We start from the raw sequence: 42,005 nt of genomic DNA on the forward strand, positions 1-42,005 counted from the left end.
AGCAACTGCGCCTGATCCTCCAGCGAGCGCGTCGCCGCCGCCGACTCTTCGACCAAGGCCGCATTCTGTTGCGCCACCTGATCCATCTGCGCCACCGCCAGGTTTACCTGCTCAATGCCGCTGCTTTGCTCACGCGTAGCCGCAGAGATTTCCCGCATCAGCGCCGTCACCCGGCCCACTTCACCGGTAATGCCGTTCATGGTTTTCGCCGCCGAACCGGCCATTTGTTCGCCTTCCTGCACCCGATTCTGCGACGCTTCAATCAACCCTTTGATCTCTTTCGCCGACTGCGCGCTGCGCTGAGCCAGGCTGCGAACCTCACCGGCCACCACGGCAAAACCACGCCCTTGTTCACCGGCACGTGCAGCTTCCACCGCCGCATTCAACGCCAGAATGTTGGTCTGGAAGGCAATGCCGTCCATCACGCTGATGATATCGGCAATGCGGCGTGAGCTATCGGTGATCGCCTGCATCTTGTCCATGACCTGACTGACCACTTCACTGCCTTGGTTGGCAATATCGGATACGCTCAGCGCCAGTTGATTCGCCTGTTCGCAGTTCTCGGCGTTCATCTTCACCGTCGAGGTCAGCTGTTCCATGCTGGCGGCGGTTTCTTCCAGAGAAGCGGCTGATTCTTCGGTACGCTGCGCCAGGTGCAGGTTGCCGGCAGCCAGTTCGCGTGAACCGGTATCGATTTGGCTGCTGGCATCGCGCACCTTGCTGACCGAACTGACCAAGGCCTGCTGCATCCGCTGCATCGCACGCACCAGACGGCCCATTTCGGTCTCGCCTTCGCCGGTGATGCGGTGCGTCAGGTCGCCGCTGGCGATATGTTCCAGCTGGGCAATTGACTCATCGAGCGGACGCAGAATAATCACCCGCAGCGCAAACCAGGCCAGTAGCGCCAGCAAAATGCTGAGCAGGCCAGCAATCACGATCAGCGTAATTTTGGTGCTGGCATTGCTTTCCGCTTCATTCACCCGCTGCTGGCCAATCTTCATGGCGAAGCTGCGGAAGTCGCTGAGGTCCTTTTCAAAAGCGATGCTCAACGCGGAAATTTTTGTTTCCTGAATATCGTAGTAATCATCAACTTTGCCGGCCTTGATGGCATCGGCCATCGGCCCAACGCCCTGTTCCAGATAGGCGCGGTAGCTGTTTTGCAAACGACCGGACAGCTCGCGTCCACGTTCGGTAACGGTACCGACGCTGACAAAACGCGCCATTTCCTGCTTCGATTGCGCAAGATAGTCATAGATACGGCCCACCGTAGCATCTGAAACCTCAATCTGGCCGATTTCCCGTTGGCGTACCGCCAGTGAGGCAGCGGTTCTGGCGCGCAGCGTCAGGTTGGAACTGCTGGCCAGCGACCCCAACTCTTCCCCCAGGATTTGATTCAGGGTGTGTAACGAGCGCGATCCTTCGTTAATCGCGTTGACGCCAATCGTGCTGACCATAATCAACAGCAGCGTCATCAGGCTCAACAGGGCAATCAGCCCGGCCTTGACCGTAATCTTTTTTAGCATGAGTTCTTCCCGGCTTCAGAAATAGTGAGATCTTACGTAGAGGAGGTAAAACGCGGAGCCAGACTTCGCCGACTCATTATTATTTGATGAAGTTATCGGCAACCCTCGAGAAAACTTAACGCCGTGGGAGGATTTATCTGGAAATTCGATGGATGGCTCTGCGCCGGGGCGGGGATGATGAAAAGGGCAGGAAATCGCAAAAGAGTCCGCTATAATAGCCGCCACTCCATTTCTGGTTTGATTAAAGGAAACCGACATGAGCTTGAACCTGGTCCCTGCTGGCAAAGACCTGCCGGAAGACATCTACGTTGTTATCGAAATCCCGGCAAACGCCGATCCGATCAAATATGAAATCGACAAGGACACCGGTGCGCTGTTCGTTGACCGTTTCATGTCCACCGCGATGTTCTACCCGTGCAACTACGGTTACATCAACCACACCCTGTCTCTGGACGGTGACCCGGTTGACGTGCTGGTGCCAACCCCATACCCACTGCAGCCTGGTTCTGTGATCCGCTGCCGTCCGGTTGGCGTGTTGAAGATGTCCGACGAAGCCGGCGAAGATGCGAAACTGGTTGCCGTACCGCACAGCAAGCTGACCAAAGAGTACGATCACATCAAAGACGTGAACGACCTGCCGGAACTGCTGCGTGCCCAGATCGCTCACTTCTTCGAGCACTACAAAGATCTGGAAAAAGGCAAATGGGTGAAAGTGGAAGGCTGGGCAGATGCTGCCGCTGCCAAAGCTGAAATCGTTGCTTCTTTCGAGCGTGCCGCCAAGAAGTAATTCTTGCCCGCCGTCCGATAAAAAAACACCGCTCAGTGAGCGGTGTTTTTTTTACTTTTCGTCGAGACGCTTCAGCCAGTCGCCGCTGTTAATTCGCGGGTAACCGTCCACACTGTGTTTATACAGGTAGATCCACGCACTCCCATAAGGCGTCTGAATCAGCTCGCGCTTATAGTCCTTGGTGTTGCTTTTCAGTTCGTCCAGCTCAGCCAAAATCGATGAGTTGATGCGGTACACTTCGCAATGTACCGTGCCCTCTCCAGGGATCGCCGCCGGGTAATGGCCCAGATTATAAATCTGATAGCCTTCGAGCTCATGCTCGCCGAGCCATTGGGCGTTGGTCATCCAATGGCTGTTTCCCTGTTTGCGTCGTAAACTGCCGTAGACAATTATTCGCATCGCTAAAACTCAAACTGATAGAGCAAATCTAATGCCTGGTCGAGACCAGACACCGCTTCCAGATACAATTTAGGCATCAGGCGGTAACGCAACGTCAACGTAGCCAGCGAGTCGAAAATACCCACCCCATATTTTACTTGTAAGCCTGGGAGAACATAACCGCTCACGACAACCTGGGAACTGTCGCCGACACCCTGAGTATCCAGGGCCAAATTGCTTACGCCAAACGCCTCGCCGATTTTACCCACAAGTTGACCACTTTGTGCAACCCCCATCCCAATTAACATTGAGGTCATTGCGTTACCATCGGCGCCGGAACTGCCCAATCCCTGCCCGCGCAGCAGATAAGACAGCGCTTCCTGCTGAGATTTGGCCGGATCCGAGAACACTTCCAGCTTGGGTGCATCCGCCAACCCGGTAACGCGTACCCCAGCGGTAACGTCGTCTTCGGTCGATTCAGGATTACGGATGGCTTCAATATTCAGCAGCGGCTGATCCGGCGGCCCTGAGAACATCAGTTGGCCCTTGCGGACGATCAAATCCTGACCATAAGCATGGAAGCGACCGGAAGGGATGTCAATCTGGCCGTTCAGGCCCAGGCCATTCTTGTCCTGCACTACTTTCAGATCGCCCTTCAGGCGGGCTTTTAAGCCAAAGGCATCCAGCCGCACATCGTTACCCACGTGGATCATCAGGTTGCTGTTGATCGGGATCCCTGCGGTTTTCGGCTGTATCGGTTTCAGTTGGTCGTCCAGCATCACTTCGTCGGAAGAGACGCCCACCGCACTTTCCGGCAACTCCTGCACCGTAATGCGCGCCCACGGAATATCGACCGAACCATTGAGCGAGAACAGCCGCGGCGTGGCTTCAAACACCAGATCGGGTGAAACGTCGATGCGGATCATCGGCGGCACCGTCACCCGCAGCTTATCGCCCTTGGCGGCGATACGTGCGCGCCAGGCGTTGATGTCGCGCCAGTCAGCATCGCCCGACAGGTTAAGCTGTCCGCGCGTGGTGCTGACCAGCCCTTCCATGGTCGAGGTCATGCCGTCAAAGTTCATCACCAGGCGGCCGTCCGTCATATCAAACGGCATCCAGTGACCATCTATATCAACCTTATCCAACGCCATCCGGCCATAAACCAGAGGCTTCTGCGCACTGCCACCCAGGCGCAGATTGGCATTCAGCATGCCCGCGGCTTTCTCCCCCTTCATCAACGCCGGATTGATCATCGCCAGCGAGATATTGGTGATATTGACGTTGCCGCTGATAATGCGTCGTACCTGTGGATCGGCAACCTGTACGTTACCGTCAAATTGGCCATTATTGGTCAACTTGATCAACCAGTCGGCCTGCGCACGACCGTTGGACAGGCCGGCATTAAGGTTCAGCCGATCAAAGGCGATCGGCAACGCGTTGCCCTGCACTTGCTGAACCACCTTCACGCCGTTACCCACCAGGGAAACTTTTGCGTCCGGCAGCGCACCGCCCGGTTTCCAGCTTACGTCCGCCCGCCCGGTGAACACGCCACTCAAAGCGGTCTCCGGACCGAGGAAAGGTTTGATCATCGCCAGATCAAAGCGGTTCAACACCACGCTGGCCTGGCCACTCTGGCCTGCTTCGATGGTCTTGGGTACGCACAGTTCGGCGTTCGGGTTCTGCCAGCAGTGCGGTCCAATACTGATTTTCTGCGCGGTGTTCAGGTAATCCAGCGCAATGGCGCGAGTTAAGCGCCATTCGCCCACCGGGGTATCGAAACGGGTATTGTTCAGGTTGCCGCGCCAGCGCTGCTGTTGGCGATCGAAACTGCCCTGCAGCGCCAACTGACCGGATACCGGCTTGCCGTCAATTTTCAACTGCAGCTGATGCTGCTTCTCACTGCCTTTGGCATCCAGTGTCAGCAGGCTGATATCCAGCGCATCCTGCTTAAGTTGCTCAACGCGTACCGCCAACTGACCCTGGATCTGATCGCTGGAACGCACGTCGCCGTCAATCTTCACCCGGTTGATGCGCAGCGCCTGCCACTGCAGGCCGGAAGCGGTCAGGTCGGCCAGCAACTGAGGCGCTTGCAGGTTGCCCCGCAGTTTCAGCAAGCCTTTCGCCGTACCGCCCAGCCCTGGCAGAGCGCCGTCCAGACGTGGCGCGTCAATATTCGCATCCAGGTTCCAGCTTTTCTCGTCCAGTTGGCCCTTAACGTTCAGTTGGTTGCGTCCCAGCGTCAGATCGATGCCCGGGATTTTCCACTGACCGGCAGCATTGCCGCTAAGCGTGCCACGTGCAGTGACTTTGTTTTGCTTCACGTTACCATCGAGCTGCAGCACCGGTACCTGCAATTGCCAACTGCCGCCGTGCAGGCTGCCACGCGTAGTGATTTTACCGTCCAACTTCGCCGGCCATTCCGGCCACTGCTTGGCGGTATTGATGCCGCTCAGCGTCAGCTGTGAATTCCAACTGATGGCCTTGCTCCAGTCCACCAGCGCCGTCAGATCGGTATTGCCCTGCAAGGCCGCCAAACGCAGGCGATCCAGTTTGAACTGTTCGACGTTACCTTTACCGTCCAGCGTCAGCACCGCCGGCGGGAGATCCTGCCCCTTGATATTGGCCCGGGTCGACAAGGCATAATCAGTCGCCTTGCCATTGAAACGCAGACGGAAATCGTTGACCTGATACTGAGCTTCGCCGTTCAGCGGCCATTTCAGCTGTTTGCTTTGCAGCGTCAGTGCCAGCGGTAAACCCACTTCGGCCAATTGGGTCTGTACATCAAGCTGCGCACCGACCGGTCCGGAGAGGTTCAGCGCCACTTTAAGTTCTTCGCGCAGCCCACCGCCGACGTTCAGTTTGACCTTTTCCCCTTTCAGCGGCTCGATATTCAGCGTGCTGTTAGCCACCATTTCCACCGGCCAACTGCCGGTCAGCGTCGCCTGCCCCTGCGCAGACAACGTGCCCTGCGGGGATTTCACATCGAAATTGTCCAGCTTGATATGCTGATCCTGGGTACTGGCCTGCAGCAACAGGCTGGTAATCAACACCTCGGTATCACCGGTCAAGCGCAGTTGTTCCCCGCTGATCTCCTTAACCGTGATGTCCAACGGCAGGCGGATTTCCGGCAGATCCGGCAGCAGCGGCTTGGCGAACAGCTCTTTCAACGTTTCGCCCAGCGGCTTCTCTTCCGGCACCGGTGCCGGTTTCGCCGCCTTGTCGACCTGTTCACCCACTTTTTTCGCGACCTCGACAGCCGGCTGTATCGCCTCCGGCAACGGGTTCTGCGGTGTTTTCGGAAGTGCAATCAACAGGCCGCTGATTTTGGTGGGCAGCAAGGTCAACGCACGCTCTTGCCACTGCGCTCCGGTACGGAATTCACCAAGAGAGATTGCCGTGTCGTCTACGCTGACCTTAACGTTATTCAGCGTCAGCATACGCAAGGTAATAGGGTACGGCGTGCTCAGATTAGTGGTCGGCTCGCTGGTCTCTTCCACCGGCGCAGACGGCGTCATTTCTTTGGTTTTCACCACCACGTCGACGTCCTGCGCGGTCAGCGCATTGACGCACAGCGAACTGTTTTTAAAGCAGGCCAGATCGAGTGACAGATGGAATTGTCCGGCATTCACCGTGACGCCCGGCATCTGATACTTCACGCCTTTTAGCGTCAGATCACGCCAGCCACCGCTCACGCTGGCAATATCCAACCCCGGCACCCATCGAGCGGCAGCGTTGAGGGTCATATGCAAACCACTGGTGGTACCGAGCAAGTACGCCACCGCCCCGACCAGTAACAGCAAGACAATCAGGAAACCAAAGCAAATCTTTTTTATCAGGCTCATAGTTCAGGCCCCAAACCGATGTAGAACTGCATCCCGTGGGTGTCCTTGTCCCCCACGGGCGCGGCGATATCCAGCTTCACTGGCCCTACCGGCGACTGCCAGCGTACGCCTACACCGGCGCCGGTTTTGAAGTTGCTCTGCTTGATATCGTTCACCGCTTCACCGGAATCGACGAACATCGCCCCCCACCATTTGCCGGTCACGTTGTATTGATATTCCAGCGAGCCAGTCAGCATTTTGGAGGCACCGGTCAACTTGCCGTCATCGTTGCGGGGGGAAATGTCTTTGTACTTGTAGCCACGTATGCTGCGATCGCCACCGGCAAAGAATCGCAGGTCTGGCGGCACTTTGTCGAAGTCGTTGGTTTCGATCCACCCCACCTGCCCGCGCGCCACGAACCGGTGCTTATCGGCCAGGGTGCGGATCCAGACGTTCTGCGCCTGCATCAGCGCGAAGTCCACGCCAGATCCCCAGGTGGTGTCGGAAACGTCGATGGAGTAGCGTTGGCTATCGCCCCAGGTCGGCATCAGACCTCCGCGCGAGCGGGTACGGTTGAGGCTGACGCCAGGGTAAAGCAGCATGGTGGTATTGCTGACGTTACCCTGGGTAAAGTTATCCCAGCGCCAGGTCAGGTTAATAGCCCGCTGCCAGCCGCTGGAGAGATCCCAGTTGCGCGAGGCCACCACTTTGGAGGTTACGGACTTGGTATCGTTTAGATCGACGTTCTTGAGCCCGCCCTGCAGCAGGTAATACTGCTCCAGCGGATTCTTCAGCAACGGGATCTTATAGGTCAGATCGAGCTGCTGCTCCGGGGCCGAAATACTGGCGCTGGTTTCCAGACTGTGGCCGCGATCGTTAAGCCAGGGCTTCTTCCAGGTGCCTTTAACGCGGGGGCCAACGTCGGTGGAGTAACCGACACCGGTTTCGATGGTGTTGCGAGTGCGTGGTGACACCAACGCATCTAGCGGCAAAATCTTGTTCTCTTTGGCATCTTTGAAATCAGGGGAGACCACCACCGAGTTAAACCAGTTAGTGGCGGACAAACGGCGGTTCAGTTCGGCCAGGTCTTCCGAAGTGTAATAATCCCCCTGATGAAAGGGCACCAGATTTTGCAGATAGTCTTCACGAATTTGCGAACCGGTAAACTTCACCTGGCCGAAGCGGTAACGCTGCCCGCTGTCGAAGTCGATGTCCCAATAGGCCTTATGCAGATCCTCCGCCACGCCGAGCTGGCTTTTGGTCATATCGGCATCGAAATAGCCTTTGCGCAGCGCCAGGCCGGTCAGTGAACCTTTAAAACTGTCGTATTTACCGTGATTAAGGATCTCACCTATCGTCGGTTTGCCTTTTTTGACCAACGACAGATAGTCTTCATCGGTTTTCGCACCGCCTTCCAACACGATATTGGCCCCGGCAATGCGCACCGGTTCACCCGGATCGACCTTGGCGTGCAGCACCGGCCGCGCCAGCCCTGGCCGATCGTCCAACGTAAATTCGATGGTAGGCTGATAATAGCCAAGCGCTCTCAGCCCCTGACGAACAGCTTCATCCACGCGTGCGCGGAAACGGCCATCAGTACCGACCTCTTCCGGAGTGATGGAAGACAGGCGTACCCGGACGTTTTTTTCCAGTTCCCCGCTAAGTCCTTCAACCTGCAGCCGCACATTCGCCGAAAACGCCGCAGGCGTCGCGAGCAGCGCACACAAAAAGCACAGGGCACGGTATCGTGGCACGCGTTCTCCTTAATTTATTTTACTTTCCTGTTATAACACGCACTCTGGTGCCAGGGCATACTCCGCGCTATCAAGACGGCAGCCCTTTCAGCCTTATTCCAGACGCGACATATTACGATTTTACTGCCGCAGTAAACTGGCGCATTCTTAGCTTTTGGCGCTCTAAATACTGCGTTAATCTGATCCATAATCTGAATATGTAGCTTATTGTGGGCAAAGTTGCGGTTAGATACAACCGAACTGCCGTGTCTTAGGTCAATTCTTACTGTGACAACAGGAGTCAACCGTGGTGCCATTTTTTGATAAAACACAAACCGTCGACAAGGCGAACGCGCTGCCTGGCCGCACGACGCCCATGCCGGTTGCCACGCTCAACGTGGTCACTCACCATTCAATGACCCAGGTGCCGGAAGGCATGGAAGTGGCTATCTTCGCCATGGGATGCTTCTGGGGTGTGGAGCGCCTGTTCTGGCAACAGCAGGGCGTATACAGCACGGCGGCAGGCTACAGCGGCGGTTTTACGCCAAACCCAACCTACCGCGAAGTGTGCAGCGGCCAGACCGGTCATACTGAAGTGGTGCGGGTGGTATTCGATCCGAAAATCATCAGCTATAAGCAGCTGCTGCAGGTGTTCTGGGAGAACCACGATCCGGCGCAGGGCATGCGTCAGGGTGGCGACGTCGGCACTCAGTATCGCTCAGCAATTTATACGCTGACGCCGGAACAGCAGACCGCAGCCGAAAGCAGTCTGAAGCGTTTCCAGCAGGCCATGAACGAGGCGGGCGACCAACGCACCATCACCACCGAAGTGGTGCCGGCGCTGCCGTTTTACTATGCCGAGGATGACCATCAGCAGTATCTGTACAAGAATCCTGAAGGCTACTGCGGCCTGGGCGGCATCGGCGTTTGTTTGCCACCCCAGGGCTAAACCCTTGGTCAGCGGTAATTTTTTAACCGCTGGCGGCCCCTGTAGGGCTGCTGCTATACTATGCGGGCCGCATCTGCGGCCTGATAGCCTCCTTTCTGGTTGTTATCACTACTTTTTTTACAATGTACTACCCTTCCTCAAGAGCGCCGTCATCCCGTCGGCACGTATGGATAGATTATGTTAAACAGTATTTTACTGATTCTTTTTCTGATCGCAGTGAGTGCGTTTTTCTCACTGTCGGAAATATCTCTGGCCGCGTCACGCAAGATTAAACTGAAACTGATGGCTGACGAAGGTAACGTCAATGCCGCCAAAGTCCTTAAACTACAAGAAACCCCGGGGCTGTTCTTTACCGTGGTGCAGATTGGTCTGAACGCCGTAGCCATTCTCGGTGGTATCGTCGGTGATGCTGCCTTCTCCCCTAGCTTCCAGGTATTGTTCGATCGCTTTTTGTCCCCAGAGATGGCGGAGCAAGTCAGCTTTATCTGCTCGTTCGTCCTGGTGACCAGCCTGTTCATCCTGTTCGCAGATTTGACCCCGAAGCGCATCGGTATGATTGCACCAGAGACGGTCGCCGTCCGGATCATCAACCCGATGCGTTTCTCGATCATGATCTTCCGGCCGCTGGTGTGGTTCTTCAACGGCATGGCAAACCTGATCTTCCGCCTGTTCAAACTGCCGATGGTGCGCAAGGACGACATCACTTCCGACGACATCTATGCGGTAGTGGAAGCCGGAGCCCTGGCTGGCGTGCTACGCAAGCAGGAACATGAGCTGATCGAAAACGTGTTCGAACTGGAGTCACGCACCGTACCTTCGTCGATGACCTCGCGCGAAAGCGTGGTTTACTTCGATCTGCGTGAAACCGAAGAAAGCATTATCGAGAAAGTCTCGACCCATCCGCACTCCAAGTTCCTGGTGTGCGACGGCAATATCGATCAGGTGGTCGGCTACGTTGACTCCAAAGACTTGCTGAACCGCGTGCTGGGCAATCAAAGCCTGGTGCTGAGCAGCGGTGTGCAAATCCGCGCGGCGCTGATCGTGCCGGATACCCTGACGCTGTCCGAAGCGCTGGAAAGCTTTAAGACGGCCGGCGAAGACTTTGCCGTTATTCTCAATGAATATGCACTGGTCGTGGGCATCATCACGTTGAATGACGTAATGACCACCCTGATGGGCGATCTGGTCGGTCAAGGCCAGGAAGAGCAGATCGTCGCACGCGATGAAAGCTCATGGCTGATTGAGGGTGGTACGCCAATCGACGATGTGATGCGCGTTCTGCACATTGATGAGTTCCCGCAGGCGGGCAACTACGAAACCATCGGCGGCTTTATGATGTACATGCTGCGCAAGATCCCAAAACGCACCGACTTCGTGAAATACGCCGGCTACAAGTTTGAAGTGGTGGACATCGACAGCTACAAGATTGACCAGTTGCTGGTAACCAAACTGAGCGACAAACCGGCGGCGGTACTGCCGAAGGCGCCAGAAGACAACGCCCCCGCCTGATCCGGACTGTAGAAACGTCAGCGGCCCCATCGGGGCCGCAATTATTGGAGCTTTTGCAGGGTACTTCAGTAGCAGGATACTAACCGCGCATCAACCCATCTCTGTTTGCAGCAACAACACCTGACGGTTTACCTCTGACATCACGCTGAAGTGGCGCCGGTCACGAATTTTCGGTAACAGGATTTTCCCTTCGTCGAATTCGAACGCGCCTACATCTTTGATATACAGCCGGCCACGAAACAGGGTTTTTACGTACTTCGCCACTTTCAACGGATTATAACGCTGGAAGATTCTCATTCTATTACTCTCCTCCGTTTGGTCCATGCGCTCAGCGGGCCGCCAAGGTGGCAGCCTCTAAAGTAAGAACGCAACTTGATTGCCATGTAGTAGACCTAGTAAAGACGATAATGTTCACTTCTGCACGGATATCTTCACTGGATTTACACTTTTTGACAGAATTGTATATGATAATATATAACTTTTTCAGTATATCCCTTCAAAACACAGGTATTACCGGCCAGAAGGGGAAACTGCGATCCAGCTAACAGGACAGACCTCCGATCACCACCTATGCTTTAGGCTGTCGGGTGCTGTCGGCACCGTTCCCCTTCCAAGGAGAAGGCATGAAAAAAAGTCACCTGCTTATTGTTTCCCTGCTGCTTGCCCCCTTTTTAGCCTCTGCGCACAACTTCCAACTCCAGCAACGCGTCGCGCCGGTCGGCGTCAGCGATAAGGGAGAGTTAAATTACGCTAATGATAAGTTTAGCTATCAAAACTGGAATAGCGCGCAACTCAGTGGGAAAGTGCGAGTCATACAGCATATTGCCGGCCGTAGCTCCGCCAAGGCGATGAACGATCCGCTGATCGAAGCGATTAAGAAAGCTAAACTACCGCACGATCGTTACCAAACGACGACAATAGTGAATACCGACGACGCGATACTCGGCACCGCGGTGTTTGTTCGCAACAGCATTGAAGACAGCAAGAAAGAGTTCCCCTGGTCGCAGTTTGTGGTCGACAGCAACGGCAACGTGCGCAAGGCCTGGGATTTGCAGCCGAAAGGATCGGCCATTGTGGTGTTGGATAAGCAAGGCAGGATCCAGTTCGCCAAAGACGGCGCCCTGACGCCAGAAGAGGTGCAGCAGGTCATGACCCAACTGCACCAGCTGCTGGCGAACTGATTTAGAACAGCGAAACCCTGAAGCCGGGGTTTAGGAAGGATTCACGCGGCGTATAGAGCAGAGGTCTGCCCTGCCAGTCGTGGATCTGTGCCCCGGCTGCCACGGCCACGGCATGACCGGCGGCGGTATCCCAGATATTGGTGGGCCCAAAGCGCGGATAGAGCTGCGCTTTACCTTCCGCCACCAGGCAGAATTTCAGCGAAGAACCGACGGAAACGGTCTGGTGTTCGCCCAGCTGTTTCAGGTAGTCCTTCAGCTCTTCGTCGCTGTGCGAACGGCTGACCACCACCAATGGCGGATGGGCATTGCTGACGCCAATCTCCTGCCGGTGGCCCTTTTCTTCTTTCCAGGCTTTACCGCGCTCGGCCAGATACAGCACGTCGATCGCCGGGGCGTAAACCACACCCATTACCGCCTGCCCGTCTTCAATCAACGCGATATTTACCGTGAACTCACCGTTGCGATTCAGGAACTCTTTGGTGCCGTCCAGCGGATCGACCAGCCAGTAGCGCGTCCAATTCTGCCGCACTTCCCAGGTCGGTGGATCTTCTTCCGACAGCAAGGGGATGTCCGGCGTTAACGCCGCCAGGCCGCGCTGGATAATGTGGTGCGCCGCCAGATCGGCCGCCGTCACCGGGGAGTCATCTTTTTTTTGTGTAACATCAAGCGGTTGTTCACCGTTGTACACCGCCATGATGGCCGCGCCCGCCTCGCGGGACAGTTGGCAAATTTTTTCTAACATCATTCACCTCAGATAGACAGTTCCGTGGGCCATTTCCCCTTTCTCATTGCTAGCAGCCTAGTTTTTTTTGCATCGAATATCCATCATAACGATTTAACCTTCGGTAATGACTCGAGTCTTTGCCGTCACAACTGTGACATTTCCTCCGATACCTTGGCCGATTTTCTGCCACACTTCACAGTTTGGTGAGACAACCAATGTTAATTACATGCCCCTCTGCGATAAAACTCGAAAAATAGAATGGAGAAAGCCAAAAATGATGAAGCGTCCGCTGACGTTGTCTGTCCTCGCTGTGCTGGTTTGCGCCTCAGCGCAGGCGGCAACGGTCGATCTGCGCGTGCTGGAAACCACCGACCTGCACAGCAACATGATGGACTTCGATTACTACAAGGATAAACCGACCGACAAGTTCGGTCTGGTGCGCACCGCCAGCCTGATTGAACAGGCTCGCCAGCAGGCCACCAATAGCGTACTGGTGGATAACGGCGACATCATTCAGGGCAGCCCGCTCGGCGACTATATGGCGGCCAAGGGCCTGAAGCCCGGCGATATTCATCCTGTCTATAAGGCCATGAACACCCTGAATTATGTGGTCGGCAATATCGGCAACCACGAATTCAACTACGGCCTCGATTACCTGAAAACCGCCATCAGCGGTGCCAAGTTCCCGTATATCAATGCGAACGTGATCGACGCTAAAACGCAGAAACCACTGTTCACTCCTTACATTATCGTCGATACGCCGGTAAAAGACCGTGACGGCAAGGAACATAGTTTACGCATCGGCTATATCGGTTTTGTGCCACCGCAAATTCTGGTGTGGGATAAGGCCAATCTGCAAGGCAAGGTTAAGGTCAACGACATCACCGAAACCGCCAAACGCTACGTGCCGGAAATGCGTAAACAGGGGGCCGATCTGATCGTGGCGATCCCGCACTCCGGCCTGTCCAGCGAGCCGTACAAGGCGATGGCAGAGAATTCGGTGTACTACCTCAGCCAGGTTCCGGGCATTGACGCCATCATGTTCGGCCATGCTCACGCGGTATTCCCGAGCAAAGACTTCGCCAATATCAAAGGCGCTGACATCGCCCAGGGCACGCTGAACGGCATACCTGCGGTCATGCCCGGCCAGTGGGGCGACCACCTCGGCGTTGTCGATCTGCAGTTGAACAACGACTCTGGCAGTTGGAAAGTAGCTTCCGCCAAAGCGGAAGCACGGCCCATCTACGACAAAGAGAACAAGAAATCGCTGGCGGCGGAAGACGCCAAGCTGGTGAAAGTCCTGGCGGAAGATCATAAGGGCACGCGCGATTTTGTCAGCAAGCCGGTCGGCAAAGCTGATGACAACATGTACAGCTACCTGGCGCTGGTGCAGGATGACCCAACGGTACAAATCGTGAATAACGCGCAGAAAGCCTATGTGGAACACTACATTCAGGGCGATCCGGATCTGGCCGATTTGCCGGTGCTGTCAGCGGCAGCGCCGTTCAAGGTCGGCGGCCGCAAAAACGATCCGGCCAGCTTCGTCGAAGTGGAAAAAGGCCAGCTCACCTTCCGTAACGCTTCGGATCTCTACCTCTACCCCAACACCCTGGTGGTAGTAAAAGCCAGTGGCAAAGAGGTGAAGGAGTGGCTGGAGTGCTCCGCCGGGCAGTTCAATCAAATCGACGTCAACAGCAGCCAACCGCAGGGCCTGATCAACTGGGATGGCTTCCGCACCTATAACTTCGACGTGATTGACGGGGTTAATTACCAGATCGACGTCAGCCAGCCTGCGCGTTACGACGGCGAATGCCAGTTGATTAACAACAAGGCGGAACGTATCAAGCAGCTGACGTTCAAAGGCAAGCCAATTGATCCTAAAGCCACCTTCCTGGTGGCGACCAATAACTATCGCGCTTACGGTGGCAAGTTCGCCGGCACTGGCGATCAGCATATTGCCTTCGCTTCGCCGGACGAGAACCGTTCAGTGTTGGCGGCCTATATCAGCGCTGAAACCAAGCAGCATGGCGCAGTACGGCCACAGGTGGATAACAATTGGCGCCTGGCGACCTTCAGCAGCCCGCAACCGCTGGATATTCGCTTTGAAACCTCGCCAAGCGAGAAAGCGACAGCGTTTATCAAGGCACATGCCCAGTATCCAATGAAATCCGAAGGCACGGATAACATCGGGTTCGCAGTTTATAAGATTGATTTAAGTAGCAAATAAGCTGCAGGCCGGGAGGCACAGCGTTCCCCCCGGCCATCTACTCCTTTTTCTCGCTGGCGCGCCCTTTAAATTGCATTTAAAATGCATGTTATAGATATTTCATTTAAAGAGGCTCTCTCATGGATTACCGTAATCAATCCCTCGGCGCTCTCGCCATCGCTATTCCCCGGGCATCACGCCTGTTCCGCCTGAACGATTTGGATTTCTGCTGTGGCGGAAAACAAACGCTGCAACGCGCGGCCGAGCGTAAAGGACTGGATCTCGAGCAGCTTGAAAGCGAATTGGCCGCCCTCGCCGCCAGACCGGCAGCAAGCCATGACTGGCGTACTGCACCGCTCGGTGAACTGATTGATTATATTCTGCCACGCTTCCATCAGCGGCACCGCGAGCAGCTGGCCGAGCTGGTACTGATGGCGGAAAAAGTCGAACGGGTTCATGCCGACAAAGCCACCTGTCCACGCGGTCTGGCGAAACAGCTGAACCTGATCCGGCTGGATCTGGAAAATCACATGATGAAAGAGGAACAGATCCTGTTCCCGATGATCAAGCAGGGTATGGGCCGGCAGGCGGCTGGGCCGATCTCGGTAATGGAACATGAGCATGACGAAGCGGGCGAACAGCTGGAAGTGGTGAAGTTCCTCACCCACAACGTGACGCCACCGGAAGGTGCCTGCAATACCTGGCAGGTGCTGTATGGTGGTATCGACGAGTTTATTGATGACCTGATGGAACACATCAATCTGGAGAACAACCTGTTGTTCCCCCGCGCGCTGAACGGCGCATAAAACAAGGGCGCCATCAAGGCGCCCAGAGAAATCTGTTAGAGAATTACAGGATTTCCAGCAGTTCGACGTCGAACACCAGCGCGCTGAATGGCGGGATGGATGCGCCGGCACCACGCTCGCCGTAGGCCAGGTCGTGTGGAATATACAGCTGCCATTTGGAACCGACCGGCATCAGGGTCAGCGCTTCAATCCAGCCAGGGATCACGCCGCTAACCGGGAATTCTGCCGGTTGACCGCGCTCTACGGAGCTGTCGAACACGTCGCCGTTAATCAGACGGCCAGTGTAATGCACACGCACGCGATCCTGACGGGACGGGATTGGGCCGTTGCCCTGCTCCAGCACGGAGAATTGCAGACCGGATTCGGTCAGCGTAACTTCGTCGCGCTTGGCGTTGTCTTCCAGGAATTTCTGGCCTTCAACGGCCATCGCCTGTTGACGCTCACGACGCACAGCATCCGCACGTTCGTGGATTTCGCGCAGCGCACGGTGCACCACGTCTACCGGAACCGCCGGGGCATTCCCTTCCAGCGCGTCACGCAAACCTGCCAGCAAAGCTTCCGGTTGTAAACCTTCCAGACCGGACTCTTGCAGCTGCTGGCCGACCTGTAAACCAATCCCGTAGCTCGCCTGCGCTTCAACGCTGTCAAAAGAAGGGGTTGTCATGGGGTTTTCCTTTAGTCTGTAAAAAGTCGAAAGCGCAGCATAACAGCGCCGCAATGCCGGGTAAAATCTTGTGTGGAGAATGATGACTTTTGTCGTAGAAAAAGAAACAATAACCCTCAGTTAACACCCGCTCCCGCGCGCCCAGGCGAATCGCCTGCCGCAACAGGTATAGGTTTGCTGCTGCCTTTCACTTCAATCAGTTAGCGGACTATACTGAAAACAGGGCATCGGGTCGGCGGTACACCCTTTTGTACCGTGATATTTTTACGCCGTTGAAGAGAGGTTACCATGGGCAGAATCTCGCCCAGGAGAAGGAAGACCACCCGTATCTACCAGCCGTTGTTGCGTACCTGGCTGAACTTCAGTCAGCGCCTGAAGCCCGGCTCCGCGCCAGCGTCGGTAGAAGACCCGGATTCAGAACAACCACCGGAAAGCGGTAAGGGGCAAAACATCAAAGCGTTACTGCTGAAGATCTGGCACCTGCCGGACGGCTTCGGTTGGATGGAGCCACTGCCTTATTTTCATCGTCGCTGGACCCTGATTTTCGGCATCATCCTGCTGCTGGCACTGCTGTGGCCGTATTCATCGGAAAAACAGCCATTCCCTGTCACCCAGCAGGAAAACAGCGTTCCCTTGCAGGCCGAATTGCAAAACGACACTCAGCAGCAGCACGCTGTAGAGCCGGAACCGGCGGGCAACTGGCAACGCTACCAGATCCAACCGGGCCAGACGCTGGCGCAGCTTTTCCGTGACAACAACCTGCCGGTGAACGAAGTTTTCGCCATGGCGCAGGTGGAAGGTAACGATAAGCCGCTCAGCAACATGAAGGCCGGCCAGGAAGTGCGTATCGAACGTGATATCAACGGCGTGATCACCGCGCTATCTGTCACCACCGCTGACAACAGTCAGGTGTTATTCCGCCGCCAGGCCGACGGCAGCTATCGCCGCGAGCGTTAATCCGCTAACTGCCTTAACAGAAAGTCGCGCAGCACGATGCCATGGTTGTGCTGTGTGTCTTTACTGCCATAAAGTAAGGTCAAGGGTTGCCCCTGTCTTAGTAAAGCCACCAATGGCTGCCAGGCGTCGTTTTGAGCCAGCTGCACGCGGTAGTGGCTTTCGAACTCGTCCCACCGGTCAAGATGTTGATGAAACCACTGCCGCAGCGCGTTATCCGGCGCAACCTGCTTTAGCCACTGCACGCCCTGCAATCGTTCCTTGCTGATGCCTCGCGGCCACAAACGATCAATCAAATAGCAGTGCTCCGGTGCAGGGCCGGTAAAATCGTAAACGCGCTGCAAGATAATATCCGCCATTTCCGCTGCTCCTCATTCAAGCTGTGATAGCAGGGTAGCGCGTTTTACCGGACGCAGAAAAGCAAAACGCCAGCACGAGGCTGGCGTTTTAACTTGGCTGGCAGGAGCGATTAAGCTTCTGCAACCACAACTACATTCAGCTGTGCGAACACGTCGCTGTGTACCTGGAAGTGAACTTCGTGTTCACCAGTGGTACGCAGAACGCCGTTCGGCAGACGAACTTCGCTCTTGGCAACTTCAACGCCTGCCGCAGTAACTGCGTCAGCGATGTCGCGGGTGCCGATAGAGCCGAACAGTTTACCTTCGTCGCCTGATTTAGACGCGATGGTGACTGAACCCAGTTCGTTGATCTTGGTTGCGCGAGCTTCAGCAGCAGCCAGAACGTCAGCCAGTTTGGCTTCCAGTTCAGCACGGCGTGCTTCGAAGAACTCTACGTTTTTCTTGGTAGCAGGAACAGCTTTGCCCTGTGGTACCAGGAAGTTACGGGCGTAGCCCGCTTTAACGTTAACTTGATCACCCAGGCTGCCCAGGTTTGCTACTTTATCAAGCAGAATAACTTGCATTACCTTATCCTCTCAAAGTCGTTAATGGACAGTGGCCGATTACTGATGACGATCAGTGTACGGCAACAAAGACAGGTAGCGCGCGCGCTTGATAGCACGGGCCAGCTGGCGCTGATATTTTGCACGAGTACCGGTAATACGGCTCGGGACAATTTTACCACTTTCAGTGATGTAGTTTTTCAGCGTAGCGATGTCTTTATAGTCAATCTCTTGAACGCCTTCCGCGGTGAAACGGCAGAACTTGCGACGACGGAAATAACGTGCCATTAGGCTAGTCTCCAGAATCTATCAATTCAATCTGCTCGGCATGCAGAACCAGTTTGTTCAGCCCGTTGCGCCCTTGATGGCAGCTTACGAAGCCTTGCACGGTTATCTGACTGCCGACCGTTAATCTTTGAGTTAGTGCTTGTGACTGTTGTCCGCTGACAACCACGGGCATTCGGCACCATGCTTGCCTGCTAAATCCGGCTTCCATTTGCTGCGAACGGTGCTCTAGCACAAATTGGCAGTGGGGGATCCCGGAAGGACTCACTTTTCGAACCGGCGCCTTGCACACAGTGCCCGACAAAACCAGACGATTAGATGTCACGGCGGCAATTACTCTTCAGAATCCCCAGCATCTGCATCATCTGCGGTTTCGTTAGCGAAGTCTTCGCGGCGATCGCCACGACGTTCGTCTTTCGCTTTAACCATCGGAGATGCTTCAGTTACCGCGTGCTTAACGCGCATAACCATGCTACGGATAACGGCGTCGTTGAAGCGGAAGTTAGTTTCCAGCTCATCGATCGCTTCCTGCGGAGCTTCAACGTTCAGCAGAACGTAGTGAGCTTTGTGCAGTTTGTTGATCGGGTAAGCCAGTTGACGGCGGCCCCAGTCTTCCAGACGGTGAATCTGACCAGCAGCGTTAGTGATGGTAGCACTGTAACGCTCGATCATGCCCGGAACCTGTTCGCTTTGGTCAGGATGGACCATAAAAACGATTTCGTAATGACGCATCGAATTGCTCCTTACGGATTATTCAGCCTCCTGTCAGGGTCAACCGCGGCCCATGGAAGCAAGGAACGTGTATGTGTGTGCGGCTGAAAAAATGACGCGTAATCATACTTGCGCAGGCTGGGAAACTCAAGGACAGAAGGGTATTTATTATCGGTAATGCGGGCCTGATACGTAAATAGCACGATTTGCTATCTGTACAACCTATGTACACAGATCCATCAGTTCAAAAAATCTTTCAATGAAATCATCACTGATGCGCAAAATTCATTCATTTTTTTTGAATAATGACATCAAAAAGCCCCCCTTTTTAATCCTGCCGGAAGGTCTAAAATTGTTGTTATCCGCCGCAGACAGCGCGACGAAAAAGATTTGAGGTTATTCAATACAGACAAATAACTTTTTGCTGCACTGGCACCTGCTGTCAGGCCGTTGAAGCAAACAGTTAAGAGAGGCACTTATGAAACGCATTACCATCGCCACCGCCATTGCTTTACTGTTTTCCGCCAACGTCATGGCCGCTACCGAAATCACTTCGCATCAGGCTGACCAACGCCAGAGCGTGGGATTCGTCACGTTGAACCAGAATGTGGTATCGCCGGATGACGCCAGCAGCCAGGTGAGCAAAATAGCCGATCAGCGCGGCGCGACCGCTTACCGGATCATTGCGCTGCACGAACCGGAAAACAACAGCACCATTCACGTCAGCGCGGAACTGTATCGTTAAGCCTGCATGCAGTGCCAGGGAAGCAAGCCGCACCCAAAAGCGGCAAATTAAAATGTGAAAATGTCGTCAGCCCCCTGCCCGCAGGGGGCTTTTTTTATAAGGTTTTCACGAAGAACTCGGCCGTTGCGTCAAGCGCTAACGGCGTGATGCGGTGCTTAACGTCCGGTTCAGTCAAAAATGTCAGTTGCCGGTCCCAACCACTCTGGCGAAGCTCGGTTGCCAGGCGTCGACTTTCAGCCGCCGGGACCACATCGTCCGCTTCGCCGTGCCATAACAGCAGCGGACGATCGGCAATCTTTTCCAACTGGCGTTCCAGGCCATAATCCGCAAGCGCGGCAATGCGCGCATCAAAACCGCTCGCCGTTAAGGGTTTACCCTGCTCATCCAGCGGTGGGAACAGCGTCTGCGCCAGGGAACTGTAATAACCGGCCCCCATCAGGCTCGCCGCAGCTTTCACCCACGGATAACGAGCAAAGCCTCCCAACGTCGTCATCCCCCCCATGGACGCGCCCGCGACGCCGATGCGCCCTTCGGCAATCAGCCCGCGCCGTTCAAAGTCCGCCTTCAACGCCGGTAACTCATCGATATTGCTGCGCAGGATCTCCCAAAAGCGGGACAACCGCTTTTGTTCATCGCCGTCAAAACGCTCGCCGTGCAAATCGGCATCCGGCAGCACCACGCGAAATCCCACCCTGGCTAACGCGTAGGCAAAGTAGGCGTAGACTTCTTTCGACGAGGTATAACCATGGTAGAAAAATACCGTCGGCAACGGCTGATGATACTGCCCCTGCGGCACGGCATGGATGACCGCAATATCTCCTGCTCGCTCGTCATAAATTTCAATCATTCATTTTCCCTCTGCATCGCCATTGCCTTCATAATGGCAAACTTGCGCTAAAAAGCATTAGCTCAATCTGTTCCAATTTATAATGGGTTACACTCAAATCACGCTATCCGCTTTCTTGAGGTATCTATGAAAATGTCCCGCCTGCTGCTCTCCTTGACGCTGGTCACGCTGCTTAGCGCCTGTGGCATGATGACCACGACGCCCAAAGCGCCCCCACCGCCGACCGGACAGGCGCAGGAGATAACCCGGGCACAAACCGGTAGCCTGGAAAAAATAGGCACCACCAGCGCTCTGGTGCGCGGCAGCCCGATGGATGTGGAAGCGGAAATTCAGCAGAAGGCCAATGCCAGCGGCGCGCGCTATTACATGATCATCATGAACAGCGAAACCGTGGTTCCCGGCCAGTGGTATTCGCAGGCGATCCTGTATCGGTAACTGCTGGAGTTTTAATAAGATTTACATTGGCTTTGCACAGACTGAAGTTGGATAGAGCACACTGGCAAACAGCGCGCCGCAGCCCGCGGCCGTGAATCCAGGATCCGACGAAGGGGAACGCCATGACACGCTCCGCCGCACTCACCGCCCTCCTGCTTTCTATGGGGTTACTCAGCGCCAGCGCCCAGTCCGCTGAACTGGCCCCCGCAGACCGCGTTACACCACTCAGCGAAATTGCGGAAATCACCCTGAACGACCTCTCCGGCTCCCCTCAGGACGTAGAACAATTGATCGCCCAAAAGGCGGATGAGCATGGGGCAAGCTATTACCGCATCCTGCGAATGGAAGAACAGGCGCATCAGCCAGGCTGGCGCGCCTCCGCAATACTTTACCTTTAGTAGGTCATGCAGGCCGCATTCAGCACACCGCCACTGATCGACACACCGCCGAGGAAAATCCCGGCCGCCACGTGATTGGACTCAATCTTGTCGCTGATGCGCGGCATATAGATTTTCACCGCCGCAAACAGCAGCAGCTGTACCACCAGCGCCACCACGCCCCACAACAGATAGTCCAACAGGCTGACGGAGTTGATCGCTGCACTCGCCAGCGGGATGACATACCCCAGGCAGGCACCGACGAATCCAAAAGCGGCGGCCTGATTGTCGGCCTTGATCAACGCCCATTCGTCATGCGGCGTAATGCGGGTATAAACGAACAAAAACACCAGAACCATGGCAAAGCCACTGAAAAAATAAGAGGCGAATGCCGCCAACGCGCTGAGAATATCCATGTCATGTTTCCTGGTCAGAGGTCAGTATCCCTTACGGGCCAAGAGCTGAATTAAAAAGCTTTTCCGGCTGCGGCGCCACCGTTTTCCCTAACCGCCCATCGCGCGGGTAAACAGCGTTTCGCACAGCCTTTCCGGCAATGTCCGCTCACCACGGGCATCAAGCATCATTTGACACCAGGCTTCCGCCAACGGCGGTGAACTGTAACGCAGAAGCTGCGCCGCCGCGAACAGATTAAACAAGGCGCCGGTAACCGCACGCCCTTGCTCTTCCTGAGGTTTGCGCATCAGTTGAAGCAACCGTCGCCATTGGTGATCATAATGGCGGTTCTGCCCTCTCACTTCACCGAGTTCCTGCTCCAGCGCCTCCTGCACCGCCGGCAGCTTGCCCCAGGCGCGCATGACATCCAGACACATAATATTGCCGGAGCCTTCCCAGATGCTGTTTACCGGCATTTCACGGTACAACCTCGGCAGTTCGCTCTCTTCGCAATAGCCGATACCGCCCAGCGCCTCCATGGCTTCACCAATAAAAGGAATGCCTTGCCGGCAGACTTCAAACTTCGCCGCAGGCGTCATCACTCGGCATAACGCCTGCTCCAGGGGCGTGCTACCTGCGCTGTCATAAGCACGCGCCAGACGCATCAGGGCCGCCGTCTGCCCCTCCAGGCGCAGGGCCATTCGCGCCAGCACCTGCCGCATCATCGGTTGTTCAATCAGCGTCTTACCAAACGCCTGCCGCTGCAGAGCATGGTACAACGCCACCGACAGTCCGCGCCGCATCAGCCCGTGGCTACCCAGTGCGCAGTCAAAACGCGTCAGCCCCCCCATTTTCAGGATATGTCGTACGCCATCCCCTTCCTCGCCCACCAGCCAGGCGCTGGCATCCTGGAATTCTACTTCGCTGCTGGCGTTGGACCTGTTGCCCAACTTATCCTTCAGCCGTTCCAACCTTATGGCATTGCGCGTGCCGTCAGGCAAAATTCGCGGCAGGAAGAAACAGGACAGCCCGCCTTCGGTCTGCGCCAGCACCAGGTGCGCATCGCTCTGCGGTACCGAGAAAAACCACTTGTGGCCGACCAAACGGTAGGCTTCTCCTGGGCCGCGTGCACCCAGCGGGCTGGCGGTGGTGGTATTACTCAGCACATCGGAACCGCCCTGCTTTTCGGTCATTCCCATGCCGATCAGCAAACCGCGCTTTTGCCCGCCGGGCAATGAATGCGCGTCGTAACGATCGGACAGTAGCGGCGTTAGCCAGGATTGGAACTCCGCAGGCAACGAGCGCTGCAGCAAAGGAATTGCGCCAAAGGTCATGGTCACCGGGCACAAAGTGCCGGCCTCGACCTGCGCATGTAATACAAAACTCGCCGCCCGCGCCACAAAAGAGCCGATTCGGGCGTCCTCCTGCCACGGCAGGTTATGCACCCGGTTGGCTATCAGCCCTTGCATCAGGATATGCCAGGCGGGATGAAAACGGACGTCGTCCAATCGCTGGCCGGTGGCATCATAGCGCAGCAGTTCCGGGGGATTGGCATTGGCCAGCCGCCCCAACTCCAGCGACTCCTGAGTGCCCAACTGTTGGCCCAGCGAGGCCAGCACGTCCGCATCCCAACCGGCCTGCTCACGCTGAATGGCTTCATGCAATGGCGTATCGGACAGGAACAGATTACTGTTGCCCAGCGGCTTCGGCTGATTAAAAACGGTGTGTGTATTCCAGACCATTGGCTTGCTCCCTGATAAAAGCGTCAGGAGTAATTATGGTCGTCAGGGGGAATTCTGCCGCTGGCGAGATCACAGGGTAGGCATCGAGAAAGGAATTAAGGGCGCAAAAGCTGCGCCCTTACGGATAAATCAACTGCGTTGACGCACCGCTTCAAACAGGCAGATACCGGTCGCCACCGAAACGTTCAGTGAAGAAACCGTACCGGCCATCGGAATGCTGATCAGCTCGTCGCAGTGCTCGCGAGTCAAACGACGCATACCTTCGCCTTCCGCCCCCATCACCAGCGCCATCGGGCCGGTCATTTTGCTCTGGAACAGCGTGTGGTCGGCTTCGCCCGCAGTGCCCACGATCCAGACGTTCATCTCCTGCAGCAATCGCAGGGTGCGCGCCAGGTTGGTGACGCGAATCAACGGCACATTCTCCGCCGCGCCACAGGCCACTTTCTTGGCCGTTGCGTTCAACTGGGCAGAACGATCGCGCGGGACAATCACCGCGTGCACACCGGCCGCGTCGGCGCTGCGCAAGCAGGCACCAAGGTTATGCGGGTCGGTCACGCCGTCCAGCACCAGCAGGAACGGGGTATCCACGCTTTCCAGCAGCGCCGGCAGGTCATTTTCCTGATACTGGCGTCCTTCGCGCACCCGGGCAATGATCCCCTGATGCACCGCACCCTCGACCTTCTCATCCAGCCACTGGCGGTTCGCCACCTGGATAACAATGCCGGTCGCTTCCAGCTCGGCAATCAACGGCTGTAGCCGACGATCGTCGCGGCCTTTGAGGATAAACACTTCCAGGAAGCGTTGCGGATCGTTGTCTAACAGGGCTTTGACGGCATGAATACCGTAAATAATTTCGCTCATGATGCTCTTTTTACTGTGCGGCAGGCAAACGCCTGCCGGTGATAATGACGTGTGGCAGGTTAAGCCTGCTCAGCACCTTTCTTCTTGCCGGCGCGTTTGGCCTTGGTCGCCGCCGCTATTTTCCGGGTTTTGTCGGACACTTTCTTGGCTTTCGCCTTTTTGTCTTTCTTCACCTTGTCAGCGGGCTTGGCTTCATCCTTACGGAAGGCGCTGTCAGGCTCAAAATTGGCAGGCGGTTTGCCGCCCCGGCGTTTGCGCGGTGACGAGGTGCGGCCTGCGCCTGCGCCATCACGCAAGGTGCGCTGACCGCCTTTCTTGGCGCGATCGCGTTCAGTTTTGCCTTCACCGCGTGGTTTGCGGGTGCTGGAGACCAGAGCGAAGTCAATTTTACGCTCATCCATATGCACCGCTTCCACACGGATCTCTACCGTGTCGCCCAGGCGATAAACCACGCCTGAGGATTCGCCAATCAGACGCTGGCCGATATTATCGTAGCGATAATAATCATTATCCAGCGAGGATACGTGCACCAGGCCGTCGATAAACAGATCGTTGAGGCGCACGAAGAAACCGAAGCCGGTCACGCTGGCAATGATGCCGCTGAACACTTCACCGACGTGATCCTGCATAAAGTCGCATTTCAGCCAGTCGGCAACGTTGCGCGTCGCTTCATCGGCGCGGCGTTCAGCCATCGAACAGTGCTCGCCCAACTGCAGCATTTCTTCGAATTCGCTGTGCCAACCACCGGTCGGCGTCCAGCGCTCTTTCGGTTCGCCGTGCTCTTTGGCCAGTTGGTACTTGATCGCACGGTGCATCGCCAGATCCGGATAACGGCGGATCGGTGAGGTGAAGTGGCCATAAGAAGCCAGCGCCAGACCAAAGTGGCCGCGGTTTTCCGGATCGTAAACCGCCTGCTTCATCGAACGCAGCAGCATGGTTTGCAGCATTTCATGGTCAGGACGTTCGGACACTTCATCCATCAGTGTGGCGTAGTCCTTCGGCTGCGGCTTGTTGCCCCCGCCCAGCGTCAGGCCCAACTCGCCCAGCACGCTGCGCAGTGCACTGATGTGATCGTCACTTGGGCGATCGTGCACGCGGAACAGCGCCGGTTCGTTATTTTTCTCGACAAAGCGTGCAGCGGCGACGTTCGCCATAATCATGCACTCTTCGATCAGTTTGTGAGCGTCGTTACGCACCGTAGGTTCGACGCGCTCAATACGGCGTTCGGCGTTAAAGATAAACTTGGCTTCTTCAGTTTCGAAAGCGATACCGCCACGTTCAGCACGCGCCTGATCCAGCACCTTGTACATCGCATGCAATTCTTCCAGGTGTTTGACCAGCGGGTGATAATGCTCACGCAGCTCCTGATCGCCCTGCAGAATATGCCAGACCTTGTTATACGTTAAGCGGGCGTGAGAGCTCATGACCGCTTCATAGAATTTGGCCGTCGACAGGCGCCCTTGTGCAGAGATGGTCATCTCACACACCATGCACAGACGGTCTACCTGCGGGTTAAGCGAACACAGGCCGTTAGACAGCACTTCCGGCAGCATCGGAATAACCTGCGATGGGAAGTACACTGACGTCCCGCGGTTACGGGCTTCGTCATCCAGGGCCGTGCGCGGACGCACGTAATAGCTGACGTCGGCAATGGCAACCCACAGGCGCCAACCGCCGCCGCGTTTTTTCTCGCAGTAGACTGCGTCATCGAAATCGCGGGCATCTTCGCCATCAATCGTTACCAAAGGCAGTTTACGCAGATCAACGCGGCCTTTTTTGGCGGATTCCGGTACCTGTTCACTGAGGTCGGCAACCTGTTTTTCCACCTGCGGCGGCCAAACATGCGGGATTTCATGGGTGCGCAGCGCGATATCTACCGCCATGCTGGTCCCCATTTTATCGCCGAGGATCTCGACAATCTTGCCAACCGCTTTGGTACGGCGGGTTGGGCGCTGGGTCAGTTCAACCACCACCATAAAGCCCATGCGCGCACCGCTGACGGCGTCGGCCGGGATCAGGATATCGAAGCTCAGGCGGCTGTCATCCGGCACCACGAAGCCGGTACCGGCGTCCATGAAGAAGCGGCCGACGATTTGACTGGTTTTCGGCACCAGCACACGGACGATACGCGCTTCGCGGCGGCCCTTGCGATCGGCAGCCATGGCCTGTGCCAACACCACGTCGCCGTGGATCGCCATCTTCATCTGTTCAGCTGACAGATACAGATCGTCTTTGCTGCCTTCGATACGCAGGAAGCCAAAGCCATCGCGGTGGCCGATCACGGTGCCGCGCAGCAGGTCCAGACGTTCCGGCAGCGCGTAGCACTGGCGGCGGGTAAAGATTAATTGGCCGTCACGTTCCATCGCCCGCAGGCGACGGCGCAACGCTTCCAGGGGTTCTTCGCCGGTTAAATTCAGCTCTTTGGCCAGCTCTTCGCGGCTGGCCGGCGTTTCTCTTTTCGCCAAATGGGCCAAAATAAATTCACGACTCGGAATGGGGGATTCATATTTTTCTGCTTCTCGTTCCAGGAATGGATCTTGTGACATTGCGGTTCCTCCGTTGTCATCAGCAGGGTGCCGCTGAGCCTTGTCTTCTCAGCGACGCTTTATTCGACAAGCAATAGCTTGTAGAGCGATGGATTGTCTTCGACCATATCGGCCAACGTGTGGTTATCCAGCTCTTCAAGGAAATTCTGTACGCCCTGTTGGAGCACCTGCTTCAGGCGGCAGGCAGGGGTTATGTGGCAAAACGTACTGCTGCAATTAACCAGTGAGAGCGGCTCCAGCGCCCTAACCACGTCGCCGAGGCGAATGGTTTCGGCCGGTTTGCCTAAACGGATGCCGCCGTTCTTACCGCGCACTGCGGTGACAAACCCAACCCGGCTTAACTGATTGATGATCTTTACCATATGGTTTCTGGACACGCCGTAGACCTCGGTGACTTCCGAGATGCTGGTCATTTTGTCCGGTGGCAGCGAGGCCATGTAGATCAACGCCCGCAGGCCATAATCAGTAAAACTTGTTAACTGCACATCTACCTCTGGGTATCATTTTACCCGTCTGATACGCCGATTTTCGGCACTATTCAAAAGATTACTTATTGGATAATAAACCAGCCAGAGAGTTCGCCGCTAATTATTTAGCGCATGTCGAGCTCGGGGACAGGTTAAAGAAAGGATTTTTGGACGTGAAACCGCAATCGGGGAAAATCAGGATAAAAACAAACCGGGACACGCCCGGTTTGTACAGGCTGCGTCCCGTAATAGGTCGCGGTGCCGTCGCAGACCCAAAAGCCCGTAATCAAGGCGGAGGGCGATGAACATAGTGGACCTACGTTCAAGCCCGACAACACAGAGTACGGTTTTTGGGGCGCGACCCGAAGGGCTGGGGCCATTTGAACGCGCACCTGTGTTACGCGCCGCTTATTTGGCCCACCAAACCTCACGACTCGCGCCTTGCTGCGCGTCCAAATGACCGCCAGCGGCACTCACGCACTATTGCGGGACACAGCCTAAGTGCAGCAAAGTCAGATTATGCGTCGAACGGGTCGCGCAGGATCATGGTTTCGCTACGGTCCGGGCCAGTAGAGATAATGTCTACCGGTACGCCAGTCAGTTCTTCAATGCGCTTGATGTAGTCCAGCGCTGCCTGTGGCAGTTTGCTGTGTTCTTTCACGCCAAAAGTGGTGTCGCTCCAGCCAGGCATGCTTTCGTAGATTGGTTCGATACCTTCCCAACCTTCAGCCGCCAGCGGCGTGGTGGTCATTTCGCGGCCATCTGGCATGCGATAGCCCACGCAGATTTTCACTTCTTTCAGGCCATCCAGCACGTCCAACTTGGTCAGGCAGAAGCCAGACAGGGAGTTGATCTGCACTGCGCGGCGAACCGCTACGGCATCCAACCAGCCGGTACGACGACGACGGCCAGTAGTGGCGCCGAATTCGTTACCCTGTTTGCACAGGTATTCGCCAGTTTCGTCGAACAGTTCGGTTGGGAACGGACCTGCACCCACGCGGGTGGAGTAGGCTTTCACGATGCCCAGCACGTAATCCACATAACGCGGACCAATACCTGAACCGGTAGCAACGCCGCCAGCAGTGGTATTGGAAGAGGTTACGTACGGATAGGTACCGTGGTCGATATCCAGCAGGGTGCCCTGTGCGCCTTCGAACATGATCAGGTCGCCACGCTTGCGCGCGCCGTCCAACAGTTCAGAAACGTCAACAACCATTGCAGTCAGGATGTCGGCGATAGACAGCACGTAATCCAGAGTCGCCTGGTAATCAACGGCTTCGACTTTGTAGTAGTTAACCAACTGGAAGTTATGATAATCAACAATTTCCTTCAGCTTAACGGCGAAGGTTTCTTTGTTGAACAGGTCGCTGACGCGCAGACCGCGACGAGCTACTTTATCTTCGTAAGCCGGGCCGATACCACGACCGGTGGTACCGATAGCTTTCGCGCCACGTGCTTTCTCACGCGCGTTATCCAGCGCAACGTGGTAAGGCAGGATCAGCGGACAGGCTTCGGACAGTAACAGACGTTCGCGTACCGGGATGCCGCGCGCTTCGAGTTCACCCATTTCTTTCATCAACGCGTCTGGCGCCAGAACTACACCGTTGCCGATGATGCTGGTCACGTTTTCACGCAGAATGCCTGAAGGAATTAAATGAAGGACGGTTTTTTCACCGTTAATTACCAGAGTATGGCCAGCGTTGTGACCACCTTGATAGCGCACTACATATTGAGCCCGTTCGGTCAGCAGGTCTACGACCTTGCCCTTACCTTCGTCACCCCATTGAGTGCCCAGTACGACGACGTTCTTACCCATTTTAAAAATCACCGGTTGCTTAAAAATGGATTCTACCACCGTAATTCGTGAGTTTCAGCACTTTTAGCGTTGAGTTGCGTATTTTTTAGGCTAACCTTTAAACCCCCGTGCGACTACGCAACATGTAGTAGATCACACAGCCCGCAACCACTATTCCGCCGCCAAACCGCCGTAAGGTAGAGTCAGGCAACTGGGTCATGGCCAGTATCATTTTACGCCAGGCCTGTGGAAACAGCATCGGCCCCAGGCCTTCCAGCACCAAAACCAGCCCTAACGCCAGCCAGATCGTTGAATTCATCAGAAACTCCCAAAAAGAAAGGGCCCGCGTTTAAACGGGCCCTCGTTCAATTACCTGTCGTGATTACTTGCGCGTGGAGTCAGGCGACTTCATGTAGCGGAAGAAATCGCTGTCCGGGCTCAGAACCATCACGTCCTGGTTATTGCTGCTGAAGCTGGTTTCGTAAGCACGCAGGCTACGGATAAAGGCGTAGAAGTCCGGATCCTGGCTGAATGCGTTGGCAAACAGTTTGGCCGCTTCGGCATCGCCATCACCGCGAGTGATACGTGCAGTACGCTCAGCTTCCGCCAGGGTACGAGTCACTTCGTAGTCTGCGGTCGCACGCAGCTTCTCGGCTTCTTCCTGACCCTGTGAACGGTGACGACGGGCTACCGCTTCACGCTCAGCGCGCATACGCTGGTAGATCGCATCAGACACTTCCGCCGGCAGGTTGATCTGCTTGATACGCACGTCGATCACTTCAATACCCAACGCCGCCATGCTGTTCGGGTTAACCTTCGGCAGGTTGCCGGTGGTTTCCTTCTCAACACGCGCCGCTGCAGAGGCGATAGCGTCATCGGCTTCGGTGGTGGTGACTTCTTGATCGTCACCCACGGTACCGGTGTTCAATGCATCACGCACGTCTGACATCAGCTTACCGCGCGAGTCGGTGACGATGTCTTTCACGTCCAGACGACCAATCTCGGAACGCAGACGGTCACTGAACTTACGTTTCAGCAGCACTTCGGCCTGTGAAACATCACCGCCGCCGGTTGCCAGATAGTAACGGCTGAAATCGCTGATACGCCATTTCAGGTAAGAATCGACAATCAGGTCTTTCTTCTCGCTGGTCACAAAGCGGTCAGCCTGGTTATCCATGGTCTGGATACGCGCATCCAGCGTCTTCACTGATTCAATAAACGGGATCTTGAAGTGCAGGCCTGGCGCATACACCAGCGGCTTGTTGTCGCTGTCACGCAGAACCTTGCCAAAGCGCAGCACGATGCCACGCTGACCTTCCTGAACCACGAACAAAGAAGCGTATAACGCCACCAGCACCGCGAGGACGATTACTACAAAAGACTTACGCATTGATTACTCTCTCCCTACGCGAGTGGTGTCGTCACGCTGCGCATTTGCCCGGCGCTGGTCCATGACCGAGCCGCTGCTGGTGCGCTGGCTGCTGGAGCTGGCGCCGCTGTTGGCAGACGGAGCGGGGTTGAGACGAATCAGGCTGGTGTCTTTATTGCCGTCCGCCGCCGCGCCGGTTTGGCCACGCAGCATTTGATCCAGCGGCAACACCATCAGATTGTTGCCTTTGTCATTCACCAACACCTTACGGGTGTGGCTCAGGACTTTTTCCATGGTTTCGATATACAGACGCTCACGGGTAATTTGCGGTGCCGATTTGTATTCCGGCAACAGCTTGGCAAAGCGAGCAACCTCACCCTGAGCTTCCAGGACGGTACGGTCTTTATACGCTTTGGCATCTTCCAACAGACGCTGCGCCTGGCCGTTAGCACGTGGCTGAACTTCGTTGGCGTAAGCTTCCGCTTCACGGATGTACTGCTGCTCGTTCTCACGTGCGGCAATCGCATCGTCAAATGCGGCCTTCACCTCTTCCGGCGGACGAGCGGCCTGAAAGTTGACGTCCAGCAGCGTGATGCCCATGTTGTACGGACGAATAGTTTCTTCCAGTACGCGTTGGGTATCGCTACGCACGATAGTACGACCTTCGGTCAGGATCTTGTCCATGGTGTACTTGCCGATAACGCCACGCAGGGCGCTGTCGGTAGCCTGGCTCAGGCTGTCGTCGGCATTGGTCACGCTGAACAGATAGGCTTCCGGGTTGGTCACGCGGTACTGCACGTTCATTTCTACGCGCACTACGTTCTCGTCGGAGGTCAGCATCACGCCAGACGCCGCCAATTCACGAACCGACTCCACGTTAACCGGACGCACTTCATCGATAAAGGTCGGCTTCCAGTTCAGACCTGGCTGTACCAGGTGGCTGAACTTGCCAAAACGGGTCACAACACCACGTTCGGCTTCCTTGATGGTGTAGAAGCCGCTAGCAGCCCAAATCACCACTACCGCTACCGCGGCAATGCCGATGATGCGCCCACTGAGGCCCGGGCCAGAAGTGCCGATGCCGCCGCTGTTATTGCTGTTGGAGCCTTTGCCCCCGCCCAAACCGCTCAATTTCTTGCTCAGTTTGCGGAAGATATCGTCCAAATCAGGTGGCCCTTGATCACGACCGCCTTTGTTATTACCGCCAGAGTTGCCGCCATTGTTATTGCTGCTCCCCCACGGGTCGCGGTCCTGTCCGTTATTACCGGGCTGATTCCACGCCATGTTTTAGCTCCATATTCTGTGATTGGGTACTTCAGGCTTACGCGAAGCTCAAATGTAACAGGATATGATCATACTATAAAGTTAATCAGTTCCTGTTCCTGTTTGCAGAGGCGACGCCATTCGACGATAGGCATACGTACCACCACGCCAATGCTGCCGTCTTCTTCGTTCCACTCTTTTTCAATTGCCTGAAGCTGGTAAAAACGGCTACGAAGACGGCCTGCCTCTGGCGGTAAGCGCAGCTCATAATGCGCGATTTCCCCCGATAAGCGCTCCGTCAACGCCTGATACAGCAACGGGATACCTTCACCGCTGGCGGCGGACAGCCACACCCGGATCGGTAAGTTTTCATCGTTGCGGTCGATACGCGGGACAAAATCATCCAGCATATCTATTTTGTTCATCACTAAAAGTGTAGGGATCTCATCCGATTCAATCTCTGCCAGCACGGTATTGACCGCTTCAATGTTTTCATCGACGCGAGTATCCGCGGCGTCGATTACATGTAACAGCAAAGATGCCTGACGCGTTTCTTGCAGCGTCGCCTTGAAGGCGGCCACCAGATCGTGCGGCAGGTGCCGGATAAAGCCTACGGTATCCGCCAACACGGTATCGCCCACATCGGCCACGTCAATGCGCCGCAGGGTAGGATCCAAAGTGGCAAATAGCTGGTCTGCCGCATAGACATCGGCGGACGTAATTCGGTTAAACAGGGTGGATTTTCCGGCGTTGGTATACCCTACCAGCGATACGGTCGGCACTTCAGCACGGGTACGCGCACGTCGGCCCTGTTCACGCTGCTTAGCTACCCGCTCCAGGCGGCGTAGAATCAAGCTAATGCGATCGCGCAACAGACGACGGTCGGTCTCTAATTGGGTTTCCCCTGGCCCGCGCAGGCCTATCCCCCCTTTTTGGCGCTCAAGGTGGGTCCAGCCACGCACCAAACGCGTGGCAATATGACGCAACTGCGCCAACTCTACCTGCAGCTTACCTTCATGGGTACGGGCGCGCTGGGCAAAGATGTCTAGAATCAACCCGGTGCGATCGATCACTCGGCATTCGCACAGGCGTTCAAGATTTCTCTCCTGCGCTGCAGAAAGGGAGTGATCAAACAGGACAACAGATGCGCCACTGGCTTTTACCGCGTCTGCAATTTCTTCGGCCTTTCCTTCACCGACAAAGTATTTGGGATGCGGGGCTTTGCGGCTACCAGTCACCACTTGCAAAGCTTCGACACCCGCAGAGGACACCAGGGATTCGAACTCACTGAGATCTTCTGTGTCTTTGTCTTGCGAGAAATAGATATGAACCAGGACGGCCTGCTCACCGGCTTCATAACGGTCAAACAAGCGTGCAACCTCTCAAACGGGAACCCGTGAGTTTGGGGGACATAAACAGCCCACGGCTGCTTATGCTCCCCTTCATGGTTGACTCGCAACGCGCTTTATTCAGCGTCATCGCTTTCCTGCTGCGGCTGTTGCGGCGCAGACGGATTGTTACCATGGTGATAGTTACTGGTGCCGCCGCTCGGGGTATTGCTATGGTGCGAAACCGGGCGTGACGGGACAACGGTAGAGATAGCGTGCTTATAAACCATCTGGCTCACCGTGTTTTTCAACAGGATGACAAACTGGTCAAAAGACTCAATCTGGCCTTGCAGCTTAATACCATTCACCAAATAAATAGAAACCGGAACACGTTCACGACGCAATGCGTTCAGGAACGGATCTTGCAAAGATTGCCCCTTAGCCATTCTATCTTTTCCTTATTTGCTTGTTGTTTTTAACTAAGAACCTGTCGGCTCTAAAATAAACGACCTAAAAAATTTGCGCGCTGAATACTCATCAATTGTACACAATCACTCGACCTATGCACTAACAACCTGTATTACCGAGTCCAAAGCCTCTCCCGGCTTCTCGCTGTCCAGCCAATGTACCGAGTTCCAGCCTCGTAACCAGGTCATTTGGCGCTTGGCCAACTGACGTGTTGCGCAAATACCACGATAAACCATCTCATCGTAACTAATTTCGCCAGATAAATATGACCACATCTGGCGATAACCGACACAGCGAATGGAAGGCAAATCCGTATGCAAATCACCCCGTGCAAAAAGTGCACGCGCTTCCGTCTCAAAACCTGCCGCCAACATTTGATGGTACCGCAGCGCGATGCGTTGATGGATCAACTCACGGCTGGTCGGCGCTATCGCAAATTGGTGAACATGATACGGCAACGATTCACCCGAAATTTTAGTCAGTTCCGTTAAAGTTTTACCCGAAATAAAAAAAACTTCCAGTGCTCTGGACAGTCTCTGCGGATCATTAGGATGAATTCTCAATGCCGCAACCGGGTCAATCTCTTGCAACTGACGGTGTAAAACGTCCCAGCCCTGCTCCGCAGCCTGCTGTTCGATACGCTCACGCACCGCCGGATCGGCAGGCGGCAGCGGCGATAAACCTTCCAGCAGCGCCTTGAAGTAAAGCATGGTGCCCCCGACCAGCAGCGGGATACGCCCGGCGGCGGTAATGGCGGCCATCTCTTTCAGTGCATCGGCGCGAAAATCCGCTGCTGAGTAAACTTCGGCAGGATCGCGAATATCAATCAGCCGGTGCGGTGCCTGCGCCAATTCCTCAGCGCTCGGTTTAGCCGTGCCGATATCCATGCCGCGATAAATCAGCGCGGAATCCACGCTGATCAGTTCCACAGGCAGGCGTTCACGCAGCGCGATCGCCAACGCGGTCTTGCCCGAGGCGGTCGGCCCCATCATAAAAATAGCAGGGGGACGTGGTGTCATTTCAGTTTCAATCATGCGTAAGGGCTGCCAGTGCAGCCTGTAAATCAACAGGTTGTAAAAGTCCGCTCGGTGGTGATTTGACCAGCTGCGGGCAAAGTCGTTCAACGTCGGTCAGCAATTGTATCGCTTGCGAGGTGTTCCACTGCTCATGTTCGCTGCCCAAGTGGCGGGCGAACCAGGTGGCTAACACCGGGGGCGACATCTCCTGATGCTCGGCCAGATAGCCTAACAGTTCGGGTATCAGTTTTTGTAAATTTTGTTGGCGTAATGGTAAAGGTACTGCGCGCAACGTCACACGCCCATGATCCGCCTGCAAATCCAATCCCATTTTGACCAGTAACGGCTGATGGTGCACACAGGCGGCCGCTTCTTGCTTATTCAGCGTCAGTTTGATGGGGATCAGCAGCGGCTGCGGCCGCAGGCCTTCTTCAGCCGGATTAAGCTGCGCCTGGCGTAACCAGCGCTCGGCCACCGGCAGGTTGAGCAACATCAATTGCTGGCGACGCTCAATCAGGGCAAAGCACGGCGGATGGATCATCAGCACCCGACCAAAACTGTGCTGGCTGCCGTCCAGCGGCACTTCTCGCTCAGCCTTTACCGGTGGGAACAGCGGTTGTTTCGGCGTTTCTGGCGCTGGCTCCACCACCGGAGCAGCCTGCATCAGTTTGCCGTAAAGCTCGCCTTCGCGCTTTTGGTAGCCGTTGCCTGCCTGATAGGCCGGTTGAGGTGCACGCTCGCGCGCGACGCCCGGTTCACTCGGCTGAGGTTCACGGCGCGGCGCCGGCTGCGAGAAATGGTTGCCGCCGGCGGCGACGCGGTTTTCCGGCTGCCAGGTTGGCGCCGACGGTTGTTCCGGCTCATCGTCCAACGGCAGCGGCGCGTTGCCGACCTGCTGCAGCACGGTAGTTACCGCCTGATAAATAAAGTCATGTACCAATCGCGCCTGATGAAAACGTACTTCGTGCTTGGCCGGGTGCACATTCACGTCTACCTGATGCGGATCGACCTCGAGATACAGTACGTACGCGGGCTGCTGATCGTCTTTCAACTGATCCTGATAGGCCTGGCGGATGGCATGATTGATCAGACGATCGCGCATCATGCGGCTATTGACGTAGCAATACTGCATCTCGCCCAATTGACGCGCCCCGGCAGGATCAGCCACCCAGCCGCGAATGGTCAGGTCGCCATGCTGCCAGGAAATGTTCAAGGCATGCTGCAAAAAAGCCGGGCCACAAATGCTGCCCAGGCGGCGCTCATAGTGGCTCTCGTCTTTCGCTGCGCGATATTGGCGGATCAGTTTGCCGTTGTGGCTGAGGTTGATCGCCACATCGAAACGCGCCAGCGCAATGCGCCGCACCACTTCATCGATATGGCCGAATTCGGTTTTCTCGGTGCGCATGAATTTGCGCCGCGCCGGGGTGTTGTAGAACAGATCCAGCACTTCCAGCGTGCTGCCTATCGGGTGTGCCGCCGGTTTAACCGTCACCGCCTGATCGCGGCCTTCGGCATAGGCCTGCCAGGCTTCATTTTGTTCCGCGGTGCGCGAGGTGAGTGTCAAACGGGAAACCGAGCTGATGCTGGCCAACGCCTCACCGCGAAAACCGAGACTGACGATGGCTTCCAAATCGTCAAGCGTGCTGATTTTACTGGTGGCATGACGCGCCAATGCCAATGCCAGATCGTCTTTACCGATGCCGCAGCCGTTATCGCGGATGCGAATCAGCTTGGCACCGCCGCGTTCGATATCAATATCAATGCGCGTTGCACCGGCATCCAGACTGTTTTCCACCAGTTCCTTTACCACTGACGCGGGCCGTTCGACCACTTCACCGGCGGCAATCTGGTTGGCAAGCTGGGGCGGTAACACCTGGATGGGCATGCTGACTCCTCTAATGTGGGCGCTAGGCCTGCGGAATGGTCAGCGTCCGATCCAGCGGCGCGACGTCCGACTTCAGTTTATTCACGCGTTTCAGGTCGCTGACGCTGACACCGTAACGGGTAGCGATGGAGGATAAGGTATCACCGCGGGTCACTTTGTGCCTGGACGGCTTCTTCACACTGGGTTTTGCCTTGGCGACCGTACTGACCGTCGCGGCGGTTTTACCCGCCGGCACTTTAAGGCGCTGGCCGACCCACACGCCGTCTTTTTTCAGCTTGTTGAGATCACGCAACGCCGCCATGGTGGTGCCATAGCTGTCGGCAATGCCGGAAAGCGTTTCGGCTCGCTTCACCACGTGGATCTGCGTTTTACCGCTAATGCGGCTGCCGCCGGCCGAACTGACGATCGGCGCGGGCTGACTGACGTCTTGTGTTGAGGAGTTAACCGCCGCTGCGACGTCCAGCGGTCGGTTTTCCACCTTTGGGTCGGCTTGTAGCGGGTGCGCCAGGAAATAACTGCGCAGGCCGTTGTGGATCGCCCGGGCAATTTTCTCCTGATATGCGCTACTGCCGAGCAGCCGCTCCTCCGTGCTATTACTGATAAATCCTGTTTCCACCAACAAGGATGGGATATCCGGCGAACGCAGCACGCCAAGGCTGGCGTGTTCAGGACGACGTTTATGCAATGAGCCGACGCTCTGCAACTGCTGCAGCACTTTTACTGCGACATCGTAGCCCACGCGTTGCGAGTGACCAAACTGCAGATCCAGCACCGCCTGGCTCAGGTAAGGATCCGCCTGGCTGTTGGCCAGCAAATCACCCGCACCGCCCAGCAACTCGGACTGCTTCTCATGTTGTTCCAGCCAGCCGGCCATCTCACTGTTGGCGCGGCGGTTGGACAGCACCCAAACCGAAGCCCCGTTGGCGCTGCGGTTTGGCGCGGCGTCAGCGTGAATCGAGACCAACACGTTAGCGCCTTGCTTCCGCGCCACGTCAGAGCGCCCCATCACCGAGATGAAGTAGTCGCCGTTGCGCGTCAACACCGGTTTAAACTGGGGATCGGCATCCAACAATGCCTGCAGGCGGCGAGCGATGGCGATAGTTACATTTTTCTCTTTCAGGCCGTTCGGGCCAATGGCGCCTGGGTCCTGGCCGCCGTGACCGGCATCAATAGCCACCACTACCCGATCGCCGGAACCGGCGGATACGCGGCTGCTGCGCGGCGTGACCTCAGATGCGGTACCCGCAACCACGGTAGGCTTATTGGTGAAAGGATTGGAACCACTTGGCGCTCTACGCACCGGAGCGGGCTCTGGTTCAGGCTCACTCACCACCACCGGGGCTTTACGCGTCGGTGGGTTCACGACCACCGGTGCCGGCGTCGGGGCTTTTCGTACTGTAGTGTTTGCGCTGCCCTCGGCGGCGATGGTGAACACCACGGTATAGACACTGCCGTTCTGGCGTGTGGCTACCCGGGTCTTCGCGCGCTGGGTCAGATCAAACACCAGCCTTACGCTCTGGGCGTCTTTCGGCGCGCTGGAACGAATGCTTTTCACCAGGTTCTGGCCGCTGAAATTTAACGGTAAACCGCCCACCTTACCTTTCTGGTTTACATCCAACACCACGCGATCCGGGCCGTGCAACGGGAAGAAGGCATAGTCCGGCGGACCGGTAAAGCTCACCGATACCGTGGCTTCGCGCTGGGCATTGGTGACTTTAATATCAGACAACGACGATGCGGCCAACGCACTGGCTGCACCCAAAGGCCCCAATACGGCGATCAGGGCGATTACGAGTAATTTTCTCAACGCATACGTCATTGCGGCGTCATTCCTGTGGCCCGTGAATACGGTCTAAAAGCTGGCTGCCGTAGGCAGAAACCGCCTGAATTTTTGCTTCGCGCCCCTGATCCTGGTAGCTGAGATGCAGCTCCAAATCAGGTTCCGGCAAGACGCCGGTCCCCTGCTGTGGCCATTCCACCAGGCAAATGGCATCCTGCGCAAAATAATCGCGAATGCCCATAAATTCGAGTTCTTCCGGATCGGCCAAGCGATACAGATCAAAATGGTATACCGCCAGCGGCTGCAGCGCATAAGGCTCCACCAGCGTATAAGTTGGGCTTTTAACGTTGCCCTGGTGGCCCAATGCCTGCAAAAAACCACGGCTGAAGGTGGTTTTACCGGCGCCCAGGTCACCGTAAAGGTAAATTACGCTGGCGCGATCGCACGCCTTGGCCAAGGCGGTACCCAATGCGACAGTCGCTGCCTCATCCGGCAGAGGTAAAACGAGTTCTTTCATTCGATAGTTTCTATTTATGCCAACTCAGGATTAACGTAATAAGGGATTTCCGGCAATAAATCGCTCGCCAGCATCCCCCTTATTCCTTGTCTTGCCGCCACGCGATCGGCAGCTGCGCCATGCGCCACGCAACCGGCGCAGGCTGCATCATACAGTGAGAGCTTTTGCCCCAGCAAACCGCCGATGATACCGGACAGCACATCGCCCATTCCACCAGAGGCCATGCCGGCGTTGCCGACGTCGGCGATCGCCATCTGGCCTTGATCATCGGCGATCAACGTACCCGCACCTTTCAGCACGGCCACGCCACCGTAATGCGTGACCAGATTACGAACTGCAAGTAAGCGGTCACTCTCAATCTCGGCGGTACGGCACCCCAGCAGGCGTGCCGCCTCCCCAGGATGCGGGGTAATCACACGATTCTGACGCTTCTCGGGATTTAATGCCAGTAAGTTCAGCGCATCGGCGTCCCATAACGCCGGTTTATCACTGGCTTGCAATATTTTCAGCGCATTCCTACCCCATTCGCCCTGACCCAGCCCCGGGCCAATCACCAGCACATCCGCCCAGTCGAGCGCCTGCTGCAACCCTTCGTCGCTCAGCGGTTGCACCATCAGTTCCGGTCTGGCGGTCAGCAAGGGCCCGACATGCTCAATGTGAGTGAGTACTCGCACCAATCCTGCGCCGCTGCGCAACGCCGCTTCTGCCGCCATGCGTATCGCGCCGCCAAAGCCGTGATCGCCCCCCACCACTAACAAACGCCCCTGTTCACCTTTATGTGAGCAGGGACGACGCGGTTTCAGCCACTGGGACAGCGATTCGGCAGTAAGCCGCTGAATCTGCGTCGGTTGCTTTGCCAGCCACCCCGATAATCCTAGCGTACTCTGGTGAAGTTGCCCCACCCAATCACGAGCCTGGCCGGTCAGCAGGCCAGGTTTAAGCGCGATGAAAGTCATGGTATGCGTTGCGCGGATGACGGCTCCAGGCGCGGCACCGCTTTCAGCCAGCAGGCCCGAGGGGATATCGAGTGCGATAACCGGCGCGCGGCTGCGGTTAACCGCTTCAATCAGGGCATCGTACGGCGACCGTGGCGCACTGCTTAACCCAGTACCGAGCAGGCCGTCGATGATCAGATCAACGTCTTCCGGCCAGCGGCTGTCGACCGGATGGATCTCGCCGCCGCTAGCCAACCATGCCTGTCTGACTTCAGCCGCTTCTGGGGGCAGTGGTCGTGTGCCTTCGCAGGCAATCAGGCTGACTTTGACACCGGCCGCCGCAGCCAAACGGGCGACAACATAGCCGTCACCGCCATTGTTGCCATGACCGCACAGCACCAGCCAGTGATGGGCGGCAGGATATTGGTCGCACGCCAGCGTGTAAGCCGCCTCACCGGCACGTTGCATCAGTTGATAGAGAGAAATGCCCTGCGAGGCGGCGGCGCTTGCTTCTGCTCGCCGGATCCAGTCCGCAGACCAGACAGAGTGTGGTAAACTGTCAGAGTATCGTTTTTCACTGTGGCCCGTCATGACTCACCCCCTCGATCTCAATCAACTCGCCCAACATATCAAGCAATGGGGGCAATCGCTAGGATTCCAGCAGGTAGGCATCTGCGACACCGATCTGAGCGCGGAAGAGCCCAAGCTGCAGGCCTGGTTGGACAAACAATACCACGGTGAAATGGAGTGGATGGCACGCCATGGCATGCTGCGCGCCCGGCCACATGAGCTGTTGCCCGGCACGCTGCGCGTGATCAGCGTGCGCATGAACTACCTGCCGGCCAAAGCGGCCTTCGCCAGCACCCTCAACAACCCAGAATTAGGCTATGTCAGCCGCTATGCGCTCGGGCGGGACTACCACAAACTGCTGCGCCAACGGCTGAAAAAACTCGGCGATCAGATCCAGGCCTACTGCGGCGAACTTAATTTCCGCCCCTTTGTCGACTCCGCGCCGGTGATGGAACGCGCACTGGCCTCCAAGGCCGGGATTGGCTGGGTTGGTAAACACTCACTTATTTTAAACCGCGAAGCCGGCTCCTGGTTCTTTCTTGGCGAACTGCTGATCGACCTGCCGCTGCCGGTGGATAAGCCCCAGGAGGAACAGTGCGGCCGCTGCGTCGCCTGTATCACCACTTGCCCAACCGGCGCCATCGTCGCCCCCTACACCGTAGATGCACGCCGCTGCATCTCCTATCTGACGATTGAGTTGGAAGGCGCCATTCCTGAAGAATTCCGGCCGTTATTGGGCAATCGTATTTACGGCTGTGATGATTGCCAGCTTATCTGCCCGTGGAACCGCTTCTCGCAACTTACCGACGAAGACGATTTCAGCCCACGCGCCGCACTGCATGCACCGCAACTGATTGAACTCTTTGGTTGGACGGAAGAGAAATTCCTGCGCATCACCGAAGGCTCTGCCATCCGGCGTATCGGCCATTTACGCTGGCTGCGCAATATCGCCGTGGCGCTGGGCAACGCCCCTTACCAGGATGCGGCAGTGGTGGCGTTGCGCTCCCGGCTGGCACAGGACGCAATGCTGGACGAACATATCCACTGGGCACTGGAGCAACAGTTGGCGCGGCGTGAGGCGCAAGGCATAGAAGTGCAGACAACGCAGAAAAAACGATTGGTACGGGCTGTGGAAAAAGGATTGCCGAGGGATGCCTGAAATCTTTCATTCAGACCCGATAGTCACTCTGTGGATTTGTGCATAAAAATAAAAATGCTTTGTCTTTCAACTGCAACAAAAAGAGCAAGTGATCGGTATAACGTTTTCGGATAAATAAATATGCATACAAATCAATGCGATAAATATTTCATTTGTGTGGCGTTGATTTTTTGAGCTGCGGGTATTATGAGCGCTACCTGTGGATAAGTCTGTTCACAACATTTCGACAGGGTATGTATAACGAGACAAAGAACCGCGCCGCTAAAGGCGTTGGACTGAGTTTGAAACGAAGAGAAAATTGGAGCGGGAAACGAGACTCGAACTCGCGACCCCGACCTTGGCAAGGTCGTGCTCTACCAACTGAGCTATTCCCGC

Annotated in this window: 40 protein-coding genes and 1 tRNA gene (1 of these 41 cut by a window edge); 11 read left to right on the forward strand and 30 right to left on the reverse strand. The window is 56.1% G+C overall.

Going from position 1 to position 42,005, the window contains the following annotated elements:
- Nucleotides 1-1,523, reverse strand: the 5' portion of a protein-coding gene (locus AC1RKG_RS20955; protein WP_020824932.1) for a methyl-accepting chemotaxis protein. The gene continues 31 nt to the left of window position 1, outside the view; the window shows 1,523 of its 1,554 coding nt (coding positions 1-1,523); the start codon lies at nucleotides 1,521-1,523; its stop codon lies beyond the left edge, outside the window.
- A 256-nt stretch (nucleotides 1,524-1,779) separates the two neighbouring features.
- Here AC1RKG_RS20955 and ppa point away from each other — a divergent pair, with 256 nt between their 5' ends.
- A complete protein-coding gene (gene ppa / locus AC1RKG_RS20960) occupies nucleotides 1,780-2,310 on the forward strand; it encodes an inorganic diphosphatase (protein WP_004952787.1) in 531 nt (176 codons plus the stop codon).
- 51 nt (nucleotides 2,311-2,361) lie between these two features.
- Here ppa and AC1RKG_RS20965 read toward each other — a convergent pair whose 3' ends face one another.
- Genes AC1RKG_RS20965 through tamA form a run of 3 tightly spaced genes read right to left on the reverse strand, consistent with a single transcriptional unit; the run spans nucleotide 2,362 to nucleotide 8,263 of the window.
- The gene (locus AC1RKG_RS20965) at nucleotides 2,362-2,709 is read right to left on the reverse strand and encodes a gamma-glutamylcyclotransferase family protein (protein ID WP_006317485.1); all 348 of its coding nucleotides are present in this window, start codon (nucleotides 2,707-2,709) and stop codon (nucleotides 2,362-2,364) included.
- A gap of 2 nt (nucleotides 2,710-2,711) precedes the next feature.
- Complete coding sequence (tamB, locus tag AC1RKG_RS20970; protein ID WP_493183667.1) at nucleotides 2,712-6,530, reverse strand: autotransporter assembly complex protein TamB; 3,819 nt, start codon at nucleotides 6,528-6,530, stop codon at nucleotides 2,712-2,714.
- A complete protein-coding gene (tamA, locus tag AC1RKG_RS20975; RefSeq protein WP_128865492.1) occupies nucleotides 6,527-8,263 on the reverse strand; it encodes an autotransporter assembly complex protein TamA in 1,737 nt (578 codons plus the stop codon). The genes tamB and tamA overlap by 4 nt, the downstream gene beginning before the upstream one ends.
- Nucleotides 8,264-8,549: 286 nt before the next feature.
- On the opposite strand from tamA, the gene msrA reads away from it, so the two are divergent.
- Nucleotides 8,550-9,191 (forward strand): peptide-methionine (S)-S-oxide reductase MsrA, encoded by a 642-nt coding sequence (gene msrA / locus AC1RKG_RS20980; protein WP_020824928.1) that lies wholly within the window; start codon nucleotides 8,550-8,552, stop codon nucleotides 9,189-9,191.
- Nucleotides 9,192-9,368: 177 nt separating this feature from the next.
- Nucleotides 9,369-10,700 carry a polyamine export protein PaeA gene (gene paeA / locus AC1RKG_RS20985; RefSeq protein WP_020824927.1) on the forward strand — a complete coding sequence of 444 codons (1,332 nt, stop codon included), beginning with the start codon at nucleotides 9,369-9,371 and terminating at the stop codon, nucleotides 10,698-10,700.
- Nucleotides 10,701-10,790: 90 nt separating this feature from the next.
- Here the strand turns inward: paeA and AC1RKG_RS20990 are convergent, their stop codons facing one another.
- Nucleotides 10,791-10,997, reverse strand: a complete 207-nt coding sequence (locus tag AC1RKG_RS20990; protein ID WP_012004917.1) for a DUF1107 domain-containing protein — start codon at nucleotides 10,995-10,997, stop codon at nucleotides 10,791-10,793.
- Nucleotides 10,998-11,323: 326 nt separating this feature from the next.
- Between AC1RKG_RS20990 and AC1RKG_RS20995 the strand changes: the two genes are divergently transcribed.
- A complete protein-coding gene (locus AC1RKG_RS20995) occupies nucleotides 11,324-11,881 on the forward strand; it encodes a YtfJ family protein (RefSeq protein WP_020824926.1) in 558 nt (185 codons plus the stop codon).
- Between the two features lies 1 nt (nucleotide 11,882).
- Here the strand turns inward: AC1RKG_RS20995 and cysQ are convergent, their stop codons facing one another.
- A complete protein-coding gene (gene cysQ, locus AC1RKG_RS21000) occupies nucleotides 11,883-12,623 on the reverse strand; it encodes a 3'(2'),5'-bisphosphate nucleotidase CysQ (RefSeq protein WP_041415176.1) in 741 nt (246 codons plus the stop codon).
- A 256-nt stretch (nucleotides 12,624-12,879) separates the two neighbouring features.
- Here cysQ and AC1RKG_RS21005 point away from each other — a divergent pair, with 256 nt between their 5' ends.
- Both AC1RKG_RS21005 and ytfE read left to right on the forward strand, forming a co-directional pair.
- Nucleotides 12,880-14,832 (forward strand): bifunctional 2',3'-cyclic-nucleotide 2'-phosphodiesterase/3'-nucleotidase, encoded by a 1,953-nt coding sequence (locus AC1RKG_RS21005; protein WP_142816076.1) that lies wholly within the window; start codon nucleotides 12,880-12,882, stop codon nucleotides 14,830-14,832.
- A 119-nt stretch (nucleotides 14,833-14,951) separates the two neighbouring features.
- A complete protein-coding gene (ytfE, locus tag AC1RKG_RS21010) occupies nucleotides 14,952-15,617 on the forward strand; it encodes an iron-sulfur cluster repair protein YtfE (protein ID WP_493183668.1) in 666 nt (221 codons plus the stop codon).
- A gap of 43 nt (nucleotides 15,618-15,660) precedes the next feature.
- On the opposite strand, the gene bamJ is transcribed toward ytfE, so the two are convergent.
- Nucleotides 15,661-16,281, reverse strand: a complete 621-nt coding sequence (bamJ, locus tag AC1RKG_RS21015; protein ID WP_020824922.1) for a BamJ family beta-barrel-assembly machinery protein — start codon at nucleotides 16,279-16,281, stop codon at nucleotides 15,661-15,663.
- Between the two features lie 288 nt (nucleotides 16,282-16,569).
- On the opposite strand from bamJ, the gene AC1RKG_RS21020 reads away from it, so the two are divergent.
- Nucleotides 16,570-17,238 carry an OapA family protein gene (locus tag AC1RKG_RS21020; protein WP_493183669.1) on the forward strand — a complete coding sequence of 223 codons (669 nt, stop codon included), beginning with the start codon at nucleotides 16,570-16,572 and terminating at the stop codon, nucleotides 17,236-17,238.
- On the opposite strand, the gene AC1RKG_RS21025 is transcribed toward AC1RKG_RS21020, so the two are convergent.
- From AC1RKG_RS21025 to rpsF, 5 genes are all read right to left on the reverse strand, one after another.
- Entirely contained in the window at nucleotides 17,235-17,594 is a 360-nt protein-coding gene (locus AC1RKG_RS21025; RefSeq protein WP_493183670.1) for a DUF488 domain-containing protein, read from the reverse strand. The two genes, AC1RKG_RS21020 and AC1RKG_RS21025, sit on opposite strands and share 4 nt — an antisense overlap.
- Before the next feature lie 110 nt (nucleotides 17,595-17,704).
- On the reverse strand, nucleotides 17,705-18,157 hold the full coding sequence (gene rplI / locus AC1RKG_RS21030; protein WP_004933629.1) for a 50S ribosomal protein L9: 453 nt from the start codon (nucleotides 18,155-18,157) through the stop codon (nucleotides 17,705-17,707).
- A 39-nt stretch (nucleotides 18,158-18,196) separates the two neighbouring features.
- Nucleotides 18,197-18,424: a 30S ribosomal protein S18 gene (gene rpsR / locus AC1RKG_RS21035; protein ID WP_000135199.1), complete on the reverse strand. Its 228-nt coding sequence runs from the start codon at nucleotides 18,422-18,424 to the stop codon at nucleotides 18,197-18,199.
- Nucleotides 18,425-18,428: 4 nt separating this feature from the next.
- A complete protein-coding gene (gene priB / locus AC1RKG_RS21040; protein ID WP_006317460.1) occupies nucleotides 18,429-18,746 on the reverse strand; it encodes a primosomal replication protein N in 318 nt (105 codons plus the stop codon).
- An 8-nt stretch (nucleotides 18,747-18,754) separates the two neighbouring features.
- A complete protein-coding gene (gene rpsF, locus AC1RKG_RS21045; RefSeq protein ID WP_006317459.1) occupies nucleotides 18,755-19,153 on the reverse strand; it encodes a 30S ribosomal protein S6 in 399 nt (132 codons plus the stop codon).
- Between the two features lie 457 nt (nucleotides 19,154-19,610).
- Here rpsF and AC1RKG_RS21050 point away from each other — a divergent pair, with 457 nt between their 5' ends.
- On the forward strand, nucleotides 19,611-19,877 hold the full coding sequence (locus tag AC1RKG_RS21050) for a YdgH/BhsA/McbA family protein (RefSeq protein ID WP_020824919.1): 267 nt from the start codon (nucleotides 19,611-19,613) through the stop codon (nucleotides 19,875-19,877).
- Nucleotides 19,878-19,971: 94 nt separating this feature from the next.
- Here the strand turns inward: AC1RKG_RS21050 and yjfP are convergent, their stop codons facing one another.
- Nucleotides 19,972-20,724, reverse strand: a complete 753-nt coding sequence (gene yjfP / locus AC1RKG_RS21055; RefSeq protein WP_217331474.1) for an esterase — start codon at nucleotides 20,722-20,724, stop codon at nucleotides 19,972-19,974.
- A 126-nt stretch (nucleotides 20,725-20,850) separates the two neighbouring features.
- Between yjfP and bsmA the strand changes: the two genes are divergently transcribed.
- Nucleotides 20,851-21,159, forward strand: a complete 309-nt coding sequence (gene bsmA / locus AC1RKG_RS21060; RefSeq protein WP_020824917.1) for a biofilm peroxide resistance protein BsmA — start codon at nucleotides 20,851-20,853, stop codon at nucleotides 21,157-21,159.
- Nucleotides 21,160-21,281: 122 nt separating this feature from the next.
- Nucleotides 21,282-21,557, forward strand: a complete 276-nt coding sequence (locus tag AC1RKG_RS21065) for a YdgH/BhsA/McbA family protein (protein WP_217331473.1) — start codon at nucleotides 21,282-21,284, stop codon at nucleotides 21,555-21,557.
- Here the strand turns inward: AC1RKG_RS21065 and AC1RKG_RS21070 are convergent.
- From AC1RKG_RS21070 to nnr, 16 genes are all read right to left on the reverse strand, one after another.
- A complete protein-coding gene (locus AC1RKG_RS21070; protein WP_020824915.1) occupies nucleotides 21,554-21,952 on the reverse strand; it encodes a DUF350 domain-containing protein in 399 nt (132 codons plus the stop codon). The two genes, AC1RKG_RS21065 and AC1RKG_RS21070, sit on opposite strands and share 4 nt — an antisense overlap.
- An 87-nt stretch (nucleotides 21,953-22,039) precedes the next feature.
- Nucleotides 22,040-23,671, reverse strand: a complete 1,632-nt coding sequence (locus tag AC1RKG_RS21075) for an isovaleryl-CoA dehydrogenase (RefSeq protein ID WP_493183671.1) — start codon at nucleotides 23,669-23,671, stop codon at nucleotides 22,040-22,042.
- Nucleotides 23,672-23,800: 129 nt separating this feature from the next.
- On the reverse strand, nucleotides 23,801-24,532 hold the full coding sequence (rlmB, locus tag AC1RKG_RS21080; protein WP_020824913.1) for a 23S rRNA (guanosine(2251)-2'-O)-methyltransferase RlmB: 732 nt from the start codon (nucleotides 24,530-24,532) through the stop codon (nucleotides 23,801-23,803).
- 59 nt (nucleotides 24,533-24,591) lie between these two features.
- Nucleotides 24,592-27,078, reverse strand: coding sequence for a ribonuclease R (gene rnr, locus AC1RKG_RS21085; protein ID WP_020824912.1), 2,487 nt, complete (start codon nucleotides 27,076-27,078; stop codon nucleotides 24,592-24,594).
- Between the two features lie 59 nt (nucleotides 27,079-27,137).
- Entirely contained in the window at nucleotides 27,138-27,563 is a 426-nt protein-coding gene (gene nsrR / locus AC1RKG_RS21090; protein WP_020824911.1) for a nitric oxide-sensing transcriptional repressor NsrR, read from the reverse strand.
- Nucleotides 27,564-28,062: 499 nt separating this feature from the next.
- Nucleotides 28,063-29,361, reverse strand: coding sequence for an adenylosuccinate synthase (locus AC1RKG_RS21095; protein ID WP_041415174.1), 1,299 nt, complete (start codon nucleotides 29,359-29,361; stop codon nucleotides 28,063-28,065).
- A gap of 97 nt (nucleotides 29,362-29,458) precedes the next feature.
- Nucleotides 29,459-29,659 carry a DUF2065 domain-containing protein gene (locus AC1RKG_RS21100; RefSeq protein WP_020824909.1) on the reverse strand — a complete coding sequence of 67 codons (201 nt, stop codon included), beginning with the start codon at nucleotides 29,657-29,659 and terminating at the stop codon, nucleotides 29,459-29,461.
- A gap of 63 nt (nucleotides 29,660-29,722) precedes the next feature.
- A complete protein-coding gene (hflC, locus tag AC1RKG_RS21105; protein WP_020824908.1) occupies nucleotides 29,723-30,730 on the reverse strand; it encodes a protease modulator HflC in 1,008 nt (335 codons plus the stop codon).
- 3 nt (nucleotides 30,731-30,733) lie between these two features.
- A complete protein-coding gene (hflK, locus tag AC1RKG_RS21110) occupies nucleotides 30,734-31,993 on the reverse strand; it encodes an FtsH protease activity modulator HflK (protein ID WP_493183672.1) in 1,260 nt (419 codons plus the stop codon).
- A 68-nt stretch (nucleotides 31,994-32,061) separates the two neighbouring features.
- Nucleotides 32,062-33,342 (reverse strand): ribosome rescue GTPase HflX, encoded by a 1,281-nt coding sequence (gene hflX, locus AC1RKG_RS21115; RefSeq protein ID WP_020824906.1) that lies wholly within the window; start codon nucleotides 33,340-33,342, stop codon nucleotides 32,062-32,064.
- 95 nt (nucleotides 33,343-33,437) lie between these two features.
- Nucleotides 33,438-33,746: an RNA chaperone Hfq gene (hfq, locus tag AC1RKG_RS21120; protein WP_012004894.1), complete on the reverse strand. Its 309-nt coding sequence runs from the start codon at nucleotides 33,744-33,746 to the stop codon at nucleotides 33,438-33,440.
- Nucleotides 33,747-33,860: 114 nt separating this feature from the next.
- The gene (gene miaA / locus AC1RKG_RS21125) at nucleotides 33,861-34,802 is read right to left on the reverse strand and encodes a tRNA (adenosine(37)-N6)-dimethylallyltransferase MiaA (protein ID WP_020824905.1); all 942 of its coding nucleotides are present in this window, start codon (nucleotides 34,800-34,802) and stop codon (nucleotides 33,861-33,863) included.
- On the reverse strand, nucleotides 34,795-36,669 hold the full coding sequence (mutL, locus tag AC1RKG_RS21130) for a DNA mismatch repair endonuclease MutL (RefSeq protein ID WP_493183673.1): 1,875 nt from the start codon (nucleotides 36,667-36,669) through the stop codon (nucleotides 34,795-34,797). Before mutL ends, miaA begins: the two co-directional genes overlap by 8 nt.
- Before the next feature lie 22 nt (nucleotides 36,670-36,691).
- Nucleotides 36,692-38,488 carry an N-acetylmuramoyl-L-alanine amidase AmiB gene (amiB, locus tag AC1RKG_RS21135; RefSeq protein WP_493183674.1) on the reverse strand — a complete coding sequence of 599 codons (1,797 nt, stop codon included), beginning with the start codon at nucleotides 38,486-38,488 and terminating at the stop codon, nucleotides 36,692-36,694.
- 7 nt (nucleotides 38,489-38,495) lie between these two features.
- Nucleotides 38,496-38,966: a tRNA (adenosine(37)-N6)-threonylcarbamoyltransferase complex ATPase subunit type 1 TsaE gene (gene tsaE / locus AC1RKG_RS21140; protein ID WP_020824902.1), complete on the reverse strand. Its 471-nt coding sequence runs from the start codon at nucleotides 38,964-38,966 to the stop codon at nucleotides 38,496-38,498.
- Nucleotides 38,967-38,980: 14 nt separating this feature from the next.
- Nucleotides 38,981-40,492, reverse strand: a complete 1,512-nt coding sequence (gene nnr / locus AC1RKG_RS21145) for a bifunctional ADP-dependent NAD(P)H-hydrate dehydratase/NAD(P)H-hydrate epimerase (protein WP_493183675.1) — start codon at nucleotides 40,490-40,492, stop codon at nucleotides 38,981-38,983.
- Here nnr and queG point away from each other — a divergent pair.
- Complete coding sequence (gene queG / locus AC1RKG_RS21150; RefSeq protein WP_149573656.1) at nucleotides 40,491-41,630, forward strand: tRNA epoxyqueuosine(34) reductase QueG; 1,140 nt, start codon at nucleotides 40,491-40,493, stop codon at nucleotides 41,628-41,630. The two genes, nnr and queG, sit on opposite strands and share 2 nt — an antisense overlap.
- Before the next feature lie 299 nt (nucleotides 41,631-41,929).
- Here queG and AC1RKG_RS21155 read toward each other — a convergent pair.
- A tRNA-Gly gene (locus AC1RKG_RS21155) sits at nucleotides 41,930-42,005 on the reverse strand.

Source organism: Serratia sp. GW822-FHT06D09 (genome assembly GCF_058799515.1).

Bases quoted from the DNA above. Each gene is read 5' to 3' on its own strand.
- rpsF (WP_006317459.1), bottom strand. From the start codon at position 19,153: ATGCGTCATTACGAAATCGTTTTTATGGTCCATCCTGACCAAAGCGAA.
- hflC (WP_020824908.1), bottom strand. From the start codon at position 30,730: ATGCGTAAGTCTTTTGTAGTAATCGTCCTCGCGGTGCTGGTGGCGTTA.
- ppa (WP_004952787.1), top strand. From the start codon at position 1,780: ATGAGCTTGAACCTGGTCCCTGCTGGCAAAGACCTGCCGGAAGACATC.
- rlmB (WP_020824913.1), bottom strand. From the start codon at position 24,532: ATGAGCGAAATTATTTACGGTATTCATGCCGTCAAAGCCCTGTTAGAC.
- hflK (WP_493183672.1), bottom strand. From the start codon at position 31,993: ATGGCGTGGAATCAGCCCGGTAATAACGGACAGGACCGCGACCCGTGG.
- AC1RKG_RS21100 (WP_020824909.1), bottom strand. From the start codon at position 29,659: ATGAATTCAACGATCTGGCTGGCGTTAGGGCTGGTTTTGGTGCTGGAA.
- rplI (WP_004933629.1), bottom strand. From the start codon at position 18,157: ATGCAAGTTATTCTGCTTGATAAAGTAGCAAACCTGGGCAGCCTGGGT.
- tsaE (WP_020824902.1), bottom strand. From the start codon at position 38,966: ATGAAAGAACTCGTTTTACCTCTGCCGGATGAGGCAGCGACTGTCGCA.
- AC1RKG_RS20990 (WP_012004917.1), bottom strand. From the start codon at position 10,997: ATGAGAATCTTCCAGCGTTATAATCCGTTGAAAGTGGCGAAGTACGTA.
- AC1RKG_RS21050 (WP_020824919.1), top strand. From the start codon at position 19,611: ATGAAACGCATTACCATCGCCACCGCCATTGCTTTACTGTTTTCCGCC.
- AC1RKG_RS21065 (WP_217331473.1), top strand. From the start codon at position 21,282: ATGACACGCTCCGCCGCACTCACCGCCCTCCTGCTTTCTATGGGGTTA.
- AC1RKG_RS21075 (WP_493183671.1), bottom strand. From the start codon at position 23,671: ATGGTCTGGAATACACACACCGTTTTTAATCAGCCGAAGCCGCTGGGC.
- AC1RKG_RS21005 (WP_142816076.1), top strand. From the start codon at position 12,880: ATGATGAAGCGTCCGCTGACGTTGTCTGTCCTCGCTGTGCTGGTTTGC.
- AC1RKG_RS21020 (WP_493183669.1), top strand. From the start codon at position 16,570: ATGGGCAGAATCTCGCCCAGGAGAAGGAAGACCACCCGTATCTACCAG.
- AC1RKG_RS21070 (WP_020824915.1), bottom strand. From the start codon at position 21,952: ATGGATATTCTCAGCGCGTTGGCGGCATTCGCCTCTTATTTTTTCAGT.
- amiB (WP_493183674.1), bottom strand. From the start codon at position 38,488: ATGACGTATGCGTTGAGAAAATTACTCGTAATCGCCCTGATCGCCGTA.
- rnr (WP_020824912.1), bottom strand. From the start codon at position 27,078: ATGTCACAAGATCCATTCCTGGAACGAGAAGCAGAAAAATATGAATCC.
- rpsR (WP_000135199.1), bottom strand. From the start codon at position 18,424: ATGGCACGTTATTTCCGTCGTCGCAAGTTCTGCCGTTTCACCGCGGAA.
- bamJ (WP_020824922.1), bottom strand. From the start codon at position 16,281: ATGACAACCCCTTCTTTTGACAGCGTTGAAGCGCAGGCGAGCTACGGG.
- bsmA (WP_020824917.1), top strand. From the start codon at position 20,851: ATGAAAATGTCCCGCCTGCTGCTCTCCTTGACGCTGGTCACGCTGCTT.
- yjfP (WP_217331474.1), bottom strand. From the start codon at position 20,724: ATGATTGAAATTTATGACGAGCGAGCAGGAGATATTGCGGTCATCCAT.
- ytfE (WP_493183668.1), top strand. From the start codon at position 14,952: ATGGATTACCGTAATCAATCCCTCGGCGCTCTCGCCATCGCTATTCCC.
- queG (WP_149573656.1), top strand. From the start codon at position 40,491: ATGACTCACCCCCTCGATCTCAATCAACTCGCCCAACATATCAAGCAA.
- nnr (WP_493183675.1), bottom strand. From the start codon at position 40,492: ATGACGGGCCACAGTGAAAAACGATACTCTGACAGTTTACCACACTCT.
- miaA (WP_020824905.1), bottom strand. From the start codon at position 34,802: ATGATTGAAACTGAAATGACACCACGTCCCCCTGCTATTTTTATGATG.
- AC1RKG_RS20965 (WP_006317485.1), bottom strand. From the start codon at position 2,709: ATGCGAATAATTGTCTACGGCAGTTTACGACGCAAACAGGGAAACAGC.
- paeA (WP_020824927.1), top strand. From the start codon at position 9,369: ATGTTAAACAGTATTTTACTGATTCTTTTTCTGATCGCAGTGAGTGCG.
- cysQ (WP_041415176.1), bottom strand. From the start codon at position 12,623: ATGTTAGAAAAAATTTGCCAACTGTCCCGCGAGGCGGGCGCGGCCATC.
- AC1RKG_RS21095 (WP_041415174.1), bottom strand. From the start codon at position 29,361: ATGGGTAAGAACGTCGTCGTACTGGGCACTCAATGGGGTGACGAAGGT.
- AC1RKG_RS21025 (WP_493183670.1), bottom strand. From the start codon at position 17,594: ATGGCGGATATTATCTTGCAGCGCGTTTACGATTTTACCGGCCCTGCA.
- tamB (WP_493183667.1), bottom strand. From the start codon at position 6,530: ATGAGCCTGATAAAAAAGATTTGCTTTGGTTTCCTGATTGTCTTGCTG.
- AC1RKG_RS20995 (WP_020824926.1), top strand. From the start codon at position 11,324: ATGAAAAAAAGTCACCTGCTTATTGTTTCCCTGCTGCTTGCCCCCTTT.
- hfq (WP_012004894.1), bottom strand. From the start codon at position 33,746: ATGGCTAAGGGGCAATCTTTGCAAGATCCGTTCCTGAACGCATTGCGT.
- mutL (WP_493183673.1), bottom strand. From the start codon at position 36,669: ATGCCCATCCAGGTGTTACCGCCCCAGCTTGCCAACCAGATTGCCGCC.